This is a genomic window from Flavobacterium daejeonense DSM 17708, from assembly GCF_000425425.1.
Taxonomy (GTDB): Bacteria; Bacteroidota; Bacteroidia; order Flavobacteriales; family Flavobacteriaceae; genus Flavobacterium; species Flavobacterium daejeonense.
Map to the genome: position 1 here is coordinate 1 of NZ_AUDK01000023.1, position 57,671 is coordinate 57,671.

General features: G+C 34.6%; 43 protein-coding genes and 4 tRNA genes (1 of these 47 running past the window's edge). 18 read left to right on the forward strand and 29 right to left on the reverse strand.

Annotated features, from left to right (window positions below):
- Positions 1-188, reverse strand: a 188-nt coding sequence (locus H599_RS20615; RefSeq protein WP_316930430.1) for a phage integrase N-terminal SAM-like domain-containing protein, incomplete at its 3' end; no start/stop codon positions are given.
- A gap of 379 nt (positions 189-567) precedes the next feature.
- Between H599_RS20615 and H599_RS0114755 the strand changes: the two genes are divergently transcribed.
- The 5 genes from H599_RS0114755 (at position 568) to H599_RS0114785 (ending at position 4,568) form a co-directional block, all read left to right on the forward strand.
- Positions 568-1,140, forward strand: a complete 573-nt coding sequence (locus tag H599_RS0114755; RefSeq protein ID WP_026714839.1) for a Crp/Fnr family transcriptional regulator — start codon at positions 568-570, stop codon at positions 1,138-1,140.
- A 66-nt stretch (positions 1,141-1,206) separates the two neighbouring features.
- Positions 1,207-1,617 carry a VOC family protein gene (locus H599_RS0114760; protein ID WP_026714840.1) on the forward strand — a complete coding sequence of 137 codons (411 nt, stop codon included), beginning with the start codon at positions 1,207-1,209 and terminating at the stop codon, positions 1,615-1,617.
- Positions 1,618-1,950: 333 nt separating this feature from the next.
- Complete coding sequence (locus tag H599_RS0114770; protein WP_026714841.1) at positions 1,951-3,072, forward strand: GNAT family N-acetyltransferase; 1,122 nt, start codon at positions 1,951-1,953, stop codon at positions 3,070-3,072.
- A 455-nt stretch (positions 3,073-3,527) separates the two neighbouring features.
- On the forward strand, positions 3,528-3,986 hold the full coding sequence (locus H599_RS0114780) for a tungsten formylmethanofuran dehydrogenase (RefSeq protein WP_026714842.1): 459 nt from the start codon (positions 3,528-3,530) through the stop codon (positions 3,984-3,986).
- Between the two features lie 132 nt (positions 3,987-4,118).
- Entirely contained in the window at positions 4,119-4,568 is a 450-nt protein-coding gene (locus tag H599_RS0114785; RefSeq protein WP_026714843.1) for an SRPBCC family protein, read from the forward strand.
- Between the two features lie 326 nt (positions 4,569-4,894).
- Here the strand turns inward: H599_RS0114785 and H599_RS0114795 are convergent.
- From H599_RS0114795 to H599_RS0114805, 3 genes are all read right to left on the reverse strand, one after another.
- Positions 4,895-4,968 (reverse strand) — tRNA-Arg (locus H599_RS0114795).
- A 50-nt stretch (positions 4,969-5,018) separates the two neighbouring features.
- Positions 5,019-5,093: transfer RNA gene (locus H599_RS0114800), tRNA-Pro, on the reverse strand.
- An 18-nt stretch (positions 5,094-5,111) separates the two neighbouring features.
- Positions 5,112-5,195: transfer RNA gene (locus tag H599_RS0114805), tRNA-Ser, on the reverse strand.
- 247 nt (positions 5,196-5,442) lie between these two features.
- Between H599_RS0114805 and H599_RS0114810 the strand changes: the two genes are divergently transcribed.
- Both H599_RS0114810 and H599_RS0114815 read left to right on the forward strand, forming a co-directional pair.
- Positions 5,443-6,621, forward strand: coding sequence for an acetyl-CoA C-acyltransferase (locus H599_RS0114810; protein ID WP_026714844.1), 1,179 nt, complete (start codon positions 5,443-5,445; stop codon positions 6,619-6,621).
- Between the two features lie 13 nt (positions 6,622-6,634).
- A complete protein-coding gene (locus H599_RS0114815; protein ID WP_026714845.1) occupies positions 6,635-7,396 on the forward strand; it encodes a C40 family peptidase in 762 nt (253 codons plus the stop codon).
- A 185-nt stretch (positions 7,397-7,581) separates the two neighbouring features.
- Here H599_RS0114815 and H599_RS0114820 read toward each other — a convergent pair whose 3' ends face one another.
- Positions 7,582-8,184, reverse strand: coding sequence for a M15 family metallopeptidase (locus tag H599_RS0114820; RefSeq protein WP_245600529.1), 603 nt, complete (start codon positions 8,182-8,184; stop codon positions 7,582-7,584).
- 299 nt (positions 8,185-8,483) lie between these two features.
- Here H599_RS0114820 and H599_RS0114825 point away from each other — a divergent pair, with 299 nt between their 5' ends.
- From H599_RS0114825 to H599_RS0114835, 3 genes are all read left to right on the forward strand, one after another.
- The gene (locus H599_RS0114825; RefSeq protein ID WP_026714847.1) at positions 8,484-8,933 is read left to right on the forward strand and encodes a YhcH/YjgK/YiaL family protein; all 450 of its coding nucleotides are present in this window, start codon (positions 8,484-8,486) and stop codon (positions 8,931-8,933) included.
- Positions 8,934-9,064: 131 nt separating this feature from the next.
- Positions 9,065-11,599 (forward strand): PIG-L family deacetylase, encoded by a 2,535-nt coding sequence (locus tag H599_RS0114830; RefSeq protein WP_026714848.1) that lies wholly within the window; start codon positions 9,065-9,067, stop codon positions 11,597-11,599.
- A 122-nt stretch (positions 11,600-11,721) separates the two neighbouring features.
- Positions 11,722-13,443: a sodium:solute symporter family transporter gene (locus H599_RS0114835; protein WP_026714849.1), complete on the forward strand. Its 1,722-nt coding sequence runs from the start codon at positions 11,722-11,724 to the stop codon at positions 13,441-13,443.
- Positions 13,444-13,505: 62 nt separating this feature from the next.
- Here H599_RS0114835 and H599_RS0114840 read toward each other — a convergent pair whose 3' ends face one another.
- From H599_RS0114840 to H599_RS0114860, 5 genes are all read right to left on the reverse strand, one after another.
- Positions 13,506-14,348 carry a DUF2911 domain-containing protein gene (locus tag H599_RS0114840; RefSeq protein ID WP_026714850.1) on the reverse strand — a complete coding sequence of 281 codons (843 nt, stop codon included), beginning with the start codon at positions 14,346-14,348 and terminating at the stop codon, positions 13,506-13,508.
- 53 nt (positions 14,349-14,401) lie between these two features.
- Positions 14,402-15,076, reverse strand: a complete 675-nt coding sequence (locus H599_RS0114845) for an HAD family hydrolase (RefSeq protein WP_026714851.1) — start codon at positions 15,074-15,076, stop codon at positions 14,402-14,404.
- A gap of 130 nt (positions 15,077-15,206) precedes the next feature.
- A complete protein-coding gene (locus H599_RS0114850; RefSeq protein ID WP_026714852.1) occupies positions 15,207-15,926 on the reverse strand; it encodes a tRNA threonylcarbamoyladenosine dehydratase in 720 nt (239 codons plus the stop codon).
- 41 nt (positions 15,927-15,967) lie between these two features.
- Positions 15,968-16,615, reverse strand: coding sequence for a TatD family hydrolase (locus H599_RS0114855; protein ID WP_026714853.1), 648 nt, complete (start codon positions 16,613-16,615; stop codon positions 15,968-15,970).
- A complete protein-coding gene (locus tag H599_RS0114860) occupies positions 16,615-17,217 on the reverse strand; it encodes a DUF1684 domain-containing protein (protein ID WP_026714854.1) in 603 nt (200 codons plus the stop codon). The genes H599_RS0114855 and H599_RS0114860 overlap by 1 nt, the downstream gene beginning before the upstream one ends.
- A 168-nt stretch (positions 17,218-17,385) precedes the next feature.
- Here H599_RS0114860 and H599_RS0114865 point away from each other — a divergent pair, with 168 nt between their 5' ends.
- The 3 genes from H599_RS0114865 to H599_RS0114875 all read left to right on the forward strand — a co-directional run bounded on the left by H599_RS0114865 (position 17,386) and on the right by H599_RS0114875 (position 20,001).
- Positions 17,386-17,745 (forward strand): BlaI/MecI/CopY family transcriptional regulator, encoded by a 360-nt coding sequence (locus H599_RS0114865; RefSeq protein WP_026714855.1) that lies wholly within the window; start codon positions 17,386-17,388, stop codon positions 17,743-17,745.
- Positions 17,746-17,747: 2 nt separating this feature from the next.
- Complete coding sequence (locus H599_RS19855; RefSeq protein ID WP_051590760.1) at positions 17,748-19,790, forward strand: M56 family metallopeptidase; 2,043 nt, start codon at positions 17,748-17,750, stop codon at positions 19,788-19,790.
- Between the two features lie 70 nt (positions 19,791-19,860).
- Positions 19,861-20,001, forward strand: coding sequence for a hypothetical protein (locus tag H599_RS0114875; RefSeq protein WP_026714856.1), 141 nt, complete (start codon positions 19,861-19,863; stop codon positions 19,999-20,001).
- On the opposite strand, the gene H599_RS0114880 is transcribed toward H599_RS0114875, so the two are convergent.
- Positions 19,998-20,510, reverse strand: a complete 513-nt coding sequence (locus H599_RS0114880) for an adenine phosphoribosyltransferase (protein ID WP_026714857.1) — start codon at positions 20,508-20,510, stop codon at positions 19,998-20,000. The two genes, H599_RS0114875 and H599_RS0114880, sit on opposite strands and share 4 nt — an antisense overlap.
- 93 nt (positions 20,511-20,603) lie before the next feature.
- On the opposite strand from H599_RS0114880, the gene H599_RS0114885 reads away from it, so the two are divergent.
- A tRNA-Arg gene (locus H599_RS0114885) sits at positions 20,604-20,677 on the forward strand.
- Positions 20,678-20,813: 136 nt separating this feature from the next.
- Here H599_RS0114885 and H599_RS20920 read toward each other — a convergent pair.
- Both H599_RS20920 and H599_RS0114895 read right to left on the reverse strand, forming a co-directional pair.
- Positions 20,814-20,951, reverse strand: coding sequence for a hypothetical protein (locus H599_RS20920; RefSeq protein WP_162174265.1), 138 nt, complete (start codon positions 20,949-20,951; stop codon positions 20,814-20,816).
- A gap of 262 nt (positions 20,952-21,213) precedes the next feature.
- Entirely contained in the window at positions 21,214-23,013 is a 1,800-nt protein-coding gene (locus H599_RS0114895) for a glycoside hydrolase family 15 protein (protein ID WP_026714858.1), read from the reverse strand.
- A 77-nt stretch (positions 23,014-23,090) separates the two neighbouring features.
- On the opposite strand from H599_RS0114895, the gene H599_RS0114900 reads away from it, so the two are divergent.
- Positions 23,091-25,301, forward strand: coding sequence for a bifunctional alpha,alpha-trehalose-phosphate synthase (UDP-forming)/trehalose-phosphatase (locus H599_RS0114900; protein WP_026714859.1), 2,211 nt, complete (start codon positions 23,091-23,093; stop codon positions 25,299-25,301).
- A 418-nt stretch (positions 25,302-25,719) separates the two neighbouring features.
- On the opposite strand, the gene H599_RS19860 is transcribed toward H599_RS0114900, so the two are convergent.
- The 10 genes from H599_RS19860 to H599_RS0114955 all read right to left on the reverse strand — a co-directional run bounded on the left by H599_RS19860 (position 25,720) and on the right by H599_RS0114955 (position 45,558).
- Positions 25,720-27,900, reverse strand: a complete 2,181-nt coding sequence (locus H599_RS19860) for a GH32 C-terminal domain-containing protein (protein WP_051590761.1) — start codon at positions 27,898-27,900, stop codon at positions 25,720-25,722.
- A gap of 31 nt (positions 27,901-27,931) precedes the next feature.
- A complete protein-coding gene (locus H599_RS0114910; RefSeq protein ID WP_026714860.1) occupies positions 27,932-28,828 on the reverse strand; it encodes a carbohydrate kinase family protein in 897 nt (298 codons plus the stop codon).
- A gap of 59 nt (positions 28,829-28,887) precedes the next feature.
- Complete coding sequence (locus H599_RS0114915) at positions 28,888-29,991, reverse strand: DUF4960 domain-containing protein (RefSeq protein ID WP_026714861.1); 1,104 nt, start codon at positions 29,989-29,991, stop codon at positions 28,888-28,890.
- 10 nt (positions 29,992-30,001) lie between these two features.
- Positions 30,002-31,741, reverse strand: a complete 1,740-nt coding sequence (locus tag H599_RS0114920; protein ID WP_162174266.1) for a DUF5018 domain-containing protein — start codon at positions 31,739-31,741, stop codon at positions 30,002-30,004.
- Between the two features lie 46 nt (positions 31,742-31,787).
- Positions 31,788-33,488 carry a RagB/SusD family nutrient uptake outer membrane protein gene (locus H599_RS0114925; protein ID WP_035141732.1) on the reverse strand — a complete coding sequence of 567 codons (1,701 nt, stop codon included), beginning with the start codon at positions 33,486-33,488 and terminating at the stop codon, positions 31,788-31,790.
- A gap of 4 nt (positions 33,489-33,492) precedes the next feature.
- Complete coding sequence (locus H599_RS0114930; protein ID WP_081810579.1) at positions 33,493-36,588, reverse strand: SusC/RagA family TonB-linked outer membrane protein; 3,096 nt, start codon at positions 36,586-36,588, stop codon at positions 33,493-33,495.
- Positions 36,589-36,661: 73 nt separating this feature from the next.
- Positions 36,662-38,209 (reverse strand): glycoside hydrolase family 32 protein, encoded by a 1,548-nt coding sequence (locus H599_RS19865; RefSeq protein ID WP_245600527.1) that lies wholly within the window; start codon positions 38,207-38,209, stop codon positions 36,662-36,664.
- Positions 38,210-38,258: 49 nt separating this feature from the next.
- Complete coding sequence (locus H599_RS0114940) at positions 38,259-39,578, reverse strand: sugar porter family MFS transporter (protein WP_026714865.1); 1,320 nt, start codon at positions 39,576-39,578, stop codon at positions 38,259-38,261.
- A 533-nt stretch (positions 39,579-40,111) separates the two neighbouring features.
- Positions 40,112-42,649 carry a GH32 C-terminal domain-containing protein gene (locus tag H599_RS0114950; protein ID WP_026714866.1) on the reverse strand — a complete coding sequence of 846 codons (2,538 nt, stop codon included), beginning with the start codon at positions 42,647-42,649 and terminating at the stop codon, positions 40,112-40,114.
- Between the two features lie 179 nt (positions 42,650-42,828).
- A complete protein-coding gene (locus tag H599_RS0114955) occupies positions 42,829-45,558 on the reverse strand; it encodes a substrate-binding domain-containing protein (RefSeq protein WP_026714867.1) in 2,730 nt (909 codons plus the stop codon).
- Between the two features lie 1,228 nt (positions 45,559-46,786).
- Here H599_RS0114955 and H599_RS0114970 point away from each other — a divergent pair.
- Positions 46,787-49,210 carry a TonB-dependent receptor gene (locus H599_RS0114970; protein WP_026714868.1) on the forward strand — a complete coding sequence of 808 codons (2,424 nt, stop codon included), beginning with the start codon at positions 46,787-46,789 and terminating at the stop codon, positions 49,208-49,210.
- A gap of 79 nt (positions 49,211-49,289) precedes the next feature.
- Here H599_RS0114970 and H599_RS0114975 read toward each other — a convergent pair whose 3' ends face one another.
- Positions 49,290-51,581, reverse strand: a complete 2,292-nt coding sequence (locus H599_RS0114975) for a type IA DNA topoisomerase (RefSeq protein ID WP_026714869.1) — start codon at positions 51,579-51,581, stop codon at positions 49,290-49,292.
- Between the two features lie 129 nt (positions 51,582-51,710).
- Positions 51,711-52,160 (reverse strand): OsmC family protein, encoded by a 450-nt coding sequence (locus H599_RS0114980; protein WP_026714870.1) that lies wholly within the window; start codon positions 52,158-52,160, stop codon positions 51,711-51,713.
- Between the two features lie 158 nt (positions 52,161-52,318).
- Between H599_RS0114980 and H599_RS0114985 the strand changes: the two genes are divergently transcribed.
- Together H599_RS0114985 and msrB are read left to right on the forward strand one after the other, a co-directional pair.
- Positions 52,319-52,750, forward strand: a complete 432-nt coding sequence (locus tag H599_RS0114985) for an META domain-containing protein (protein WP_026714871.1) — start codon at positions 52,319-52,321, stop codon at positions 52,748-52,750.
- A 6-nt stretch (positions 52,751-52,756) separates the two neighbouring features.
- Positions 52,757-53,206 (forward strand): peptide-methionine (R)-S-oxide reductase MsrB, encoded by a 450-nt coding sequence (gene msrB, locus H599_RS0114990; RefSeq protein ID WP_026714872.1) that lies wholly within the window; start codon positions 52,757-52,759, stop codon positions 53,204-53,206.
- Positions 53,207-53,537: 331 nt separating this feature from the next.
- Here msrB and H599_RS0114995 read toward each other — a convergent pair whose 3' ends face one another.
- The 4 genes from H599_RS0114995 to H599_RS0115015 form a co-directional block, all read right to left on the reverse strand.
- Positions 53,538-54,125: a LutC/YkgG family protein gene (locus H599_RS0114995; protein ID WP_026714873.1), complete on the reverse strand. Its 588-nt coding sequence runs from the start codon at positions 54,123-54,125 to the stop codon at positions 53,538-53,540.
- On the reverse strand, positions 54,125-55,516 hold the full coding sequence (locus tag H599_RS0115000; RefSeq protein ID WP_035141720.1) for a lactate utilization protein B: 1,392 nt from the start codon (positions 55,514-55,516) through the stop codon (positions 54,125-54,127). Before H599_RS0115000 ends, H599_RS0114995 begins: the two co-directional genes overlap by 1 nt.
- Positions 55,517-55,609: 93 nt before the next feature.
- Entirely contained in the window at positions 55,610-56,344 is a 735-nt protein-coding gene (locus H599_RS0115005; RefSeq protein ID WP_026714875.1) for a (Fe-S)-binding protein, read from the reverse strand.
- 145 nt (positions 56,345-56,489) lie between these two features.
- A protein-coding gene (locus H599_RS0115015; protein ID WP_026714876.1) for an FGGY-family carbohydrate kinase crosses the window boundary here: on the reverse strand, positions 56,490-57,671 show its 3' portion. Its footprint extends 171 nt past the window's final position; only the last 1,182 of its 1,353 coding nucleotides appear in the window; its start codon lies off the right edge, out of view — the gene reads right to left on this strand; its stop codon occupies positions 56,490-56,492.

A 57,671-nucleotide genomic window follows, 5' to 3' on the forward strand; every position in this document is an offset into this window, starting at 1 on the left:
TAAGTTTGCGATGGGGTTTTTGACTTTTTCTGCAAGTAAAACAAGTAGTCCTGTACTTGTTCGGGATCTAATTCTGTGGGGATTTTGCCAAAATAGAGCGAAATAGCCGCCACGTGGCGAGAGTAATTATTAAAGGTACTCTCACTTCTACCCAAAACAGAGACGGTGCGTTCAAAACGTTGCAACAATTCCTCAAATCCGGGAACTTCTCGCTTGGCTTGCTGCAGAATTTTATTCTCTCTTAATTCATCTGGATGCTTTTTTTGTAGCCATACTTTACGATTTTTAATTATCTTCGTAAGGTACTAAATCTCAATAAGTGCTACCGAAGGTTTAGTTCAACAATGGCTATACGTAATGCGGGCGGAAGTACCAACCGAAAGGTCGATGCTTCTATTCCGCCAAAGCTCCGCTTTGACGTTTTATAGAAAATAAGTTAAAACACAAAGCGTAGTTTTGGCTACCGTCTGTGCCAAACCGAAAGTAAAGTGCCTTGAAATCCCGCACTACGCATAGCCGAGACCGTTGGCGGTCATTGTAACAGACAACACAGCAGACATAAAATCTATGGACAATCTCTTAAAATACATTCGTTCGCTAACAAGTTTTTCCGACAAAAGTTGGGAACTGCTGCAAGCTGCATTGACGACAAAAGTATTTAAGAAAAGAGAACTGTTACTAAAAGAAGGACAAGTTTGTAATTCACTATTTTACATTGACAACGGCTACTGTAAAAGTTATTACGAAATTGACGGAGTTATAAAAAACACAGGCTTTTTCTTTGAAAACGAAATCACGACAAACATCAACAGTTTTGGCAACGGACAAAAATCGGAATTTAACATTGTGGCTTGCGAGCCGTCAAAAGTCATAATTTTTGACAAACACAAATTGTTTCAAGCCACCAAACAAGCCAACGAAATAGAAACTTTGGGACGAAATTGCATACGATTATTTGCTACCAAGCAGGAAGAATTTGGGACTTTGTTCAAGCTATATACAGCACAAGAACGCTTAGAATATTTGGAAACAAAACATCCTGAAATTTTGCAACGGGTTTCACTTTCTCAATTAGCTTCCTTTCTTGGTGTCGCAAGGGAGACATTAAGCCGAATTAGAAAACGCAGAACGTTGGGATAATTATGTGATGATTATCACAGGTCTGACACCGAAACATTTTTGACCTTTGCTTAAAATATAGAAGTTATGCAAAAGTTGAAAAAAATTGATGAGCAAACCAACATATTGACTTGGTTTGAAATTCCTGTAACAGATATTGACAGGGCAAAAAAATTCTACGAAACTATTTTGGACATTGAAATGGTTAAACGAGCAGACGGAAATGATGAAGCGGTTTTCTTTCCGTTTAACCCAAATGTTATTCAGGCAACATCGGGACGAGTAACAGGTGTTTTGTCTAAAACAGAAAGAAACAGTCCGTCAGAAAATGGAACAGTTGTTTACATCAACGCAAGTCCAGACATTCAAATTGTGCTTGACAAAGTTGAACAAACGGGCGGAAAAGTGATTATGCCACGAACACAAATTCCAGCAGGCTTTATCGCTATCATCATTGACAGCGAAGGTAACAAAGTCGGACTTCACGCTGAACAATAAAACGACTAACAACAGCGACTAAAAGTCAGGTGGAACAAAGTGTTTTACTTGACTTTTTTGTTACATTTGGTCACGGAAAAACAACGAACCGCCAACATCGGTTTGGCAATATGGCGGGTGAAGTGCTCAAATTAAACGAATTGAACATTAACAAACATATCGCTAAACCGAAAGTGCAGTGCTTCTAATCCCGCACTACGTTTATACTTGACCGTTGTGCGTCATACTTGTGGACATCGGACTCAAACTGACTGCTATAAACGAAAAGAAAATTTTGGATATGGACAAGCTGAAAACCGAAAAGAATAAGCATCATAAAAAAACAATAGAAAAATGAACACAGGAAATGTTACTACCATCAACCCGGCTGACAAATCAGCTTTAAAACGGTTTATTTCATTGGAACGAAAATTAATGAAAGGCTACCCTTACTATATCTCTGAAATAGATGACGATGTAAAAAAGTTTCTAACCCGAAAAAATCTGATGGCTAAGGAAATGGAATTCGGACTATTTGTTGTGTCCAAATCTGGGGAAGAGGTAGGTCGTTGTGCAGCCATTATCAACAAAAAGTTTCAAGAACAGAAGCAAGCCAATGCAGGCTTTATAGGTTTTTTTGCTGCAGCGGACAATTGTGAACCGGAAGTGGCAGAATTGATTAGACAAGCAGAGGGTTGGCTGAAAGAAAGAGGTGTGACCATGGTAATAGCCCCAGCCAACGGAGGTGCTCCGAATGCCATGGGATTTTTAGTAACCGGATTTGACGAAGACCCCATGTTTCCTTTTTTATGGCATCCTCCATATTACAAAGGTTATATTGAATCACTGAATTATCAATCAACCTACCCCATGTGGTATTATGAAGTTGACTTTGCCAGCGAAAAATACAAAGCTGCAAAAAGCCGGTATGCAAACTATGATGCAGCAGTTATTCGGCCTGTTTCAAAAAAAAACTGGAACAAAGACATTGAAATTGTAACAGATATGCTTAATGAAACTTTTGTGAATGAGTGGGAATTTACAAAAATGAGTTACGCTGAAACCAAAGAGTTTATGGCTCCTATGAAAGATGCCTTAGCTCCCCAACAAATACTAATTGCCGAAGTTGAGGGAAAGCCAGCCGGTTTTTGTTTGGCTATGCCGGACTTAACCCCACTTTTTCGAACATTCAACGGAAAGGTCGGCTTGCTTGCCATTTTCAAACTGATAACCGGTGCTGCTAATAAATTCAAAAGGGCGGGAATTTTAGGTATCGGAGTTACTGAAGCACATAAAGGGAAAGGATTGGCTAAAGCAATTGCCATGAAGATGTATGGCTACCATGAATCATTGGGACTGAATAGTAGCTTATACTTTCCGGTAAATGAAAGTAACACGGAATCAAGAGGATTTGCTGAATCCATTGGCGGAAAAGGGCGAATGTTGTATCAGGTTTACAGCAAAATATTAAGTTAAAAGGACAATGGGGTTTGACATAAATCATGACAGACATTTTCACAGTAGAGAAGTAGCACGAACGCACAATCGAGTAAACGGCTCCGCCCCTTATGGAACGGAGTGCGCCTCTCAAATATTTATATTCACGAAAACCAATAAAAAACAATAGAAACCTGAGTACACCACCGAACCCTTCGGCTAACGCTCAGGATAAACCAAGCGGGTCATCCCGATAAAAATCGGGACAGACTGTACTCGGCGGTTCGCAAAATGATGGATTAAGTTCGATGTAAACATCAGTTAAAGATTGATAGCCAAGCTGTTTCAGGCGTTTCCCACTGGCTCGTTTGCAACGAATGCAAAATTACTACTATAAACAAATCACAGCGTTTATAACGCGGCCAGCTATTGCTTTTAAAAATCAAAATACTTATCTTTAAATCAATACTTAACTTTAAAGATAAAAACATCCTATGCAAAAACTACAATTCAAAATAACCATAAATGCCGTTGTCGGCAAGGTTTATGATATCATGCTGGGCATTAGCAACAAAGCAACTTACGAAGCATGGACAGCTCTATTCAACCCTACTTCTACCTACGAAGGCAACTGGAAAAAAGGAAGCAAAATGCTCTTTATCGGAACGGATGAAAATGGCAACAAAGGCGGTATGGTTTCTGAAGTTTTTGATTGTACCAATAACCGTTTTGTTTCTATTCGTCATTACGGAATTTTAAAAAATAATGAAGAAATCACAACAGGTCCGGAAGTGGAAAAATGGGCAAACGGATACGAAAATTATTCTTTTGAAGAAAACAAAGGCATCACTACCGTTACAGTTGATATAGACGTTACCCAAGATTTTTTAGATTACATGAACCAAACTTTCCCCAAAGCACTCGAAAAACTGAAAGAAATTTGCGAGAAGTAAAAGGAACAAAATTTTCATCAGTTAGGAGACTCAATAATTTAATTTTTAGTTAAATAAGACCATTTTATTAGGCATCAATAACGTTATATAAAATAATAACACAAATAAGTGTTGAACTAAATTCGTAATCTCATGGCAAACAATCAAGTAAAGCTGCATCGGGTATTTGCAGCCCCCATAGAAAAAGTTTTTAAAGCATTCACCGATGCTGATGCAATGGCGGCCTGGCTGCCTCCTTACGGCTTTTTATGCAAAGTACACCACATGGATTTTAAAATTGGCGGAACGTACCAAATGTCGTTCACTAATTTTTCCACCGGTAACGGCCATTCTTTTGGAGGCGAATACCTGGAAATCAAAACCAACGAACTCATCAAATACACCGATCAATTTGACGATCCGAATCTGCCGGGTAAAATGCTAACCTCCGTCGAATTCAAAAAAGTATTTTGCGGAACCGAACTATTCGTGACTCAGGAAGGAATTCCGGATGTTATTCCGGTAGAAATGTGCTATTTGGGTTGGCAGGAATCCTTAGACAAATTAAAACGTTTGGTAGAACCCAATATTCCGGATGCTTAATTTTTAGTTAGCAAAAAAAATAAAAAACGAGGAATTAACAGAAACAAAAAAGCCTCAAAATCATGGATTTCAAGGCTTTTTGTGATCGCAGAAGGATTCGAACCTTCGACCGTCCCGATAAGAATCGGGATGCGCTATCCAGCTGAGCTATGCGCCCATTTTCTTTTCTTAGCTTAACTTCCCACTAGCCCTCTTTTCAACTAATACCAACTTAAAATTTTGGAATACACGATGTTCACTTTCCAAAAAACACTCGAAAAACTGAAAGAAATTTGCGAGAAATGAGTACAAACAAAAAACCCCTTGAAATCAAGGGGTTTTAAGAGTGATCGCAGAAGGATTCGAACCTTCGACCGCCTGCTTAGAAGGCAGGTGCTCTATCCAGCTGAGCTATGCGACCATTATTTTAATTTCGACCTCCTGCTTAGAAGGCAGGTGATACAAAATCTGTCGGGGTGGCAGGATTCGAACCTGCGGCCTCCTGCTCCCAAAGCAGGCGCGATAACCGGGCTACGCTACACCCCGAGTAGCAAAATTTATAAGCGGAGAGACAGGGACTCGAACCCTGGCGACGGTTACCCGTCGACAGATTAGCAATCTGCTCCATTACCACTCTGGCACCTCTCCAAGCTCAAAGAACGTGTCTCGTTTTGCGGTTGCAAATGTAACACAACATCTCATTTCTCACAACTATTTTTACGCTTTTTTTTATATTTTTTTTTGATTATTTTAAAAAACACTAACAATCAAATAGATAGATTCTGATATTTTTTAAACTTTTTTTTCAAAAAGAGAATCCACGACCGAAAATATAAATTTAATACAAAAAAGAGTAAATTTGCTTGGACTATACAACCAAACCGCATTTAAAAATATGAGCAAAAAAGTAGTTATCGTTTCAGCTGTAAGAACCCCTATAGGAAGTTTCATGGGAGGATTAGCCAATGTTTCCGCTCCGCAACTGGGAGCTACCGCTATCAAAGGCGCTTTGGATAAAATAAATCTGGATCCTGCCCTGGTGGACGAAGTATTAATGGGAAATGTTATTCAGGCAGGCGTAGGCCAGGCTCCGGCACGTCAGGCGGCTCTTTTTGCAGGTTTGAAAGACATAGTCCCTTGTACAACTATTAATAAAGTTTGCGCTTCCGGAATGAAAGCCGTAATGATGGCAACTCAGGCGATCAAAACTGGTGATGCCGAAATTGTAGTTGCCGGAGGAATGGAAAACATGAGTTTAATTCCGCATTATACGTATTTAAGAAACGGAGTGAAATTTGGACCAACTTCCTTAGTGGATGGTATGCAAAAAGACGGCTTAGTTGATGCTTATGACAATCAGGCGATGGGTGTTTATGCCGACCTTTGTGCTCAAGAATACAACATTAGCCGCGAAGAACAAGACAATTTTGCTATTGAATCCTACCGTCGTTCGGCGCAGGCTTGGGAATCAGGGAAATTTGATACCGAAGTAGTTCCGGTACAAGTACCTCAACGCCGTGGCGAACCTATCCTAATTGCGAAAGACGAAGAATACACCAATGTTAAACTGGATAAAATTCCTTCTTTAAATGCTGTTTTTACCAAAGACGGAACCGTAACCGCTGCCAATGCTTCGACTATCAACGACGGCGCAGCCGCCTTAATCCTGATGAGCGAAGAAAAAGCAGCCGAATTACAACTAAAACCATTGGCATACATTAAAAGTTATGCCGACGCCGCTCAGGAACCTAAATGGTTTACCACCAGTCCGGCTAAAGCTTTACCAAAAGCCTTAGACAAAGCCGGAATAACATTAAACGATGTCGATTTTTTTGAATTCAACGAAGCTTTTTCCGTTGTAGGTTTGGCAAATATCAAAATTTTAGGTCTGGACAGCAACAAAGTAAACGTAAACGGAGGAGCGGTTTCTTTAGGACATCCACTGGGATGTTCCGGAGCCCGAATTCTGGTAAGTTTACTGCATATTTTGGAACAAAATGATGCCAAAATAGGTGCCGCAGCCATTTGCAACGGTGGTGGTGGCGCTTCAGCAATTGTTATTGAAAGAATCTAAAAAAATTGAATTAATGTTCGGAATCTGTAATTTAGCTATTATTCCCCTTCGATTTGAACCTAGTGACAAAAGCGAAATTGTTTCTCAGGTTTTATTTGGCGAACACTTTAAAATATTGGAAAAACGCAACCAATGGTCGCGCATTAAATTGCAATACGACGATTATGAAGGCTGGGTAGATGCTAAACAATATCAGGTGATTTCAGAGGCGAATTATGAGCAATTATCCAAAGAGACCATCATTCTCAATTCCGATTTAATCGAATACATCACTATTGCTAACAATCAGTTGATTCCTATTCCGTTGGGAGCCTCACTTTCGTTTTTGAACAACAATGAAATCAACACGCAGAATTACGAGTTTGAAGGAACTAAAGTAAACGGCGTCAAAGACAAAAGAAACCTCATCAATACAGCATATATGTATTTGAACGCGCCATATTTATGGGGAGGAAAAACGCCTTTTGGTATTGATTGTTCGGGTTTTACCCAAATGGTTTACAAATTAAACGGTTACAAACTTTTAAGAGATGCTTCGCAGCAGGCTACTCAGGGAGAAGCTTTGAGTTTTATCGAAGAAAGCGAACCGGGAGATTTGGCTTTTTTCGACAATGAAGAAGGCAACATCATTCACGTGGGAATTATTATGGAAAACAATTACATTATCCATGCCAGCGGAAAAGTGCGCATTGACCGTATTGACCATTTAGGGATTTTCAATAACGAAACCAACAGGCATACTCACAAATTAAGAGTGATTAAGAAGATTGTTTAATTTACAACAAGAATCGGAAATCAGTAATTGTTCTCGATACAAATTTTAATAAAAAGCTATTCGCATTTTCTTAAAATTTACTCGAACTGACGACTTTGTAGTACCATCACTTCGAGTATTTTATGAAGTGAATCGGAATAAAATGTATCGAGAAGTCTTTCTACATAATTCACTCAAACTTACAGTTACTTACACTCCCATTTTTCATTAGATAATTTATCCTTTAAACCGGATTTTAAATTGTAATGCCACCATTCGGAATCAAAAGAATTAAAACCGTTGGAAATCATCACTTCTTTAAGTAAAGCTCTGTTATCTTTCACTTTTTGCGGCAAATCTTCATAAAGATGTCCGGCTTCAGGACCAAAAAAATCAAAAGAAGTCCCCATTTTTAGTTCTTTTCCTCTTTTGTTGACCAAAGTAATATCGACCGCTCCTCCTCTATTATGAATCGAACCTTTGGACGGATCGGCAACATATTCTGGATTGGAAACAATCGTCCACATTCGTTTTTGAATATCCAGCGGACGATAACAGTCAAAAAGCTTAATACGTAAGCCTTTTTTCTTAAATTCCTCATTGGCCGCAATCAATGCCTTAACGGTTTTGTAACGTAAAAAACATTCGGCGCAATCATATACTTTGGCTTTCAAAAAATTATCATCGGTAGCATATTTCATATCATACACAAAATCCGAACTATAGTCTTTTAAGTTTACAAAAGTAGTATCGGTAATTTCTGTTTTGGATGTTACAATCGTCGACTGTGAATGACAGGACAAAAACATAAAAAAGAAACCAAGAGAAAAGAGAAATCTGAAAGTTGTAGTCATCTGAAGCATAATTAAAACCGTCTCAAAACGTTTTGAGACTTTAACAAATGTACAAAACCATCTCTAAAAAAAGCCTGAACTTCGGTCTCTGTAATCTCTTTTTACAAAACCTATTCAACATCAACCACTTTCATTTTGTTTAAAAAACTTTTTCGTCGATTTCATTCTTCTATTGAATTTAAAAATGTACTTTTATTTTTTGTTGCTAAAAGCGATACAACTTTTACCCATTAATATTAAAACACAACTTTAAAATGATTGTAGATTCATTAAACAATGCAGCGAAATACTACGGTTTACACCCTGCTTTCGAAAAAGCATTTCAATTTTTAAAAGAAAACGACTTAGCCAATCTGGCTGATGGCGTAACCCAATATACCGATGATTTAAAAATTATCGTGAATTCCGGGAACGGAAATTCTAAAGAACAAAGTTTGGTTCACTTTGAATGTCATGACAAAAACATTGATATTCAGGTGTGTGTAACCGGTCCGGAAACTTATGCCTGGAAACCGAGAGAAAAATGTGTGAGCCCAAACGGAGATTACAGCGATGAGAAAGATGTTCGTTTTTTCTTTGACCAACCCGATATGTTTTTTGAACTCAATCCGGGACAATTTACCATTTTATTTCCCGATGATGTCCACGCAGCAATGATAAGTAACGGAAAGATTAAAAAAATCGTCATCAAGGTGAAAATCTAAAAAAAATAAAATTTATGACAGCAAAACTACTTTTCGGAGTAGTTTTTGTTGTTTTAGGAAGCAAATGAGAATCATTTTATTCCAAAAAATAATCATTACATTTGAATCTATTGCCATAAAATTACATCCAAATGCTTAAAAACAAAGTCGTTTTTATTGTTACATGCCTTTTGTTATTTCAGTTCAGCAATGCCCAAAAGCCACAAAAACCCAATGCTGTTGAAATTTACAATCAAATTCAGAAATTAAACTTCTTAGGAAGCGTGCTTTATATTGCCGCACATCCGGATGATGAAAACACCCGGTTGATTTCTTATTTTTCGAACGAAATAAAAGCCCGAACAGCTTATCTTTCCTTAACCCGCGGTGATGGCGGACAAAATTTAATCGGACCGGAATTACGAGAATTATTAGGTGTAATCCGAACTCAGGAATTGATTGAAGCCCGAAAAATTGACGGTGGTGAACAGTTTTTTAGTCGTGCCAATGATTTTGGTTTTTCCAAAAATCCTGATGAAACTTTTGAAATTTGGGACAGAGAAAAAGTTTTGGCTGATGTGGTTTGGACTATTCGAAAATTCCAACCCGATGTTATCATCAATCGTTTTGACCATCGTTCGCCTGGAACTACGCATGGGCATCACACGGCTTCGGCAATTTTAAGCGTGGAAGCTTTTGATTTATCCAATAATCCTGAAAATTTTCCGGAACAATTGCAATGGTATGCGCCCTGGCAATGTAAACGTGTTTTTTTCAATCCGTCCGTTTGGTTTTATGGCAGTCAGGAAAAATTTGATGCAGCCGATAAATCCAATTTTATCAGTTTACAAACCGGTGTTTACTATCCGTCATTAGGAAAATCCAATCAGGAAATTGCCGCTTTAAGCCGCAGCTGTCATAAATCACAAGGTTTTGGCAGCACCGGAAGCCGCGGAAACGACACCGAATATTTAGAACTTATCAATGGAAATCCTCTTCTAAAAGAACCTTCGAATATTTTTGACGGAATTGACACCAGCTGGAATCGGGTAAAAGGCGGAAAATCTATCGGTGAATTGCTACATCGCATTGAGAAAAAGTTTGATTTCTCTAATCCTTCTGCCTCTATTCCAGATTTATTAAAGGCTTATAAAATGATTCTCGCTCTGGATGAAAATCATTGGAAACCAATTAAACTGGAAGAAATTAAAAACACTATTGCTGCCTGTGCCGGATTGTATCTGGAAGCTGTTACCAACGAAGATCAGGCGACTCCCGGAAGTGAGCTTAAAATCAAAATTGAAGCTATTAACCGAAGTGAAACACCTATAACACTAAAAAGTATCACCAGTTTCCCGGATCAGAAAAACACGGTTTTAAATCGTCCATTAAACAACAATACGGCCGAAATTCTACATATTAATCTACGACTACCTACAGACGTTCCTTATAGTCAGCCCAACTGGCTCAAAGAACGACCAACTGTGGGAATGTATCAGGTTTCCGACCAGAAAAATATTGGTTTGCCGGATATTATCAGAGACGTAAAGCTGAAATTTGAACTCCATATTAATGAGACAACAATTCCTTTTGAACGGTTGGTAGTTTACAAATTCAACGATAAAGTAAAGGGCGAAATGTACAACTACCTCGATATTATTCCGGAAGTAAGCAGCCGTATTGTGGATCAAATTTCTTTTTTCAACAGTGGAAATACCAAGAAAATGGCCGTTAGAGTAAAAGCCGGGAAAGACAATATTAATGGAGAAGTCCGATTAGATTTAGACGATAACTGGAATGTTTATCCTCCTTATATTCCTTTTAGTCTGGAAAAAAAAGACAGCGAAAAAACCGTTTATTTTGATGTAACACCACCAAAGGAAGCTTCTGAAATTACAGCAAAAAGTATTGTTGTTTTAGATAACAAAAAACAGGACAAAGAGCAATATATTATCAATTACGACCATATTAGCAGGCAACAGGTATTATTGCCTTCGGAAGCAAAATTTAAAAAATTAGATTTAAAAACAACCAAAGAAAAAATTGGGTACATCATGGGTGCCGGCGACGATGTTCCGGAATGCCTTAGCCAGATGGGATACAATGTGACATTAATTACACCGGAAGAAATCAACAGCCGTTATTTGAATACTTTTGATGTGATTATCACCGGAATTCGTGCTTATAATACGCTTTCTTTTTTAAAATTCAGACAACATTTACTACTCGAATTTGTAAAAAGAGGCAAAACTCTGATTGTGCAATACAACACTCCGGACAAAACAATACCTGCCAATATTGCTCCTTATCCCTTAACGCTTTCCAGTGACCGCGTTACTGATGAAAATGCGGCAGTTACGTTTTTAGCCCCTGATCATGCTATTTTAAATTATCCAAATAAAATAACCGAAAAGGATTTTAAAGGATGGACACAAGAACAGGGCTTGTATTATCCTAACGAATTTGATGCCGATTTTACGCCAATTCTTTCTTCACATGACAAAGGAGAAACACCTAAAAAAGGCGCATTATTAGTGGCAACTTATGGAAAAGGACAATATATCTATACCGGATTAAGTTTATTTAGAGAATTACCAATGGGCGTTTCGGGAGCTTATCGATTAATTGCTAATATGATTGCACTAAAAACTCCTGAAACCTCACAAACGGAGGAAACCCAAAAATAAAAACACGCACTATGGGATTAAAAAAAGAAAGAAAGTGGAAACCGGATTACAGCTGGGTTTTGGTAGCTAATGCGATATACATCCTGTTTTTTTATTTAATAATGAAATTATATTCTTAAGCCATGCAATTATTTGACTGGATTGTACTGATTATCACCCTGCTGTTCATCGTAATTTATGGCGTTTGGAAAACAAAGGGAAGTAAAAACGTAGAAGACTTTATTCTGGGGAGTAATGAAACGCCCTGGCACATGGTAGGACTTTCTGTTATGGCTACTCAGGCGAGCGCCATTACCTTTCTTTCTACTCCCGGTCAGGCTTATCACGACGGAATGGGATTTGTTCAATTTTATTTTGGACTCCCAATAGCCATGATTGTCATATGTTTGACCTTTATACCTATTTATCATAAATACAAAGTTTTTACCGCTTACGAATACCTCGAAAAACGTTTTGATGTAAAAACCCGTTCACTGGCAGCCATTCTTTTTTTATTCCAAAGAGGTCTCGGAACCGGATTAACAATTTATGCTCCTGCAATCATTTTATCGGCATTATTAGGTTGGAATCTGACCTACATGAATATCGTCATCGGAATTCTGGTTATTTTTTATACCGTTTCCGGAGGAACCAAAGCCGTAAACGTAACCCAAAAACAACAGATGTTTGTAATCATGTCAGGAATGTTTATCACATTTTTTCTTATTCTGCATTTTTTACCGAACGATATGACTTTTAGCAATGCGCTTCATATTGCCGGTGCTAATGGAAAAATGAATATTGTAGATTTCTCGACTGATCCGGAAGAAAAATATACTTTTTGGAGCGGAATTACCGGAGGTTTCTTTCTGGCTCTGGCTTATTTTGGAACCGACCAATCTCAGGTAGGACGCTATTTATCCGGAAAATCCGTTCGGGAAAGCCAAATGGGATTAATCATGAACGGACTCTTAAAAGTTCCGATGCAGTTCTTTATTTTACTGACCGGAGCAATGGTTTTTGTCTTTTTCCAATTCAATCCGGTTCCGTTAAATTTCAATCCGAACAACAAAACTATGATTGAAAAATCAAAGTATAAAAACGAATATCATGATTTAGAAAAGCAACTGGAAACGCTCTCGGAAGACAAAAAAGTAATCAATCTGTTGTACATCGACCAATTGAATCAGGATTATGATAATCCTATTTTAAGAAAAGAAATGGTGGCTATTTCGTCCAAAGAAAAAGACTTAAGAGACCGCGCCAAGGAAATTATTCACAAAGCCGACAGCGGCAACGAAACCAATGATAAAGATTATGTTTTCTTTCATTTTATCCTGCATTATTTACCCAAAGGTTTAATTGGTTTATTACTGGCTGTAATCATTTCGGCAGCAATGTCTTCTACTGCTTCCGGACTAAATGCTTTGGCTTCAACCACTGCGATTGACATTTACAAACGCAATGTAAAAGAAGACAAAACCGAAACACATTATTTGAATGCTACTAAATTCTTTACCTTTTTCTGGGGAGTCATAGCCATTCTCTTCGCCTGTGTTGGTACGCTGTTTGAAAACCTGATTCAATTAGTAAATATCGTAGGATCTGTTTTTTACGGAACCGTTTTAGGGATTTTCCTGGTTGGTTTTTATATAAAATTTGTCAAAGCCAAAGCTATTTTCTACGGTGCTTTTATCACCCAATTAACCATCTTTATCATTTACTATTTTGCCATTTTCATCTATCCAAGCGGTGAAGAAAAACTGGGCTATTTATGGCTAAATTTCATTGGCGCTATGATGGTAATTGTACTTTCAACATTATTACAGTCAACAATTTTTAAAAAGACAGAAAATATCGCTTAACAAAAAATCCCATTTACAAACTTTGCAAATGGGATTTTTTTATTTCTGAATCTGAAAAAAAGCTATCTGCTCCACTCTTCAATACTGGCTTTATTCATTTCCACATATTCTTTATTTCCGGCAGCTTCGGAGGCTGAAATAGACCATTTGGCTGTTTCAATAGCTCCTTTTTTATCACCTTGTTTTGCCTGAATTAAGGATTTTAGTCTTAAATAATAAAACGGAACATTTTTAGACATTTCTACTGCTTTATCGATATACAATCTTCCTTTGGCAATATCTCCGTTAGACTGATAATAATATTGTGCTGCTGTATAAAATTGCTCTGGTGTTGGTCCTGCCAAAGTTTTATCAATACTGGCAATGGCTAATTTGTTAGTTGGCACTTCAAATTTTAAGGAAACATACGAGTTCTCCCAGGAAATATCCAAAGTAGCCGAATTAGTCGTCAAATTATTAATAGCTAATGTAAAAGTCTCTACCGGTTTAGTCAACGCTTCTTCATCCACTGAAACTTTCAAAGCCACTTTAGACTCATCAAATTCTTTAGGAGTTCCCCAATTGTCGGTGGCAGTATAAAAAAGTACATCCCAGGTTTTCACATTTGGAATACTGTACAAAGCATATTTTCCTTTTTTCAGCGTTTTTCCATTAATTACAACATCGTCACTAAAAGAAATTATCGAGTTTTCGTTAGCTCCTGTTCGCCATAATTGTCCAAAAGGCACTAAATTCCCTAAAACCGACCTTCCTCTGGCAGATGGTCGTGAATACACAATTTCAACATCAGTTAAACCAACAACCTGTTTCACAACTGCTTTTGGACTCATTTCGGGAATTCTTACCTGAGCCTCAGCACCCAGATTCAAAACAATTAGGAAAACTATCAACAATACTTTTTTCATAATTCTGTAATTTTTTAATATTCAAATGTACAATTTCTATAACGGTACAGCTGTTAATTATTGCATAATTTAGAATCCATTTCTCTCACAACGGCATAATTTAATTCATTAAAATGATTCACTACAAAATCTGCCAATGATAAATCCTGATTCTTAGAATGCTCACTATTGTATCCTATACACAAAATTCCTGCCGCTTTTCCCGCAACAATTCCATTAGTACTATCTTCAATAATAATACAATTTTCTTTTGGCCCTACCGACAAACTTGCAGCATGTTCAAAAATTGCCGGATGCGGTTTAGATTTTGGAAAATCTTCACCACTTACCTTATGCGTAAAATATTGATGCAGATTAAAGCGATTGAAAATACGTTCGATAGTTACTTTAGAAGCCGAAGAAGCTAAAATCATCTGCACTCCATTTTGATGTAAATCTTCGATAAGATTTCTAACACCTGCTAACAATTCCAAATCTTCTTTGGTATCAAAAGCATCATTAAAAATACTACGTTTTCTCAAAATTAAATCTTCAACATCCTGTTCCAGTTGAAAAATATCTTTTAACTTTTGAAAAATATTTCGGGTTGAATTTCCGGTAAATGAAGTGTATAATTCTTCACTTACTTCGATATTTAACTCTTTAAATTGTTTGTAATAAGCATAACGGTGCACTGGTTCAGTATCTACGATTACGCCGTCCATGTCAAAAATTACAGTTTGTATCATTGTTTTAGTTTTTAGTTGATAGTTGTCGGTTGACAGTTTTAAATAGTAAAGAAGGTCATTAACTATTCACCTCTTTTCTCTTTTCTCTTTTCTCTTTTCTCTTTTCTCTTTTCTCTTTTCTCTAATCAAATTATTCCTTCTTCAAAAGATCTCGAATAACCGTTTCAGCCGCATGTAAGCCAAATAAAGCCGGCATATAACTGTTTGTTCCGTAAAACGATTTTTTAAAGTTTGTTCCATCGGTCATTTTTACACTGGTTTCATCCGGTTTTTCCATAGAAAAAACAGCTTTCACTCCTTTTTTTACACCCATTTTACGCAAACGCTTACGAACTACTTTTGCCAGCGGACAAACATCAGTTTTACTAATATCTTTCACGGTTACCTTACCGGCCTGCATTTTTCCGCCAGCCCCCATATTGGAAATGATTTTTACCTTTTTCTTTTTACATCCCACAATTAAATTCAATTTTGGCGTAATACTGTCGATACAGTCCAAAACATAATCCATATCTTCAGCAACCAATTCAAAAGCGCGTTCCGGAGAAAGAAATTCTTTTACTCGGGTTAAATTCAATTCCGGATTAATATCCATCAAACGGTCGCCTACAATGATTACTTTTGGTTCACCCACTGTAGAATGCAAAGCTGGCAATTGTCGGTTAACATTGGTAATATCCACAACGTCTCCATCCACAATAATCATGTTTCCCACTCCGGCGCGGGCTAAAAATTCGGCTGCAAAAGATCCTACTCCTCCCAATCCTACAACCATTACTTTTGCATTTTGCAATTTATTTAATCCTTCTTTTTTGAATAAAAGTTCGGCTCTTTCGGTCCACTTTGCCATAATAAATTCGTTTATTTGGTATTTGTTTATTTGATGTTATGTTATTTTTTAAAAACAGTTTTCACATTTTCAGAAATTAGCTGCTGCAAATCCTCTATTGAAATCTTTTTATATTTTGCTGCCAAGGCATAAACCTCACGGATTCCTTCTTCGACCATATCCGTTTCCAGAAAAAATCGGTCATTAGAGGTCTTGACAAAAACAGCTTCCAACTCAGGATTTCGTAATAAATTTTTTCCAAATGAAAGATAAAATCCATTATTTAGAAGTTGTTTCGCCAACTGTTCTTTTTTAGAAAATCCATGAATAATTATTGGTGTGGTAATTTTCAAACGGTTTTTTAATTCAACCAATTCCTGAAAAGCCAACACACAATGAATCACCACCGGTTTTTGGAATTTTTCTGCTAAAAGTAATTGTCTTTCTAAAACTTTCAATTGGATTTCAAATGCCGTTTCGCTGCGTTTATCCAAACCGCATTCGCCAATAGCCAAACAAGCTGGAGAACTTATTTTTTGTTCCAAAATTTGAAAATCACTTTCCAATCGATTTTCGTCTATAAATAAAGGATGAATTCCAATGGAATAATTTGAAATCGATGAATCAAATTCCTGCGGATATTGGTTTACCAATTCCAAAATTTCTGCATCATTTGTAAATTGATGCGTATGTAAATTGAAATACTGCATTAGTCGTGAAATTTTTTAACCCCTGCATAGATAGCTACTTTCAAATCGTTTTCCAAAGGAACTTTCGGACAGGAATAACGGTAACTGTAAGCGCAATACGGATTATAGGAAGTATTAAAATCGATAGCAATTGTATTGCCTTTTGGGATTTTTAAATCAATATATTTCCCGCCAATGTAACTTTCCTTTCCCGAAGTTTCATCGAAAAAAGGCAAAAACAAATCATTTTTATATTTTGGATTTTTAGAGAACTCCACATCCTGATAGACATTGAGTTTGCATTTTTTTCCATCAATTTCAAAATGCACTTCTCCGTATTTTTTAAAAAGCGGTTGTCTGTCGGTTGAAGTTGCCATTTTAAAAGCTTTTTCTTTTGGAGTACGAACTAATTTGGCAATCACAAAATATTTTTTACTTATTGGATAAAAATCCAAGGTTTTAAAAGTTGCTAAATCTTTTGCTTCCAGCGGACTGGTTTTAGAATCAGCATATTCTTTATTTAATTCCTGTTGGTACTTTTTAGCAGCCGTCCAATTGAATTTCTCCTGAGAGAAACCCAAAACACTTTGCAACCAAACAGTAAACAACAGAATAAACCTCATCTTCAAAATTTTAGGCAAAAATAGCTTAAAAGTTGCAAAGCTACAAAGCCTCTCGCTTATAATATTACAGATCATCAAATTGGAAAACTAAAATTTTAGTTAAATAACTATAAAAATAGTTTTAAAACTAAAAAAATAGTTATATACTTGTATTCAAATTAAATAACTATGGAAAAGTTAACCAACAAAGAAGAAGAAATCATGCAAATTTTATGGAAGCTCGAAAAAGCATTCGTAAAAGAAGTCATGGAAGAAATTAAAGACGACAAACCACATTACAACACACTTTCGACCATTATTAGAAATTTGGAAGAAAAAGGATATGTGTCTTACAATGCTTTTGGAAAAACCCATCAATACTATCCGATAGTAAAAATGGAAGATTATCGAAAAAAGTTTATGAATACTGCAATCGAAACTTATTTTAACAACTCTTACAAGAACATGGTTTCTTTTTTTGCCAAAGAAGAAAAAATATCCGCCGAAGAACTACGCGAAATTTTAGCTATGATTGAAAAAAAACAATAGTTATGGAAGATTTACTGCTATACCTCATCAAAGCAAGTGGCTTAATTGGTTTATTTTATTTCGCTTACATGCTGTTGTTACGAAAAGAGACCTTCTTTTCGGGAAATCGATGGTTCTTAATTTTTGGATTAATTAGCTCTAGTATTCTGCCGTTATTTTTTATCACAAAAATAATTTGGGTCGAACCAACAACAGATTCATTCGATTGGTCCAATATTCCCGTAACCGCTTCGGTAAGCAATCCCGAATCGAAAATCAATTGGTACCTAATTGGTATGTATACTTATCTCACCGGAATTTTAATTTCATTTATACAATTAGTCTTTGATTTTTATAGTTTGATGAAAGTATTGAAAGGAAAAAACATTCAACAAAATGGCAATTTTAAATTCATTGACATTGCCGAAAACATTGCTCCTTTCTCCTATTTCAATTACATCGTGTACAATTCATCTTTATATAGTTCAGATGAATTAAAAAACATTTTGGAACATGAGAAAGTACACAGCCAACAAAAACACAGCCTTGATGTATTGATCTCAAGATTGTTTTGTGTCTTCTTTTGGTTCAATCCACTGATTTGGCTGTACAAAAAAGCCATTGTCCAAAACCTGGAATTCATTGCCGACAGCGAAGCTTCTAAAAACATAACCGACAAAAAAGCCTACCAATTAACTCTTTTAAAAATAACCACACAAGACAATTGTGTTACCATTACCAACCATTTCTATCAATCTTTAATCAAAAAACGAATTATTATGTTGAACCAAAACCAATCTAAAAAATGGCATTCATGGAAGTACATCACCGTATTTCCAGCACTTATTGCTTTTGTATTTTTATTTCAAATTGAAGTTATTGCCCAAGAGAGAGAAACTCAAAAACCAGAAAATGAAACCAAATCAGAAACAGTTGATTTAAAATCATTTCAACTTGAAAAAGATTTAAAAACTTTATCTGAAGACAAAGAAATAATTATCAATGGCGAAAAATCAAGTCAGGAAGAACTAGATAAATTAGATCCTAAAGGAATTGAAAAAATTGATGTTGCCACAATTTCGGGCAAAAAAACAATTCTGGTTACTACTAAACAGCTATTAAAACCCGTTAAAATTACCGATAAAACAATTTATATTGATGGGGTAAAATCAACCAAAGAAGAGCTTGAAAAATTAGACAAAAATAGCATTGACAAAATGGATGTCAATACATTAGATAATACGGTTAAGATAACAACTAAAACAATTGCAAAATTAGATGATAAAAATGTTATTAGAACAATATCGAGCCAAGATGGAATAAAACCACTAATCATTATTGATGGTAATCAAGCCGATTCCAATTTCAAGATTGATGAACTTCCAACCGATCGAATTGAAAGTATAAATGTATTAAAAGGAATTCATGCTGTTACAAAATATGGAGAAAAAGCAAAAGATGGTGTTATTGAAATCAAAACTAAAGAAAAAACAACTCTAAATAATTTCAAACCTATTCAAAGAAAAACCTTTCAAGGATTTCAAATATTAAAACCAGAAGAAACTAAAAATATAGAAATTGAGAAAATCAATGAAAATCCAAACAAAAAAATAATTAAATCCTACCTTAAAGAATATTACATAGATGGTAAAAAATCGACTGCTTTTGTATATAGCAAACTAGACATAAACAACATTGACAAAGTCGAAACTGATCCTTTTAAAAAGAAAGTATTTATCACAACGAAAACGTCAAACGCACCAAAATCAACTATTATTTCAGAACAAAATGGCAACAATAACGCAATTGCAAAAGTAAATGCTGAAAACAAAAATTCTACTCTGCTAGATTTTACTAAAACTTTTAGTAAAGCCTTAGTTATAATTGATGGAAAAAAGAGTAATCTTGAACGCTTATTAAAAATTAAAAATAGAAATATCAAATTCACTAATGCTAATATATTTGAAGAATCGACCGATGAAAGCAAAAAGATTGTTTTAGCAACTTACGGAGAAAAAGCCAGAAACGGAGTTTTAGTAGTCGAGACATCACCCATTGAAAAATAATTCCTAAATAACAAAAGACGATCCTTAATCAAGACCGTCTTTTGTTATATCTTTAAGAAAAGTAAAAGTTATGTTCAAAATATTAGCTAAAATCAACAAACTCATTTTACCTAGTTTTACCAAGCAAGGATTGGATTTATCAAAAGCCAAAAAATGGCAATTGGCTATTATTGCGTACCGCTATTATGTAACTTCAAGAGCAGTGGACTAATAAGTGAGTGCAACAAAAATATCGTAACCATTTAATTTCTCACGACCGTTTAGAAAAGTCAATTCCATCAGGAAATTACATTGTACAATTTCGCCTCCTAATTTTTCAACCAATTCGCAAACCGCTTTAGCCGTTCCTCCGGTTGCCAGCACATCATCATGGATTAATACCTTATCTCCTTTTTGGATAGCATCTTTATGAATTTCTAAGGTATCTGTGCCATATTCCAAATCATAAGTTACCGAAACCGTTTCATAAGGCAATTTTTTAGGCTTTCGCACTGGCACAAAACCGGCATTTAATTCCTGCGCTAACAACATTCCGAATAAAAAACCTCTGCTTTCCGCTCCTACCACCTTATTAATCTTATGTCCGTTTACCGAATTTGCTAAAATTTGAAGACATTCTGTCCTAGCTTCCGCATTATTTAACAGCGGCGTAATATCTTTAAACAAAATTCCTTCTTTTGGAAAGTCCTGAATATCACGAATATAATTTTCTAAGTTCATTTTTTTTAGTATTTATTGAAATTTATGCTTGCAAGTTACACATTTATCCCTATATTTGCACCCGCAATCACGCTTTACAAAGCAACTGCAAAAGGCCTCGTGGCGCAACTGAATAGCGCATCTGATTACGGCTCAGAAGGTTACTGGTTTGAATCCAGTCGAGGTCACAAACAAAAATCCCTAAACACGTATTAAACAACGTTTTAGGGATTTTTTATTTTTATTTTAGCCGACATTTAGCCAACATAATTTTTATATCCTACGTATCTTTAATATTTTGTCTTTTGATGTCATATTTGAAAATTAATCAATCCTCCAAACTCTTCTTGTCTTATCTGTTTCTTTTTTTATTTTAAAAATTTTGTCTTTGATCAAAACTCTTGAAGAAATAAAATTTACATAATCTTTATTTTCTATCTCAAAAGATTCTCCAACTTCCAAAACACTCAACAAATTAAACATTCTATTTTGCTTGTTAAATTTGAAAAAATCTATATCTTTAGAAATATCTTCTTCCGATCTAATATTATCAATTTTTTTTATATGATTTTTTTTTATATATAATTTGATTTTTATTCTTTGATGGAATTATTTCAAGGAGAAAATCTATAGATTCTTCAAAATTATCCCTTAATAACTCAAGCTCTGTTTTACGGTACTTTGTTTTGACTCAATAACAGATTTACAGCATTCAATGTATCGATTATTTAAGAGCATCAATAACTTCTTCCTCATGAGTAATTTGCGACAAATTGATGGCGGTCTCAATTAAAGCCAGATGGGAATAGGCCTGCGGGAAATTGCCCAGTAGTCTTTTGGTTTTAAAATCAAGGTCTTCACTAAATAATCCCAAATGGTTGCTATAAGTAAGTATTCTTTCAAAAAGCATTTTTGCTTCCTGATACTTCCCAATTTTGTACAAGCTATTTATGTACCAAAAGCTACAAATGGTAAATGAGGAAGTAGGTTGCCCAAAATCATCCGCACTTTTGTATCGATATAGCAATCCTTCCCTGCTCAAATCCCTTCCTATGGCTTTTACTGTACTGATATACTTGGGATCATTCGCGTTAAGAATACCATAATCTTCCATAAGCAAAACAGATGCATCAAGATGAACAGACCCATAAGACTGGGTAAAGGCCTGAACCTCTTCATTCCAGGCTTTTTCCATAATATCTTTCCTAATAGTATCTCTCAATTTCTGCCATTTCTCAGCCTTTCTCTTTTTACCTATGATATCAGCCACCTTTACTGCCCTGTCAATGGCGGTCCAGCATAAAACTTTTGAAAAAGTAAAATGCCTGTCTTCTGTTCTAAATTCCCAAATACCTTTGTCTGTATCCTGCCAGTGATGCTCGACCAGCCAAGCAATTCCTTTGGTGATATCCCACATTTCCTCCCCATTGTCTATATCTGTACTAAAATGTACAAATTGATGATAAATCACATCCATGAGTATGCCATAAATATCATTTTGACGCTGAAGATAGGCCGCATTGCCAATGCGCACAGGTTTAGACCCCTCGTAACCACTTAAATGGTCAAGAATTTCTTCCGTCAGTTCTTTGTCTTTATTGATACTGTACATAATTTGAAGTTTCTCATCTTTGTCAGGTATCAGGTCTATAATAAACCTAAGATAATTAGAAGCAAATGTTTTATGTCCCAGAACCGAAAGTATCTTTACAACCATGGAGGCATCACGTATCCAGCAAAAACGATAATCCCAGTTTCTTACCTCGCCAATAGTCTCGGGTAATGAAGTGGTTGCAGCTGCCAATACGGCCCCAGTTTTTTCATAACTCAGTAATTTAAGAGTAATGGCACTACGCTGAATTTCTCTGTTATACCTCTGATAGGAAATTGTTTTTTCAGACCAATTAAGCCAATACACCTTTGTTCTTTCAAACTCTAGTTTAATTTTGCTTAAAGAAGGCTTGAAAATCTTTTCATTATATCCAAATAGAAAAAAACTGTCCTCAGTTAACTTTATTAGCTTTTCCGAATGAATAGCTTCTAAATCGAGGTTACTGTAAAAATAGAGAGAGTCAAACTTTTCGTTTCGGGTAAGGCTTACAATATGATCTTTTTTAACATAAGACACGGTCTCGCCCATCGCATATTCAAGTTTTGGGTTGTATCGTATCGAAAAACAGGGCGTGCCACTCTTGAGTTTTACGAACCTTATAATTTCAGGAGGAGTGTGAGAACTCCTGTCTTCTTTGAGGTATCGCGGCATAAAATCATATACCTCAAAAGCATCGGTTTCATTAGAAAATGTTGTAACCAAAATACTTGTATTATCATAGTACTGTTGAACAGTGTTGTAACTGCTGTCGGTAAGAATCTCAAAACTACCACCCTTTTCTTTATCTAATAACTTAGCAAAAATCGAAGACGAATCAAACTCTGGAAGGCAACACCAGTCAATTGAGCCGCTTTTTGATACAAGAGCTGCACTTCTACAATTGCCTATGATTCCATAATCCAAACTATTCATAAACCACTCTTTTTTAGATTTTTACAATATAATTGATTAAATTTACAAAAAGTTCTGCCCTTATCAAAGAAATTAAAATGACTAAAACGATTATTATATCAAACAGGCTGCCTGTCGATTTAAAAATCAAAGCCAAAAAGATAGAGGTCAGACCAAGTGTCGGCGGACTGGCCACCGGGCTAAGTACTGTTCATAGGCAGGGTAAAAGTATATGGATAGGCTGGCCGGGCTTGACAATAGAAGAAATAGGTACTGTATACAAAGAAAAAATAAAAGAAGCCCTGAAACCATTGAATTGTGTGGCTGTCCAACTTTCAGATAAAGATGTATCAGGATATTATTTTGGATTTAGTAACAAGTCCCTTTGGCCCTTATTTCACTATTTTCTCGAATACACGGAATATCAACCTGAACAATGGACAACATACAAAGAAGTAAATGAAAAATTTGCAGAAACAGTTCTAAATAACTGCAATGACGGTGACACGATATGGATTCATGATTACCAATTATTATTACTACCAAAAATTTTACGCGACAGAAATCCGACATTAACAATAGGTTTTTTTCTACACATCCCATTCCCTGCATTTGAAATCTTCAGAACTTGCCCCTGGCGTAAAGAGTTATTACAGGGGATGCTCGGTGCCAATCTTATTGGCTTTCATACCTATGATTATGCCCAGCATTTCCTGAATTCTGCAAAGCGCATTGTTGACATACAGCTACACTTTAATGAAATTACCTATGACAATAGAACTATAAAAGTCGATTCATTCCCAATGGGCATTGACTATTACCATTTTTATAATACTGCTCTGGATCATCTAAAAGGAAAGTATATCAAAAAATCCGACTTAAAACAACATCTTATGGAATACAGGAATAATCATCCTGATCGAAAAATGATACTTTCCATAGACAGAATGGATTATACAAAAGGAATTCCTAACAGAATCCATGCTTTTGGATATTTTTTAGAAAAATACCCCCAATACATCGGAAAAGTAAGGTTAGTTATGCTATCAGTCCCCTCAAGAGCCAATGTCCCTCAATACCGCAAACTTAAAAAGGAAACAGACGAGCTGGTGGGACGTATCAATGGCAAATTCGCCACTATTGACTGGACTCCAATATGGTATTTTTACAGATCAATGCCTTTTGAAAACTTAATTGATTTATACACAAATGCACAGGTAGCATTAATAACCCCCTTGCGGGACGGTATGAATCTGGTGGCTAAAGAATACATCGCTACACGAACAAAGAAGGATGGCGTACTTATCTTAAGCGAAATGGCTGGAGCAGCTAGTGAAATGCAGGAAGCAATTTTAGTAAATCCCAATAATGCAGATCAAATCGCTGAAGCTTTGCATACTGCATTAGAAATGCCGCTAAAAGAACAGATAGTACGCATGGAAGTGCTTCAGTCCAGACTTTCCAAGTATACAGTCGAAAAATGGGCTTCAGATTTTATGAAACAATTAAACGATTCCTCTATTCCTAAGGTGCTCAACTCCCCTAGTGAATTATTGGATAGGACAGCTTTAGAAAAAATGAAACTAAAATTTAAAACAGCTCCTAACAGACTCTTTCTTCTTGACTATGATGGCACACTGGTACATTTTAAACTAAATCCTGAAAATGCGATACCTGATCAAAAACTTTACGAATTGTTAGATGGGATAAATAAAAACAATAATACAGAAGTGGCAATTATTAGCGGTAGAAGTCGAAGATCTCTGGCAAAATACTTTGCCCATAAAAAATATACACTGATAACGGATCATGGCATATGGATTCGAAAAATTGATGAAGAATGGAAAAAGATTGAGAATCCTAAAACAGAATGGAAAGACTCAATCAGACCGATTATAGTGTGTTTTGTGGATAAAACCCCCGGTTCATTCTTAGAAGAAAAAGAATTTTCACTTGCCTGGCACTATCGCAAAGCTGAGGCTCATTTAGCTGAAATCCGTATGCGTGAATTAAGAATAGTCCTTTCCGGATTGGTTACAGATAGCGAACTTTCTATTCTTAATGGTAATAAAGTTCTTGAGGTCAAAAACAGTATCGTCAGTAAAGGAAGAGCAATTACAAATCTAGATTTAGATGCTGATAATTTTATATTTGTCGCAGGAGATGATTATACAGATGAGTCGATGTTTGAAATGCTACCTCCAAATGCGATTTCCATTAAGGTTGGAAACACTGAAACACTAGCTAAATACCATGTGCAAAATATTCTTGCCTTGCGCAACCTCCTTAAAAACTTTGAATCGCAATAAAGTATAAATTGTGCTATTCATTGCAAATTCAAAATCCAACACCTATTTAGTGTCGCTCTAAACAAACAACAATTAAATTATATTTCAATAAAGGCAACATCAGATTCCTTTACTTATCATTACTAGTCCAAATCTCAATACTCCTCTTTTTCGAAATCAAGCCCAGAACGAATTATTTCTTCAATATCTCGGTAACTAAGTGTAAATCTTAATTTGAAATATACCGCGCCTGAAGAATTATGTATTTTGGATAACAATGACCTTTAGTATTCATTTTTTGATCGGTTTAAAGTTATAAAGATAAAAGTTATTACCAGATGCGACAGAACCGAATATCCTGCATTGAATTTTATATATCTTCAAACTAATTTGGGCACCAACTTTCAATAACTAACATCACTTACTGAATATTTTATGATCAAAAATCAATCAAATTATTATTCCCTTTCAAATGCCATAAATCAAGTTTATTTATTAAAATAAAACCATTCTCCGAAAATATTTCTATTTCATCACTATTATTAAATTTAGGAAAAATTCGCGTGGTAAAAGCTTCTTTATCATTTATAAATCCTTCAATCACTGAGCCATCAATAAACAAATGTATCTTTACAGTTTTACTATTATTAATATTAATTTCTCCTATTTCAATTCTTTTAGGAACTAATTCAGTTTGACTTGATTTAGATTGATCTATTACTAATTGATTCTTTTTTAAATCAAAACATAATTTTGTTGCTTCTCCATTTTTTTGATTTTTACCAATATAGAAACCAAATTTACTTGATTGCTTTGGTAAAATTTCAGCAATTATTTCAACTTGATGACCTTGACCAATTTTAAAATTAACAGACTCATTAACACTTACTTTTTCAAACGTTTTTAAAGAATCCCTCAATTTATTTAAGGCCGGATGTGGCGTTTGGTAAATTTCACCATCTTTCAATTTCCAAATTCTTGGAATACTATACAAATGTGCCCAGCCATGTCGTAAATGCAATTCACTTGGAATTAAATCCGGAATAATTGCAATTGCAGTAGTATTGCCTTCTTTATCAAAAGAAACTGACGGGGAAAGTAGCCTGTTAATTACTTCTAACTTTTTAGGCAACTTACTATCAGGAACAAATTTTTCGTTTATAAAATCACCAGTCCAATATAAATTTATTGCCGGTTTACCATCATGTGGTGTAGGATTAACAGCTAAAATATATCTATCATTTATTTTCCAAAAAACAGGCATTTCCCAAAAAATACCTGAATCATCAACTTTTGGATTTCCTTTATATAAAAGATGTGAATACTTCCATTTCTTTAAATCAGTTGATTTATATAATAGTAAAGCTCCTTTCTCAACTCCATTTTCCACTATCCCATAACCTACTGTCATGTACCAGTATTGTTTTTCTTTCCAAATATACGGATCCCTTAAATCGGTACGACTGTATTGTGTTGGTGGTCCTTTTACAACCGGATTTTCTTTAAATTTTTTCCAATTAATCAAATTATCATCCTCCGGAAAAGCAAGACACATTCCGTTTACTTTTTCATTTCCGCCTGTATAAACAATTAACGGGACTCCTTGATCATCTTTAACAACATGTCCTGACCAAATACCAATTTGATCATAGGCTTCCTCAGGAGATAAGGCTGGTTTGTGCTCAGTCCACTGCACTAAATCAGGACTACTAAAATGTCCCCAATTTATTTGACCTAAAAATACATTTGCACCATTCTTTTGATTAAAAATATGGTATTTGCCTTTGTAATATACCAAACCATGTGTTTCATTTGTCCAATTTGCTGCAGGGAGTAAATGGTATTTAGGACGATTGAAATTCTTTTTAAATCTGGACTTAGGGATTGCTAAAACAGCCTTTAGATTGCTTCTGTTTTTAATCTCAAATTTTGTAATGTAATCAGAATCCAAAGCTTTATTCCAGAGTTTGACCTCATCTATAATACCGTTAATATGGGTTAAAGGATAACGATTATCTAAATATTTTTCTTTTACATTAGCTCCGATAGTCAATTCATTAAATCTTGTTTGACTATTCAAATCATTTACTAAAACACTAAGACTATTAACTCCATTCATAAACAATTGCAGCTTATCCTCATTTACAGTCATGGACACATTGAACCACTTAAATTTTGGAAAAATTTGTTTTGAAAAACAATGTTTTTCATTTCCATTAATGGATACAGTTATTACTGCGTTACCAAATTGATTTAATCCAGCTGCTATCCAATTTTCTTTATTATTTTCTAAAGTTAGAGAAAAAAAGCTTGCAATGTCGGTGGGATATGTTTCTAAAGCTACCCATGCGCTGATTGTGCTGGGGGTATTTAAAGACTGTGAAAGATTCCCTTTAATGGCTGTTGAATAACCATCAAAACGTAAAGCAGTGCCTTCAATCCCATTTACAAATTCCGGAGTCTCAAAATTACTATGGATTTTATAAACCGTTTTTGTATTTTTTTCAATTGTTGATTTTAGTTTATTGGCATTAAAAGACCATTGGTAAAGAGGTTTTGATTCTTTAGTACAGGAAACAAGCAAAATTTGAATTAACAAAACAGTTACTATTCTTATCATTTTTGTCAGGTTTAATTTTGAAAACAAAACATTAAATCATCATGAATTTCTTAATCTCTTTTTCAGATATTTTAGGATTTGCTCCTTCGCTGGCCGCTACTAAAGCACCAATTGCGCAGGCATAATTCAACGATTTTTGAGGAGATTTTCCTCTGAGTAAACGGATAATTAATGTTGCCAAAAAAGAATCTCCTGCTCCTACAGTATCCACAACATTTACAAAATAACCACTATTATAATAAAATTTCCCATTGCTAAATAAAACCGCACCAAAAGCTCCTTTAGTTACACAAATTTGAGTTGTACTAGTTTTTTCGGCTATGAACTTAATATTTTGTTCAAAAGAATTATACGGAGAATCCATTTTTTTACTTATTTCAAACAACTCTTCATCATTTAGTTTAATGAAATCGGCTTTATTCATTAATTCAATTAACACATCAGTGGTGTAATATGGCGCTCTTAAATTAGCATCTAAAATTTTATATTTTGCCTTATCCAAAAGAGCAAACAAACTTGCTCTTGAAATTTCATCTCTACAAATTAAACTTCCATAAACGAAAGCATCAGCTTCACTAACCTGCTGTAACATTTTTTCATTAATCGCGATTTTATCCCAGGCCGATGGATAATGGATATCATACGATGCATTCCCTTTTTCATTAATCATTACGTGAACAACACCTGTTTTATACTCTGAATCTTCCTGAATTAATTCAGAACTAATATTATTATTCTGAATATATTGAACTATTTCTTTACCGTTTTCGTCATTCCCAATTTTACTGATAATAGACGAATTAACCCCTAAAGACCTCATCCTTAAAGCAACATTTAAAGGCGCTCCGCCAATTTTTTTATGTGTTGGAAAAACATCCCACAAAATTTCCCCAAAACAAACTACACTTAATTTATATTTTTTTTCCATAACTTTAAATTAAAGGGCAGGTAAACCCTGCCCGATAAAACCACTAGTTAACCAAACTACTATTTAGAACCTAAATAATCAATAGAATTTTTGTAAATCGTTCTTACATTATTTGCATACGGATTTACTCTATTATCATTCATGTGCCATTCCATTCCACCAATTCCTAATGCGATAATATGTCCCATAAATCTACCACTAGGTTTCCAATAGACAATTCCGCCAAAACCTTGTCCATCAACAGCCCAATCCCATGCTCCAATTACCTCAGCATCATAAAGGTTTGTAAAACTTACAAATTTTGGATCATCCAAAGAACCTAAATTCCAAAGTGCATTATGGTCTTCTTTATAACCTGAATTGATGACATAAACCATTCTATTTGCATAAAATTGACAACCTTGAGAGATAATATTCCCTAATTCAGAATTAGCAAAACCTACACCCCAGGTATCCGGATTTGCTCCTCCAGTACCTGAACCTAAAATATTTCGTAGCCCCGACATATCTCTGCCTAATTCTTCGACAAGACCAGTACCATGTCCTCCTGCAACGATTTTACCTCCCTGAACAAAGAATTTTGAAATCACATTAAGATGTTCCAAAAGAGCGGCAGGTTGCGCAGTAGAACCTACGTTATCATACATATAAAACAATACATTAACACCATCTAACGATCCTTCCGTCAATTGATCATAAGGAATATAGATAAATTTATCACCATAAACTTGTTGTGCCCAAAGTCCAGCCTCTTTTACATCATCGTCTGAAATATCGTTAAGAGTTGCCCCGTCTCCTAAAAATGCAATTTTTGACGGTAATAATTTAGCTGAAATCAAATAATGTCTTGTAGTAACTCCATTACTAACAGCTAAATCTACAGGACTTGACAAATCCAGAGTTGTTCCTGTTTCAGGCATTACAGTCACGCCGTTTGGGAAAACGGCATCGAAAGCCACATTACTTAAATCGGTGTCACCAGGTAAACTAACAGAAATACTTCCTTTCAAATGATTTACCTCAGCATCTTTACCATTTAATTGCACTGTAGAAACAATGTCTAAAACCTTGGGGCCATCCGTATAATTTTCTCGTTCATCACATGATTGTAACCCCATAAACAGGGTCACAATCAGTAATGATTTTATAACTATTTTTTTCATGATAATTCTATTATTTGCTTAATAAATATTCAATTGCATTTTTATGTAAACGATAAATATTACTCTGGAAATCATTCACTGCTCCATTATTATCAGCCATACTCCATTCTAACCAACCACCTGTATTAACAATCATGGTTCCTTGGTAAACTCCTTGAGGTTTGAACTCAGCTAAACCAATTCCACATCCTCTGGCGTCTAACCACTCGTACCATCTTATCAAAATACTGTTAGTAGCTGCTTCAAATTCTAAAGCTCTGTCTTCTGAACATTGTGATTTTGTAAATGCACTATCATAAGTACCAAAATCAATTCCGAAATTTCTATCTTCTTTATACTTGGCATTGTTCATTGGATAATAATCTGTTGAACCTTTGGTTAAACCAACCAATAATGGATGATTGGCAGAAGCACTTGGCGAAGAAGCAGAATAAGAACCTCTTAATCCCCAGGCATCCAGATTTTGTCCGCCTACAACCCCAGTATTTCCTCCATTATTGGCAAAAACAGTACTTCCTATTTTAATACGACCAATTTCATCTAAAAGATTTATTCCAAAACCTTCTACTATCAATCCTCCACCCGCTTTATAATAATCGTTGATGATATTAATTTGACTTGAAGTTATACCTGATGGTGTATCCGGCATATTTTGAGTCCCTACATTATCCCAATACAATAACACAACTTTAGTATTAGCTAAAGATTGCGCTGTTAAATTACTAGCTTGCATATAAACAAAGTCTTCGGCATAATTTTGTTTCAACCATAAAGCAGCTGCCTTTGTGTCTGGTTCGCTGATACTTTCAACACAACTCGCACCACTGATAAAAGCAATCTTTTTTGTTGAGTTGATAATTCTAGCCGTAACTGCATAAGTTTTAGTTAATCCCTCAACGTTTGTAACCGTATAATTTATTGGTCCGTTAGCGAAATTTTGAACCACTCCTGTATTAGGTGAAATTGTTGATCCTTCTGTAACTGTAATAATCGGTGTTATCGCTGATAAATTAGATCCGGAAGGGAAATCCATAATAATAGTTGACGCATCATTATCTACAATTCCGGTAATGCTACAAATATCTGTACCCGTTTTAAAACTAGTTACATAAGGAGCTGGCAATTGTTTTACTTTTACATAATAACTTTTCCCTGTAAAACCATCATTAGAAACAATTGTATATTTTACCGGATTGGTGAAATCCTGAGCTATACCCGATTGAGGGCTTGCAGTAGTCCCTTTTGGAATAATGTAACTAGGCACTAATTTTTTAATATCTTCTGTACTACCTACAGTCACATCAATAGTTCCTTTGTCTTCATCGATAACACCTACATTTGTTCCAATAGAGAATGACAACATTTTTGGATCTCCATAAGCAGCCACATTTGCAGTATATTCTCTGGAAATACCATTGTTTGTTACAGTAAAAATTACCGGTCCGGAAGAAAAATCAACCACACTACCTGATGCTGGTTCTACCGTTGCTCCCTCAGGCAGGCTCATTTCTACCGGAACTGCAGTCAAATCTGTTCCAGCTGGCAGCGTAAAAGTAATAACCGCATTAGTATGACTTATATTAGCGGATTGTTCCCCAACTTTAAAATCTCTAATTATAGAATGGGTATAATCAGGAACATTGTCATTAAATTTAATTGTGTCCTCACAGCCTACTGTTGTAAGTAAAATAAATGATATTCCAAAAAAAAGTGTTGGAATCATTTTAATCATTTTAGATATATTTTTCATAGTATTTCCTTTTAATTGATACAACAAATAATTTATTAATATGGTTTTAATAGCCTGTTCTTTGTTTGTAAACACCTCCTGAGGCATCAATTTCTATTTGAGGAATTGGCAAGTATTCATCTCTGCCTTCCGTAAAGGTTGCACCACTATAGTATTTGCGTTTAGCACTTTCTTTAAGCATGTAATCATTAATCCAGGTTGAAGCGATACCCCATCTTACTAAATCATAAAAATGATGACCTTCGTTATGCAGTTCCAGTCTTCTTTCCATTCGCAAGGCCTTAACTGCAAAAGATTTTGAAATCCCTGTTGTTGGATATAAACCAATGGAATAGTTAGCTGCATTAATATTTTGATTATTAAAATCATATATATAAGGCGAATTTTTAGCTCTGTTTCGAATTTGATTGATAATGGTCATCCCTGTTCCAATATCATTCAATTCGATGGAGGCTTCGGCTTTCCACAGCATTACATCGCTTATTTTTATGATTGGCCAATCCAAAGCTCCTTTCGCCCAAGGGAAACCTCCGGAAGCTCTCAAATCAGAATAAGGATCTATTTGGTTTTTCTTTCTTAGATATAATCCATATGTTGCAGGATCTCTGCTCCAATTGGTTTGTTGTGGCATCGCTTGCCATTTTTTCCAGGTAATTCCCGGACGACCTATCGAAAGATCCAGTCGTGGATCTACAGGAGTTGTTACATCTGTAGGGGCTAAATCTGAATTATTATATGAATCTAATAATGGCAAACCAGCATTATCTACTTTGAAAGCATTCACAATATTTTGAGTTGGTTTATCAAAATCATCTCCGTTTAAGTAAGGATGATTAGGGTCATCTGATGGAGAATCAGGAGAGTTTATTAAATCTCCAAAATTTAAATTTCCAAATTCAGATCCGTCATTCACAGAATATTGAATAGCAAATACATTTTCGGGGTTACCATAGCCAGGAGAGGAATATAATTTTTCTAAATCACTCACTAAACTATAAGGCCCTTCAATAACCTTGTCAGCATTTATAATTACCTGATCCCATTTTTTTTGAAACAAATTGGCTTTTGCTAAAAAAGCATAAGCAACCAATTTATTAACTCGACCTAACTCCGTTTGCGTAGGTGGTAATACCGGAATTGCATCCGTTAAATCTTTCTCAATTTTTCCCCATAAAAATGCAGTATCAAACGAATTTTCGATACTAGTAACTTTTTCGATTGGAGTATTTTCATCGATATAAACAAATGAGCCAAAATTTTTCATTAACTCAAAATAAAAGTGAGCTCGCAACACTTTCATTTCGGCAATTCTTAGGTCTTTATTTTCAAAGTCAGAATTGTTTTTTAATGCTATAATGGCACTATTTACTCTGTTTATTGAAAAATAAAGTGCTCTCCAAAGGTTATAAACATTTTCGGAAGACGAAAACACCTGTTGGATTTCAAGACCGTGCATTCCTCCTCCCGGATTATCACCTACGCCTCCACCTCCTTTATAAGAATCTCCGCTTCTAATATCAGAAAAACACCAGTTAGAAGGAGCGTGATCAAATGGCCAGTTATCTCTAAACTCACCCGTATTAAATCGGTAATCTAAAGTACTATAAGCACTTACAACTAATTGTTCTAGGTCTAAATTATTTTCGGAAATAACATTTTCCGGAGCTACATCTAAAAAATCTGCCTGACAGGAGCCTACACCAAGTGAAAGCCCGACAATTACTATATAAATTTTTATTTTTTTCATCTTCTTAAAATTGTAAGTTAAATCCAAAACTGAATGTTTTAGTATGCGGATAAACACCCATACCGGCAATACCAATACCTGTTCTGCTCAATCCTGGTACTTCATAATCAAATCCAGAGAATGGGGTAATTGTAAAAATATTTTCTGCCTGTAAATAAACTTTAGCGGCAGATAATCCAATCGATTTTATTTTTGTTTGATTAAAACTATACGACAGATTTATATTTTTCAATCGGAAAAACGATCCGTCTTCAACAAAATAAGTAGATGCTCTTTTTTGATCATTAGTATCGGTGGTACTCAAAGCCGGAACATTTGAATTAGCATTTTCCGGTGACCAAGCATCAAGAGTATTCTTACCATGATTGAATCCAAAATAAGCAAAATCAAGCATCTCTCTCTGCGCATTGTACATGTCATTTCCTTGAACTCCATCAAAGAATAAATTCAAATCCCATTGTTTGTAACTGGCTGATAAATTGATTCCATAAGTAAAATCCGGATGTGGATTTCCAATAATAGTTCTGTCATCCTGATTAATAACTCCATCGCCATTTAAATCTCTATACCTGATGTTACCAAGGGCTTTTCCTGTTTGTTCAGCATGAACGGCTACTTCTTCCGGAGTTCTAAAAATTCCATCAGCAACATAGCCATAATAAGAACCTATAGGATGTCCAATACCAGTATATGAAATCCCATTTAAAATAAAATTATCTGAGTTATTTAATCTGGTGATTTTATTTTTATATCTGGAAAATGTCACTGTAGCACCGTATTTAAAATCATTTTGAGATTTTGAATTGTAGCCTAACACCATATCAATTCCGCGGTTCGTCATATCACCGGCATTGAAGAATAAAGTTTTTCCGGCTTCACCTAAAACACTAGGCTGTACTATTTGCAATAACAAATCAGAAGTTTTCTTTTCATAGACGTCAACTACAAAATTGAGTCGCTTATTAAAAAGATCTAAATCCAATCCTAAGTTAGTCTGATAAGATTGTTCCCATTTTAAATTTGGATTACCTACTTGATTTGCAGAAACTCCCGTACTTATTGGTCCGCTACCACCACCATTCAAATCATAATTACTATTTTCCAATGCATTATTAAAAATAGAATATTGGGCATATTCTAGGATATCGGCATTACCATTTCCTCCCCAGGAAGCTCTTAATTTCAAATTATCAATGAAAGAAGAATTTTCTAAAAACTTTTCATTACTTAATGTCCAACCAGCAGAAGCAGTAGGAAAAACAGCATAACGATTATTTTTACCAAAACGTGAAGAACCATCTCGACGAACACTGGCCGATACATAATACTTACTAGCAAAATCGTAATTCACTTTTGCAAACATGGATTCTCTCCTGCTATCGGGACCTATTCCATAGGCATCCAAAATACTGGAGTCGGCAATAATGTCGTATTGATTAATGTTTTCAAAATCTACTTTGGTGCCATAAGGAACCTGGATACGATAATAATTGTTTTCCTGATCTTTTTTGTACACTTCATACCCCGCGAAAGCATTTAAAGAATGCTCTCCAAACTTAGCGGTGTAATTCACCAAATTGGTCAATATAAATGTATCCGAATTATTTCTGTTTCTGGCATATCTGGCAAACTCCTCTCCTCCTAACAACACTCTATTTCCTAAAATACTTCCGTTTTGATTAAAGGCAGCTGTATGTTCATTATACTTGTATCTATTAATGTCAAAGTTTAATTTTGAGCTAAAAGTTAAACCTTCTATAATATTTAAATCAGCATAAACGTTACCAAAGCTTCTCCACGTTTTTTGAACATTATCTTTATTTATATATAAAATAGCAAGTGGATTCCATTTATCTTGTAAACCACTACCTGTAGGTCCACCCCAGGTTCCATCTTCACCATAAACAGGGATTAAAGGATTCTGCAACAAGGCATCTTCCATAGAATTTCCTTTTACCTCCTGAAAATTTACAACCGTAAGATTTTCTCCAAGAGTTAATTTGTCTTTAAACAATTTAACACTTGAATTCAATCTGAAATTAGCTCTTTCATAATAGGTATATCTAATTACCCCTTCATCTTTGGCATAACCTAAACCGGTAAATATTTTCCATTTGTTATTAGCAAACGAATACCCAAAATCAGTAGTTGTCGAAATAGAATTTCTAGAAATCACGTCAACCCAATTGGTATTTGATAATCGTAAATTTTGATTGGCATCTAAAAATTCCGGAAGTGGATTTCCTGGTGAATAAGCAAAATTTCCTGCTGCTACCGGTAAATTCCCTTGTGCTTTATACCGAATGTCCAACCATTCCTGAGCACTTAACACATTAAAATTATCTCGAATTTTATTAATGGTAAAACGACTGTCAAGAGTTATTTTTTGCACACCGGCTTTGGCCTGTTTAGTAGTTACAATAATAACTCCTTTGGCCGCCTCTGTACCATAAATACCGGCTGAAGCAGCATCTTTCAAAACCTGAATACTTTCAATATCATTAGGGTTTAATCCTGCCGGTGAATTCGTTTGAACTCCATCAATTACCCATAATGGTCCTGTTCCTCCAAATACCGAAGTAAGACCTCTTATCGAAATCTGGGTATCATTTCCACCGGGAACTCCGGAGGATGTAAATGTTAAACCTGGAACTCTGGATTGTAATTTACTAATCACATTAGGTGTTGCTACCTTATCTAAATCGGCTACAGCAACAATAGAAACCGCACCTGTGATGTCTTTCTTCTTTTCTTTTGAATATCCTGTAACTACCACTTCATTAAGGTCATTTGAAGTAGATTTTAAAGTTATTGTATAACTTTTTTTAGAGCTAATAACAATTTTATTGTCCGTAAATCCAATAAAAGAGACAACGAGTGTCTGTCCTTCATTGGCTTTTATTTGAAACTTCCCATCAAAGTCAGTCACCACACTTTTGGATGTTTCCTTTACAAGAACAGTTGCTCCGGGTAAAGGTTGACCATCATCAGCTAAAACCATCCCGCTTATTTGGGATTGTTGCGCTGAAACAAGAAGCCCAAAGAAAAATAAACACAAAGTGATTATACTTTTCTTGGTTTTAAAACACTTGATTTTCATACTTTTAATTGTTTTGGTTTTTAGTTAATTTGATTTGCTTTTTAGTTGTTTTTAGTTTGCTTGCTTTTATTCATTACTTAAATTGGTTTATGATTACGTTGTTTAGTTCAAAATTTGAATTTGTTTTAACAACCGAAAGCGATTCCATTGGAAAATCCGGGAAAAATATTTCAGTCATTACTGTTGTTCCATTATCATAAAATATTTCAATGGAGGTTTTATCAATAATTAATCTCACTTGAATGGAAGAGAAATCAGTAATTATGGGTGCCGTAGAAACTTTCTTTGTAAAGTCATCGGAAAAGGAATGCTGACTGACTTTTTTTCTGTCAATATAGAAGATGTTTTCTTTTTTATTAATTCCAAAATGCAGTGCATTATTCTGATTATTAGAAAGAACGAAATCATAATTATCATTCACTTTAATATCCGCAACTGTAAAACTAATATCCAGTTTAGACATATCCGCAGTAGAATTATCTACAATAATCTGATTCTCATTTACAACAATCTTATCTTTTTGAAGTGTTTTAGAAATATACTTATCCAATTCTTTTACCGGCAAAGAAACTATTCTGTAATGACCTTCATTTTTGATAAGCTTCAACTCTCTTGGAATTGTCATGGCACTCCTCCATACTTTAGTTGGAACTTTACTAGCATATTGCCAATTACTCATCCAGCCAATGAATAATTTTCGACCATCTTTATCCGGAATATTGGACCAGGTTACTCCTGCATAATTATCCTTTCCATAATCTACCCATAGTGCTTGAACTTTTTTCAAATCATTTAGAAAACTATTGTCAACAGAAAAAGTTTTTCCATCAAAATCACCTACAAAATATTGTGTTGCAGATCCTCCATTAGGCCCTCCGGGATTAATACTTTGTAGCAATACCCATTTTAATTCATCAGTTCCTTCTACTTTTATTGGAAAAAAATCAGGACATTCCCAAGGTGCCCCATGAACACCTAAATCTTTTCCGAAAGCAGAAGCAAATTCCCAATCAATTAGATTAGAAGAACGATAAATTTTAGTTTCAATATCAGCCGCAATAACTACAATCCATTGCTTATGAATTTCATCCCAAATCATCTTTGGATCTCTGAAATGTTTAAGATTTGGGTTCTTAATTACCGGATTTTTACTGTATTTTGTCCAAGTCATTCCTTCGTCCAACGAATAGGCAATTGCCTGCGTTTGATAATCCATATTTCCTTCTTTTTCGCTCTGAACATCATGATTGGTGTACATCGCTACAATTGGAGGATTTTGCAAACTGCCTAATCCCGAAGTATTATTACGGTCAACTACAGCACTTCCTGAAAATATATAACCTTTAGCATCCGGATATAATGCTATTTTTTGCTCATTCCAGGTTATCATGTCTTTACTTGTTGCATGCCCCCAATGCATAGGCCCCCATACGGTATCATCCGGGTAATACTGATAAAATAAATGGTATAATCCTTTGTAAAAAAACATACCGTTTGGGTCGTTCATCCATCCACTTTTAGGAGTAAAATGGAAATTAGGCCGGTATAATTCCTCATTTGAAAGTATCGAATCCTTTTTTAGTTGCGCAGTATTACAACTTAGCATAGCAATTGAAAACATAAGACAATAAATTTTCTTTAAAAACTCTTTGGTATTCATGTTAATACTTTTATTTGTTAACCAACACTTCACTAACTTCTTCTAAAGAGATTCCTTTAGTTTCCGGCATCATAAAAAGCACAAATAGCAATTGAAACACCATCATTATGGCAAAAAACAGAAACACATTTCCTACCCCGAAATTGGTAAAAAGAATAGGTACCATAGAAGGAATAATGGCTGCTAAAACCCAATGAACGGAACTGCCAAAAGATTGTCCGGAAGCTCTTAAATGATTAGGGAAAATTTCAGAAATAAATACCCAGATAACCGCTCCCTGGCCAATGGCATGTGCGGCAATAAAAACAAAAAGAAAAATGGGTACCGCCATTCCTGTCCATCCTAAATAAAATGAAGCAGCTACCATGGAAAGAGAGAAAATATAACCTATCGAACCAAAAAACATGAGCTTTTTTCTTCCCAATCTGTCTATCAGATAGACACCGATAAGAGTAAATAGTAAATTTATAAAACCAATACCGATACTGCTTAGTAAGGCGGTTTTTGCTCCTAATCCAGCTTCTTCAAAAATTCTGGGTGCATAATATAAAAAGGCATTAATCCCTGACAATTGATTAAAAGCGGCAATCAAAAAAACCAAAATCAATTGGAAGCGGTATTTTTTGATAAAAATATTTTCATGCGAAGCGCTATTAGAACTATTCTTTTGCAATTCGTCCATAATAGACTGAACATCTTCTTTAGAACCAATTTTGTCAAATATAATTCGGGCTTCATCTGCCTTATATTTAGTAAACAACCATCTTGGACTTTCAGGAATTGTAAATGCCATTACCGAATATAAAACAGATGGAAATATCTGTACTCCCAGCATCCATCTCCAGGCATTAACTCCTACGTCACTCAACAAATAATTAGATAAAAATGCACAAAGAATTCCCAGTACAATATTAAATTGATATAAGCCCACTAAGGTTCCTCTATCCTTAGCCGGAGAAATTTCAGAAATGTATGCTGGTGCTGCAATTGTTGAAACTCCAATACCCAATCCTCCAATAAATCTAAAAAAGGCAAACACAAATGGATTGTTCGCCAATGCTGTTCCTGCTGCAGAAATTGAAAACAAAATTCCTATAATTAGCAGCGTTTTCTTTCTGCCCAATTGATTCGTTGGGATTCCCCCAAAAATTGCACCTATAACAGTACCCCATAATGCCATTGCCATTACTACAGAACCATGAAAAAAATCACTCGAATGCCACAACTCTTGTAATGTTTTATCTGCTCCCGATATAACTACGGTATCAAAACCAAATAAAAATCCTGCGAAGGATGCAATAATAGACCACTTAAATATTTTCTTATTCATATTCAGATATTTTAATTATCCAAATATCCAAATCAAACATCAGGAAGCATTTTTGATTTGTTGCATATTTCTCCATTTTTGTTTCCAAAAACACAAACCCTTTGTTTGCAACACCTTAACCTAATAAAAAATGAAATTAAAAAATGAAAATTCTAATTTTGATACCAAAAAATATAGTATTCGAACAATAAAAAAATAATTAAAAACAATATCCATAATTTATTCTAATAAAAATTAAAGATTTCATTTTTTAAAACTTAAATATTTAGACAATTCCTGACTAATTCCACTCAAAACCATTTTATTTCGACTATAAAAAACTTTAATTTCACCGTGTTTTGACCAAATTTCAAATCGAAAAAAACTTTAATCTTTGCTTAAATGAATAAGTGCTTCACTAAAAAATATACTAATGATTTATTGGTAAAAAAAAGCGGATTATACCCTGTATAATCCGCTTCTACTAAACACTTAACTATTATTAAACACTACAATTTTAAAAAAAACTGTTTATAACCGTAAAACAAAACACTTTAATTGATAATAATTTTTGCATCAAACAACTTATTTCCGACAAAACCTTTTATCAAATAAACCCCTTCTCTGGCTTTCATTCCATTATCCGTAATCCCATCCCATTTCACAATATCATTTTCTAAGCTAAGCAGCTTCTCTATTTTTCTTATTGGAAACCCGTTAATATCGAATATATATGCTGCAACATATAAATCTTTTTGAACAGTATTAAATTTAAAATTAAAATCACTCGAAGAGGGATTAGGATAAACTACCGGATGCAGAATATCTTCCTTGGTATCATCAAACTTAGCCACTGATGCAGTGCCTCCGCCTTGAATATTGTAAATTTTTAAATCTTTAGCTACTGCTGTTCCTCCCTGAGCATATAAATCAATTTGATTACTGCCTTCAGAAGGAAAAGATCGTGTTGCAAAAGCTAATTCCTCATTTACAAACACCTCTATTACGGATGCATCCACAAAAATTCTCCATCTGATATCCCCTGCAGGTAATTCATAATTTGAACTTTGAATCGATTTAGGCACATCGTTCAAAATCGAAGATTTACTTCTGTCCACAACAAAACTTTTGGTAGTCATATCATAATAAACAAGTGTTTGCTCATTAATACTCAAATTAGACATCAACGAAAAACCTACTTTAGTAGCTGTACCCGGATCGATTGTTGCTACAATTTCATATTGGTTCCCGCTGGCACCGTTTAAGACGTTTGAACTACTTTGATTAAAAGAAACATTGGTAAAATTTTTTGAAATTCCTCTTAGACTTAATACGTTTGGATGGGGCACTTGTACAATTTTACCATTAACTAAAGTCCAAACTCTGGGTAAACTAAACACATGCGCCCAACCTTGTTGCTTGTTTTTTTCGGATGAAACATGATCCGGAATGATTCCGATGGCAGTTAATTTACCATTGGCATCAGGACAAATGGAAGGTGATAATAAATGATTTATAACTTCTAATTTTTGAGGCACCGGATTGTCTTTGATAAATTTAGAACCATCAAATGTTCCTGTCCAATACAAGGCATTTGCCTCCGGTAACTTATTCACTAACAAAACTGATTTGAAACCAAAATTATAATAAACCGGCATTTCCCAAAAATCTCCCGTTCCATCTACAGTTGGATTTCCTTCCAACATGGTTCCTTGTTGTGTCCATTGCTTAAAATCATCAGAAAGAGATTTGTATAAAAATAATCCACCTCTGGCTGTTCCATTTCTTAAACCTGTACCTACCATCATGTACCAATCTAAATTATTTTGAAATACAAAAGGATCTCTGAAATCTGCATTGGCAATAGTTGTTGGTACGCCTGCAATAATTGGATTCCCATTTTTAGTCCAGCTGTCATAAGGTGCATTTGAAGTTGCCAATCCTATTGCCGCTCTTGCTTTGTTTACACCTGTATAAAAAACATAAGGAGTACCATTTTTAACCACAGCATGTCCAGACCAAATACCCACTTCATCAAATCCTGGTTGTGGCCATAAAACTTGTGTTTTTTCTTCCCAGGAAACCATATCGCTACTTATATAATGTCCCCAATTAATATGTTCTAAATAAGGACCATTATAATTACGTTGGCTAAAAATATGGTATTTCCCTCCCACATACATTAATCCGTGCGATTCATTAGTCCAGGCTGCTGAAGGCACCAAATGATATTTAGGTCGGTGATTATCATTCGCATAACGCTCGGTAAGCGGAATTCTTAAATCCGGATCTGAAAGCGTCATTTTATTATATTCATTTAAAATTTCAGTATCTGTCAAATCTTTATTCCATAAAGCTACCTGATCAATAGCCCCTGTCAGCCCATTGGTATCAAAACCGGCAACCATTTTAGTTTTAGATTCTTTGCCTATGTAAACCGTTGCGTTTTTATCCCACAATAGATTACCAAACGCATACGTCAACGTTTTAATTTTACTTCCATTAAGATAAAGAGAAGCTGTTCCTGACAATGAATTTATATTTAATGCAATAAAACTCCACTTTTTAAGAGGAACTTGCTGATCGGAAACAATTTGAATTACTTCTGTACCTACTTTAAATTGCCCAATTATCCTTCCCCACTGATCAATTCCTAAAGCAGCTCCGGAATTACTGTATGGATTAACATTGGAAAATATGGAAGCATTGGTATTATCTGATAATTGATCTAAATCTTTTCTTTGAACCGGAAATGCAGCCGGAGCTACCCATCCGCTAATACAAACCTTATTACTTGGAAAAGTTACATTTACTTTTCCTGTAGCCCATCCGTAATAACCGTTAGTTCGTAATGCTTTGCCTTCTAAACCGTTAATCCGTTCGGCTGAACCAGACGGTCCATTAATACTAAACGAGGTATTTGTTTTACTTTCAGAAAGCGTTTGTCCTGTACTTTCATTAAATTTAAATAATAGTAACTCGCTGGTAGAATTTACAGGGGGAGTTACAGGAGGATCTGTGGTTGTGTCTCTTTTCGATTTACAACTAAAAATTAAAACAGCCGTTGTAACGACCAAAATATACTTTTTCATATCATTTTTTTTAATAAAAATAATGAAGAAGTCTATCTGCCTATTTAAGTATTGTTACTGAGTTTATAATTTAAAAAAACAAAATATAATTATTTAATTTACAATAACTTATAAAAAAAATTCCATACTTAACTAAAAGAAAAATGAATACTTTATAATTTTGTTACATCAAATTTTTATTATTTTTCGTTCCTAAAATCTTTAGGACTTACCGCATATTTATTTTTAAAAGAAGTTGAAAAATAATTTGGTGAAGCAAAACCACAGGAATAAGCTATTTCTGAAATATTTAATGAAGTAGTTTTTAATAATTCCTTAGATTTTTCAAGTCGGAAATTGATGATATAATCACTTATCCCAATTCCTAAAACAGCTTTTACTTTTCTATACAGCTGAACTCTTGAAATATTCAAACAACTTGCTAACTCTTCCACTGAAAAAGTCGAATTATCAAGATTCTTCTCTAACAAAATATTAATTTTATTTAAAAACTCTTTCTCAATTACACCTAGAGTACCTACCTCAATTTCGTCAATATTGTTAGTATAATAATAGCGTAATTTCTCTCTGTTATAAAGTAAACCTTTGATAGATTCTCTTAAAACTTTAAGATTAAAAGGCTTGGTTAAAAATAAATCAGCTCCTGCCTCCAGAGATTTAATATAAGTATCCTGATCATCAGAGGCGGTTAAAATAATAGTGGGAATATGGGATGTAAGCACATTCATTTTTAAAGTTTGACAAATTTCAAACCCACTTTTCTCCGGCAAATTCAAATCACACAAAATAATATCAGGCATCACTTCTAATGCTTTTTCAATAGCGTTATAACCATCAGATTTAATTACCTTATAATCAACACTCAATTTAGAACTAATGAATTCTAAAAGATCAACATTGTCCTCAATAACTAAGATTGTATTTTTCTTCTCTGATAATTCTTGGGTTACTTCCTGAGCTTCTGTCTCTTCTTCAAAAACATAATTATCATTTAAATTATCTTCTTCATAATGATCAATAATTTGTTTCTTGTTTAGGTGTTCTGTCCCTAAGGGTAAAGTAATCATAAATTCGGTTCCCACATTTGATTTAACTTCAATGGTACCATTATGCAGATCAATAAAACTTTTAGACAAATTTAAACCTATACCTGAACCATTCTTATAATTATTGGAACCCTTAAAAAACGGATTAAAAATCTCTTTAATTTCATTTTCAGGAATGCCTATCCCGGAATCTTTAAACTTAATTTCGACTGTGTTTTTTTCAAAGTTTTTATGAATAACAATTTCAATATTTCCTCCATCCGGAGTGAATTTAAAACTATTGGACAACAAATTATAATATACTTTGTCCATTAAGTTTTTATCCAAATAAACTTCAATGTTTTCATCATTTGTTGTAATCGTATAATTGATTCTTCTTTTTCTGGCTTCTCTTTCAAACTCTTTGAAAATATTCTTTGAAAACAACATTAGATTGGTTTTAGAAACTTTAATATTGAATTTTTTATTTTCAATTTTTCTAAAATCTAACAATTGATTAATCAAGCGTAATAATCGCATGGAATTATTATGCATGATGTCTAAATCTCTTTTTATATCCGTGTTTTTTGTTTTAAACTCTTCTTTCAAAGACTCTACACAACTTAAAATTAAAGTAAGCGGTGTTTTAAATTCATGAGAGATTCCTGTGAAAAAATTAATTTTTCCTTCGTTACTTATTTTTAGTTTTTCGGCAAATTTTTCAATTTGATTCCTTTGATTATGAATTTTTTTATTGGTAATCTCTAATTGTCTTTTCTTTTTTCTGATGGAAATAATTGAATAGGTACTAAAAATTGCTAAACAAAAAATGATTACTGAAAAAAAGCCTAATAATTTCATTAAATTATAGAGCGTTATATATTTTTTTTCCTGACTATCAATAACATTTAACTGTGTCTCAATATTGGTTTGCTGCTCGGTAATTTTATCAAACTGATTACTCATTATATCTGCATTTAATGAGTCAATTAATACCGTTGCTAATTTGTTATTTTTAGGAATAGCCTGCTTATTGGCAATTTTGATAGCTAGCCTAATGGCCTCACTTCCACCTGTAGGATATAAAATAGTCGCTTTTAACTTACCTTCTTTTACGGCCTGAATACCTCCATCCGGACCGTTAAGACCATCAATTCCAATAAATTTGATACTCTTTTCTTTCCCTTTTTGTTTTGCCACTTCCCATGCCTGAAGAGCAATAATATCATTAAAAGCAAAAACGTATTCTAAATTGGGTAAACTATCTAAAACATTACTAAACTTATCATTTAAAGAAGCTAAATTTTCAGCAGTTATACTGGTTTTTCTAATATTAGGATACTGATTTATAATTTGTTTAAATCCTAAACTTCTTTCCACACCCGGAGAAATATCTGTTGTAGCCTTAATTTCGAGAATATTTCCTCTGGCTTTAGACATAGAAACAATATACTTTCCGGCTATTCGACCTACTTCAACATTATCAGCTCCTAAAAAAGCGGTGAAATTGGAAGTGTTTACTTTTCTATCCACTATAATTACAGGAATCCCTTTTTGATTTGCTTTTTCAATTACCGGAACAATCGAATCAGAGCCATAGGGAGCAACAATAATAACATCTAAGTGATTATTGATCATTTTTTCAATATCACTAATTTGGTTTTTAGTGCTATTGTTGGCATTGTATATCGTTAAATCAACTTCCGGATGAAGAGAAGCTTCAACCCTCATAGTATTATCCATGGATTTTCTCCAAGTATCGTCTTCAGAAATACTTTGTGAAAAACCAATAGAAATTTTCCCTTTATCTTCTGAATAATGACTGCAGGAGTACAATAATAATATAAAACCTAATAAGAGTAATAGTTTACTTTTTGTTAGCATACTAATTTAAAGCTGAATTAAAAGTTATTCTTGAACTAAAAATTGAATTTTCAAATTTATATTTATTATTCCTTTAAAGTTACTTATTGTATTTTAATAATGATACAATTGTTTTGAATATGTTACACGATCTACCCAATAAATAATGATGAGCACTATATTGACTTTTTTTTTTAAAGAAATGTGATCGTGATTACAGTACAAACTTTCAATTTTCATTCTTCAGAAAGAAATATTTCCACGACAATTAAAACATCAGTTCTATCATTCCATTTAATTGCAATCAATCGGTCTCTCTCTGGTCGCTTGCTTTGTTCCGCTCGACTGCTCCAGTAGCCTTCTAGGCTTCCATTCCTCAGTCCGGTCATCTGTCTAATGACAACCAACTGTATAAAAAACAAAGGTGTTCGACAGTCGAACACCTCAAGGCTTTTTTATAAGGAATAATTTGTTTTTCAAAAAATTATATAATTAAAATTAAATATAAAACTCATAATTATAATTAAACAAAAGAGATCCAAAAACAACATAAGGGGTACTTCAAAATTATCAATAAACATAAGGTTTCACAAGCTATTTGTCTAAGTTATCTAAGACCATTAATAAATAGGTATAAGGTGTTCGATTGTAATCCACTTGACTCCACTTGAGACAACATATTAAGTTACTATTCCCCTTAAAAGGATATCCTAAGAATTCACAAAACAATGATTATTTATTTGTTCAAAGCTTAATATGTTGCCAAATTTCATTAAGCTGGCTCTAGTTTCAGCTTTTACACCTCAACCAAACATTAAACCAATATTTAAAACAAAAAACAAGACATATCTTACTATTACAGGTTAAAAACAAGCCAATTTCTTTAAATCCTGCATAAAATGGTTTGAAAATTGTATCGTAGGGGTCACTTTTAAAACCATTAAACACACTATTTATCAGTAGTTTAAAGATTTTTTACCGTAATACTTTCCAATTTTTCTTTTTTTAAGAATCCGTTATTTCATAATTGAATCATTTTTTTAATTCAACAAACCTTTATATTTTCTGTTCTAGTATCCGGAATCATTCCCACCTTCAATCAACACTATTTCTTCAAAATCATAAAACACAGATTTAAAAATAGTTACATAAAATATTTTATTTTTATTTAGAATAATTTAAAATAAATTTTGCTTAAACGATTTTTAGCATATACTTTTGTAGAATAATTCTAAATAACATTGCGAAAATGAAAATGATCTACCCGCACAAATTAATTTCTGCACTCTTCTTTTTAGTCTCTCTCAATATGATGGGGCAGAATTTTGGTAAAATAACCGGAAAAATTACATTAAGCGATAACGCTCCTGCTGAAAGTATCGCAATTGCCTTAAAAAATACCCGATACAACACCACGACGAATTTCAGTGGTCAATATGAAATAAAAAATATAAAACCCGGAAATTATATTATAAGCATTAATGGAATAGGAATTCAGGCAATTAGCGAATCCATAAGCATAAAAGCGAATCAAACGATTACGAAAAACTTCAAACTTTCTGAAAATAAAGAAGAATTGAACGAAGTGATAATCAAGAAAAACAAATACAAACAAAACAATCCTTCCCTATCGTTGCGTTTAAATACTCCGGTATTAGAAATTCCGCAAAACATACAAATTATTAGCGGTCAAACACTAAAAGACCAACAAATTACCAGCATGAGCGATGGCGTTATCCGAAACGTAAGTGGCGCTGTACGCCTGGAACACTGGGGCGATTTGTATGCTAACATTACGATGAGAGGTTCACAAATACAGGCATTCCGTAACGGTTTTAATGTAGTTTCTTCTTTCTGGGGACCACTTACGGAAGACATGAGTTTTGTAGATCACATTGAATTTGTAAAAGGACCGGCAGGTTTTATGCTTTCCAGTGGCGATCCGGCGGGGCTTTATAATGTGGTAACAAAAAAACCAACAGGAATCACCAAAGGCGAAGCCAGTATTATGGGAGGAAGCTTTGATTTTTACAGAGCCAGTATCGATTTGGACGGAAAACTAGATAAAAAAGGAAAACTATTGTACCGTTTTAATGCGATGGCTCAAAACAAAGGTTCGTACCGCCATTTTGAACACAATAACCGTTATGTAATTGCTCCTGTGATTTCTTATCAGTTAGATGATAAAACTAAAATTACAGCCGAATACAATTACCAAAGAGCTAATATGACTGAAGTAGGTTCCTATTACATTTTTGGTCCAACTAATGATGGTTATGGTACTATGCCAATTGATTTCACGATGACACAACCCGGCTTACCGGATACTAAAATTAACGATCATAGTGCTTACTTACTATTCGAACATGATTTTAATCCAAATTGGAAACTTACTGCACAAACTTCTTATTTCAAATATTTACAACAAGGATACAGCTCCTGGCCATCAGCAGTAGGACCGTATAGTATTGATACCAATGATGATAACATTCCCGATACCCAAGTATTGAATTCAGGAGAAATCATTAGAAATGTTGGAATTTGGGACGCCGAAAGTAATATGTATTTAGGACAACTATTCCTTAACGGAAAATTCAATACAGGAAGTGTTTCTCACAAAGTTTTAGGAGGAATTGATTTAGGAAGCAAAGATTACATGGCCGATTGGGGACAATCGCATGATTTAGATACTTTTGAAGATCCGTTTAACGTAAGTAATCCTGATTATGGAACGCCTGCTAACGGTTTGCCTAATTTTGACCGAAGCAAACCGCTTAAAGAAAGAGCCGGAGGTATAATGAACTCCGAATATGCCGCGGGATATATTCAGGATGAACTTGGTTTTTATGAAAACAAAATAAGACTGACTCTAGCAGCCAGATACACCTGGTTAAGTCAGACTAATTGGGGACAAACTATCGAAGACAGCCACATTACTCCCCGTGCCGGATTGAGTATTTCGCTTACGCCTAGCACTGCAATATATGGTTTATACGATCAGGCTTTTACACCACAATCTGGAATTATTAAAAATGGCGATGCTGTAAAACCACTTACCGGAAATAATGTCGAAATTGGTATTAAAAAAGACTGGTTTAACGGCTCCTGGAGTACTACCTTATCTGCCTACAGCATTTTAAAGAAAAACGAATTAACAGCCGATCCTGAAAATACCGCCGGACAAAATTATAGCATCGTTTTAGGCGAAAAAAGAGCCAGAGGTTTTGAAATCGATATCAGAGGAAAAATTTTGGAAGGCTTGAACATCATTGCTAATTATGCTTTCACCGAATCTGTAGTGAATAAATCGAATGTAGAAAATATCAAAGTAGGAACTATTGTTCCGGGTTATTCTAAACATACCGCTAATTCCTGGTTAAACTATACTGTTTCAAACGGAAAATTAAAAGGTTGGGGGGCTTCTATCGGTGGAACTTTTCTTGCCGGTCGTCAAACAGATACCTGGAGTACAGGATTAGAAAAATTACCTAATTATTTTAAAATGGACGGTGGATTATCATACGAAGCCGGAAAATTGAAATTCACAGCCAACATGTTTAATATTCTTGACGAATATCTTTACAGCGGTTCCTATTATTCCTATTTAAATGCCTATTACTGGCAAACGGAAGCACCGAGAAATGTTCGTGTAGGTGTTACTTATAAATTCTAAAAGCATTACTTTAAAAGTCAAAAAAGCTTGCAAACACAATGTTTGCAAGCTTTTTATTTTTTTCAAATTAGCAACTGATTTAAAAACTATCTTTTAAAATAGCGTAAACTAATTCTTTACTTGGCTTTTGATCTTTTAATTTTTCTCTTACCACATCAAAAGTCACTTTAAAATCACAACCCGATTTATAATCACTACAGCCGTAAGCCGTATTTCCTTTAATAATAGTTCCTTTTTGACATTTTGGACAGGCTAAAATATCCGGAGTTTCTTTTTTAACTGTTTTTTTAGGTTCTAATTTAAGTTTAAAATCGTCATCCAATCGAAGTAAACCTTCTATCACTCCTGCTTCGGTTTTAAAATCTTTTAAATTCACTGTGGAACCTTTTTGCAGCAAACGCAAATACTGATTCTCGGATATTTTTTTCTCTGCAAAAACAAAAGGCAGTACAAAATCACAACCCGATTTATGATTTCTGCAACCAAAAGCCGACTTCCCTTTAACTAATGTTGCATTTTTACATTTCGGACAAATCTCAGCAGTAATTCCTTCCGACTTGTTTTTCTCAACAACAGCTTCTTGTTTTTGAACACTTCCGGCATGTGAAATATTGGCATGTGTGGTTTCCATACGTACTTCATACACCAAAGTATCTACCATTCGTTTCATATTATTAATAAAAGCAGCGGCAGAATACGTTCCTTTTTCAATATCCTTCAAAAGTTTCTCCCAGGTTCCGGTCAATTCAGCCGATTTTAATAAATCGTTTTGGATGATATCAATCAACTGAATTCCTGTTGGCGTTGGCAATACCTGTTTTTTATTTCTAACGATATATTGGCGTTTAAAAAGCGTTTCAATAATATTTGCCCGGGTTGACGGACGTCCAATACCATTTTCCTTCATCAATTCGCGCAAATCTTCATCTTCCACCTGTTTTCCGGCGGTTTCCATAGCTCGTAACAACGAAGCTTCTGTAAACTGATTGGGCGCTTTAGTTTCTTTTTGCAAAAAAGAAGGTTGGTGTAGCCCTTTTTCTCCTTCAGCAAAATCTGGCAATAAATCGGGTTCTTTTTCTTTGGAATTCGGCTCCTCAAAAACTACCCGCCAGCCTTTTTCCAAAACGACTTTTCCGGTAGTTTTAAAAATTACATCGGCTGCTTTTCCAAGAACGGTTGTATTGGCTACCAAACAATCATCATAAAAAACGGCTATAAAACGTTTGACAATTATATCATAAACCTGTTGCTGATTATATGGTAAATTAATTTCAACACCGGTTGGAATAATCGCATGGTGATCAGTTACTTTTTTGTCATTAAAAACCTTTGTGGATTTCTTTATTTTCTTAGCTAAAACAGCTTCAGTCAAAGTAGCGTAATTATTCAGTTTTTGAAGAATTCCCGGTACTTTTGGATAAATATCATTGGGCAAAAAAGTCGTATCTACTCTGGGATAGGTAATTACTTTTTGTTCGTATAAACTTTGCGCCATTTTCAGCGTTTCCTCTGCCGAAAATCCGAATTTGGTATTACAATATACCTGCAAACCCGTCAAATCGAATAATTTTGGTGCAAATTCGTTTCCTTTCTTTTTTTCAACCGAAATGATTTCAAAATCACTTTCTTTTACTTTATTAGCTAAAGATTCTCCCTCTTCTTTGTTAAAAAAGCGCCCTTCTTCATAACTAAAAAGTGTATCCCGATACAATGTTTGCAACTCCCAATAAGGCTGTGGGACAAAATTTTCAATTTCTTTAAAACGCTCCACAACCATTGCTAAAGTTGGCGTTTGTACTCTCCCAATAGACAAAACCTGTTTGTAACCGCCATGTTTTACGGTGTACAAACGAGTCGCATTCATCCCTAACAACCAATCGCCGATAGCTCTTGAAAAACCCGCATAATACAAATTATCATAGTTGGTTGACGGTTTCAAATTCTCAAAACCTTCTTTAATTGCTTCGGTTGTCAACGAGGAAATCCATAAACGCTTGACTTGGCCTTTGTAATTAGCTTCATTCATTACCCATCGCTGAATGAGTTCTCCCTCCTGCCCGGCATCCCCGCAGTTGATAACCAATTCGGCTTTGTCAAACAAACTTTTTACAATATTAAACTGCTTTTGAATTCCGGAATTCTGAACCACTTTGGTTTCAAATTTTTCGGGAAGCATCGGAAGATTATTTAAATCCCAACTTTTCCAATACGGCCTGTAATCATTGGGTTCTTTTAAGGTACACAAATGTCCAAAAGTATAGGTTACAATATAACCATTGCCTTCATAATAGCCGTCACGCTTGGTGTTAGCACCCAAAACGGCTGCTATTTCTCTTGCTACACTTGGTTTTTCGGCAATACAAACCTTCATTTTATCCTATCATTTTGAGGCTGCAAATTAGGGATTTTGAATTTGGCACTAAAACTAAATTGCAAAGAGTTATAAACCATAATCAATTAGAAAATACATTTTGGCTGTAAAATAGTTTATATCAAAAAATTATACTACTTCACAACTTGGAAAATGTAAAATGGAAAAATTACAGGAATTGGCAATAAAACAAAGTTCGTTTGCTTTTTTATGTAAATCCAAAACTTCCTCCATTCTATCCTTTTGCCTGATGACAACTTTAGGATACAATCGAATTGCTGTAAAACGCCCGGAACCAGTATGAGAAACCTCTAAATCAGCTTCGGCATTATCCTGATAAGAAACCACCTCAATTCCGTTTTGGTTGCAAACATAGAGATAAGACATCATGTGACAGGAAACCACCGCACTCAATAACAAATCTTCCGGATTGTGTAACTCAGGATCACCTTTGAAAACTTTTGCCGCCGAAACATCCAAAATTTCTTTGCCTTCAATCGCAATTGTATGTGTTTTACTGTATTTTTTTGGACTTGAAATCCAATTTAATTTTGCTTTAAATAAATGTTTAAATGCCATAATTTCTTGAAAAAAACAAATATAGCCAAATAATAACAGCCGATGATAATTACTCTTCTCCTGAAAAATTAGGAATTTATAAACAGCGAAAGTGTAGCGCCTTCTTTATATTTGCAATAGCTCTAAATTTATTTCTCAAATTATCTAAAAAAATGAACATGAAAAATTATATCGGTCTGGGTATTTTATCAATCCTATTGTTTTCTTGTAGTTCCAATAAAAAAATAACTACGTCAAATCAACTTCAGGAAAAATACTGGAAATTAATCGAAATCAGAGGTCAGAAAGTCACTTCTGAAAATTATTTAAAAGAACCTCATTTTATATTAAAAGCTAAGGAAAATAGAATTACTGGAAACAGTGGCTGCAATTCTTTTTCCGGAACTTATGAATTAACTCCAGAGACGAATCGAATTGCCATATACAATATTGCAATGACCCGAATGGCTTGTATTAAACCAACTGTGGAAGAAGCTTTTATAAAAGTTTTAGAAACTGCTGATAATTACACTGTAAAAAACGATACCTTACAGTTAAATAAAGCCCGAATGGCTCCAATGGCTAAATTTGTAGCTGTCTATTTAAAATAATTCGCTATGCTAAACTGGAACGAGCTTATCAAATTTGCCACTCATGGCAATCCAACGCCTCCAAAAAGGGTTGAAAAAACGGCAAAAGAATGGGAGGCAGAATTGACTCCGGAAGAATTCTATGTAACGCGCCAACAGGGAACGGAAAGCGCACACAGCTCCGAAATGTGTAACTTGTTTGAAGCCGGAAAATATGCCTGCAAATGTTGTAAAACACCACTTTTTGATGCGACTACAAAGTTTCAAAGCGGCACAGGCTGGCCTTCATTTACTCAACCTATTGAAATTGAAAATGTGGCTTATCATAAAGACACTAGCTACGGAATGATTCGTATTGAATGTATTTGCAATATTTGTGATGCGCATCTGGGACATGTATTTCCTGATGGTCCTGAACCAAGTGGTTTGCGCTATTGCATCAATGCTGTTTCTTTGGAAAAAATAAAGGACTCATAAAATTATTTCACAAAGATTCACGAAGAAAAACGCAAAGATTCGCAGCGTTTTTTTTCTGATTTTGAAGTGTTAAAAGTCATTTTCTTTTTGTCCCATTACTGAATGTCCTTAAGTCAAGGAATTTGTTTTTTATTTTCACGCAGATTTTGCAGATTTTCAATCATAATCTGCAAAATCTGCGTGACATTTAATTTTAATATTCTTAAATTATGAACATTGCCTTTTTCGGTTTACTTTGTGTCCCGAAACTTCGGGATTGCGGTAAAATCTAAAACAAAAAAATCGCCTCTTTATTGAGGCGATTTCGTTTTATACAAATATCAAGAATAAATTATCCCATCAAAAACACGGTTAATCCTCTTGCTCCGTGAGCTCCCAGAACTAATGATTGCTCAATATCGGCAGTTTTAGAAGGTCCTGCTATAAAAGTCCCAAAACCATAATCTAAATTACTTATACGCTCATAAGCCTGTTGCATAGTTGGCACAATATCATTCTTATTCACAATGATAGCCAAATATTGAGTAATAAATGGAGAAACTCTTTGTCCTAAAATAGCATCGGTAACCCAAAGTCCTGAATTTTCAGCCACACCTAAATGGGCTTTTATAACAGCTAATTCTACATTTTGTAAACTATGCGGATCATCATTTGTCCACTCGGTTTCAGCAATATCAGCTAATTCCGAAATGGTAGTAATCATTCTTTTATCTGTTGGATAATGAGCTGCAATATAAGCTTTCACTTCGTCTAAACTGCTTACTTCTTCACAAAAACCACCAATACCTTTTAAAACCGTTTTATAGGTTTCAATAACGTCAAATTTTTCTAATCCCAAAACACTCAGATCAGGCAATTCATTGACTGAAGAAGGCTGATTGTTTTTTATCTTATTCAAAATACTATCTCTACTGCTCATTATTTTTTGTCTTTAGATTCTTTTTGCTTTTTAGCATACCATTCTCTAAATGATTCTTCTGGAGCTGCCGGCATTTCTCTTTGTTTGTACCAGACATTCATGCTGTTATTTACTATAAAAGGCATGTTTTTAACAACAAATCGACCTGCTTTTCCTGCAATTTTAAAAACCGTTGGGTTTGCTAAAACTGCCGACATTCCTTTCATAGCAACAGTTTTAGAAGTTGGTGTATAGCCTTCTTTTACTAATACCTGACGCCATTTGTACAACTGATCGTGAATATCAATTTTTACCGGACAAACATTGGTACAAGAACCACAAAGCGTACTTGCAAAAGGCAAATCGGCATTCTTTTTCATGTTTAAATTTGGTGCCAAAATAGAACCAATAGGACCTGCCACCGCATTATGATAACTATGTCCTCCACTTCTTCTGTAAACAGGACAGGTATTCATACAAGCCCCACAACGGATACATTTTAGTGAATTTCTAAATTCTTCACGTCCTAATTGAGTACTTCTGCCATTATCGACAATGACAATGTGCATTTCCTGCCCTTCTCTTGGTTTTTTAAAATGACTTGAAAAAGTGGTTATTGGCTGTCCTGTAGCACTTCTGGCTAAAAGTCTCAGGAAAACACCTAAATGTTTACGCTGAGGCACTAATTTTTCAAATCCCATACAGGCAATATGAACATCGGCTAGGTGTGCACCCATATCGGCATTTCCCTCATTGGTACACACTACAAATTCACCAGTTTCGGCTACTGCAAAATTTACTCCGGTTAAAGCCACTTTTCTGGTTAAGAACGTATCTCTTAATTCTTTTCGGGCGGCCTCAGTTAAATATTGCGGATCGTTATTCCCTTTTTCGGTTCCAAGATGTTCGTTAAAAGTATTACTTACATCTTCTTTTTTAAGGTGAATAGCAGGCAATACAATATGACTTGGCGGTTCTTTTCTTAATTGAACAATAAATTCCCCTAAATCGGAATCAATAACTTCAATTCCATTATCCGCTAAATATTCATTTAAATGACATTCTTCGGTAAGCATGGATTTGGATTTTACCATTTGGGTAACCCCATGTTTAGCAATAATAGAATGTACTATTTTATTGTGTTCCTCTCCATCAGCAGCCCAGTGAACGATGATTCCGTTTTCTTTTGCTTTTGCTTCAAATTCCTGCAAATAGTGATGCATGTTTGAGAGCACATTGAATTTGATATTAGACGCTGTCTCACGCAATGTTTCCCATTCAGGAATAGCATGAGCTGATTTATCTCTTTTTGAACGAACAAACCAAAGTGTTTCATCGTGCCAGTTGACACGTTCTACATCTTTGTTAAAAGTAGCTGCCGCTGTACTGTGATCTATTGTGTTTTCTTTCATATATGTGAAAGTTTATTTTTTAATTGTCATATATGGTATCGCCTTCCATTTATTAGGTATTTGTTTTCAACAAATTTTTTAATAGTGGCGATTTCATATTGAGTTTAATATTTCGGCAATGTGAATTACTTTAATATTGCTTTTTTGTCTTTTTAAAATTCCTTCCAAGTGCATTAAGCAGGACATGTCTCCACCGGTAATATAATCTACCTGGTGTGCTGCGTGATCTTTGATACGGTCTTGTCCCATTTTTACTGAAACTGCTTCTTCGGTAACGCAAAAAGTACCACCAAAACCACAACATTCATCTTTTCTGCTTAAAGAAACTAAATCTAAACCTTTGATTTTGCTTAATAATTGTTCCGGTTTAGAAAAAGGAGCCGCATTCAACTCACTCATTTGAGAAAGCTTTAATCCACGTTGGCCGTGACAACTTTGGTGCATTCCTACCTTATAAGGAAAATTTCCTTCGATAGATTCTACTTTTAATACATCGGTTAAAAATTCCGTCAACTCATACACATTATTTCTAATATGCGTAGCAGCAGCTTCATTCTCCTTAGAATGAAGGTGATCCTTCACATGCAGGGTACAACTTCCGGAAGGACAAACGATATAATCAAATTCCGAAAAATTAGCTACAAAATTACTATCGCATCCTCCTGTTAAATGAGCATAACCGCTATTAGCCATTGGCTGACCACAGCAGGTTTGATTCATTGGAAAACTCACTTCACATCCCAATTTTTGTAATAATTCTAAGGTTGCAATACCTACCTGCGGATAAAACTGATCCACGTAGCAAGGTATAAAAAGTCCAACTTTCATATGTAAATATTTATTTATATTTTCTATTTAATCAACCAAAATCAAAAGTAGTGCATCTACTTTTGAAATTCTAAATTCAATAGTAGTTTTATTAAAAAAAATGCCTATCGCTATTCTTTTTGGAATGATGATAGGCATCTTTTTATTAATGTTTGTAAAATTTTAAATCAATTAAATCATTCTGAATTGGTTTCGTATTCCAATTTTTATGAATGGCTAAGGCTGCTCCTAGTGAACTTGCCTGCGCCATGGAGGCGGCATACACTTCCATTGATGGATAGGCTTCGGCCAGCAGATTCATGTAAATCGAATTTTTACTAAAACCTCCATCTACAAAAATTTTCTTTACCGGACTATTGTGAATCACCAAGTTAGTTGAAACAATTTGCTGAGCAATTAAATCTAACATCAATTGGTGATACGCTTCATCGTAGTTTTCAAATTCTGATAAATCACGCTTGTTAAAAGGACAATCTTTCAAAATTTTACTATCTCCTTTTGTGTACTGTTTGAAATTAACACGCAATTTAGTGATAATATCTTTGTCGTAAAGAACGTGTTTGTAACTATCTACAGCAACATCAAAATGTTTAGCCAGTTTTACCGACTGAATTTCATGTTCATTTCCTGCAAACAAACGGGAAGCCTTAACCGGTTTTCCTTTATAATGCAAGAAACACAAACAGTCATTTTGCAATTCGTCAAAAGTTAACTTTTTGCTATTGAAAGGATTCATGGTAATTACCCATGTTCCTGTAGAAAGCAACACAAAAGGATCTTCAAAATTAATGATATAAGGTATCAAAGCCGAAGAACTGTCATGTAAACCAATACCAACTGCGGTTCCGTCTTCCAGCGTAATAGCATCTTCAGAACTATGGATTGGAGCCAACTTTTCAGTAATATTTTGCTTCTTAATCCACTTGTGGTATTTCATTTTATTGAAATTCCATAGATTCGTATGACATCCAATGCTGGTAATATCAGTAAAACCTTGTTGTGTCAAAAGAAAACTCATGTATTGCGGTAAATGCAAACAGTACTGTACCTTGTCAAAAATTTCCGGTTGTTCTTTTTTCAATCGGTAAATTTGCATCCCGGAATTCAAACTTCCTAAAACCGGAGAAGCTGTTTTCACTGCGAAAACTTCTTCTCCCTTGTATTTAGAATAAAATTTATTTTTAAGCTTTTCAGGATATGGCTTTAAGTAATTGTACAAAGGCGTCAAAGGATTTCCTTTTTCATCCACATATACAAAACTGGCTCCATAAGTACTGAAATTTACGGCTTTTAAATTGTATTGCGTTTGCGATTTCATCTCTTCCCA

Coding starts and splice junctions, on each gene's coding strand:
- H599_RS0114755 (WP_026714839.1), top strand. CDS start 568: ATGGACAATCTCTTAAAATACATTCGTTCGCTAACAAGTTTTTCCGAC.
- H599_RS0114760 (WP_026714840.1), top strand. CDS start 1,207: ATGCAAAAGTTGAAAAAAATTGATGAGCAAACCAACATATTGACTTGG.
- H599_RS0114770 (WP_026714841.1), top strand. CDS start 1,951: ATGAACACAGGAAATGTTACTACCATCAACCCGGCTGACAAATCAGCT.
- H599_RS0114780 (WP_026714842.1), top strand. CDS start 3,528: ATGCAAAAACTACAATTCAAAATAACCATAAATGCCGTTGTCGGCAAG.
- H599_RS0114785 (WP_026714843.1), top strand. CDS start 4,119: ATGGCAAACAATCAAGTAAAGCTGCATCGGGTATTTGCAGCCCCCATA.
- H599_RS0114810 (WP_026714844.1), top strand. CDS start 5,443: ATGAGCAAAAAAGTAGTTATCGTTTCAGCTGTAAGAACCCCTATAGGA.
- H599_RS0114815 (WP_026714845.1), top strand. CDS start 6,635: ATGTTCGGAATCTGTAATTTAGCTATTATTCCCCTTCGATTTGAACCT.
- H599_RS0114820 (WP_245600529.1), bottom strand. CDS start 8,184: ATGTTTTTGTCCTGTCATTCACAGTCGACGATTGTAACATCCAAAACA.
- H599_RS0114825 (WP_026714847.1), top strand. CDS start 8,484: ATGATTGTAGATTCATTAAACAATGCAGCGAAATACTACGGTTTACAC.
- H599_RS0114830 (WP_026714848.1), top strand. CDS start 9,065: ATGCTTAAAAACAAAGTCGTTTTTATTGTTACATGCCTTTTGTTATTT.
- H599_RS0114835 (WP_026714849.1), top strand. CDS start 11,722: ATGCAATTATTTGACTGGATTGTACTGATTATCACCCTGCTGTTCATC.
- H599_RS0114840 (WP_026714850.1), bottom strand. CDS start 14,348: ATGAAAAAAGTATTGTTGATAGTTTTCCTAATTGTTTTGAATCTGGGT.
- H599_RS0114845 (WP_026714851.1), bottom strand. CDS start 15,076: ATGATACAAACTGTAATTTTTGACATGGACGGCGTAATCGTAGATACT.
- H599_RS0114850 (WP_026714852.1), bottom strand. CDS start 15,926: ATGGCAAAGTGGACCGAAAGAGCCGAACTTTTATTCAAAAAAGAAGGA.
- H599_RS0114855 (WP_026714853.1), bottom strand. CDS start 16,615: ATGCAGTATTTCAATTTACATACGCATCAATTTACAAATGATGCAGAA.
- H599_RS0114860 (WP_026714854.1), bottom strand. CDS start 17,217: ATGAGGTTTATTCTGTTGTTTACTGTTTGGTTGCAAAGTGTTTTGGGT.
- H599_RS0114865 (WP_026714855.1), top strand. CDS start 17,386: ATGGAAAAGTTAACCAACAAAGAAGAAGAAATCATGCAAATTTTATGG.
- H599_RS19855 (WP_051590760.1), top strand. CDS start 17,748: ATGGAAGATTTACTGCTATACCTCATCAAAGCAAGTGGCTTAATTGGT.
- H599_RS0114875 (WP_026714856.1), top strand. CDS start 19,861: ATGTTCAAAATATTAGCTAAAATCAACAAACTCATTTTACCTAGTTTT.
- H599_RS0114880 (WP_026714857.1), bottom strand. CDS start 20,510: ATGAACTTAGAAAATTATATTCGTGATATTCAGGACTTTCCAAAAGAA.
- H599_RS0114895 (WP_026714858.1), bottom strand. CDS start 23,013: ATGAATAGTTTGGATTATGGAATCATAGGCAATTGTAGAAGTGCAGCT.
- H599_RS0114900 (WP_026714859.1), top strand. CDS start 23,091: ATGACTAAAACGATTATTATATCAAACAGGCTGCCTGTCGATTTAAAA.
- H599_RS19860 (WP_051590761.1), bottom strand. CDS start 27,900: ATGATAAGAATAGTAACTGTTTTGTTAATTCAAATTTTGCTTGTTTCC.
- H599_RS0114910 (WP_026714860.1), bottom strand. CDS start 28,828: ATGGAAAAAAAATATAAATTAAGTGTAGTTTGTTTTGGGGAAATTTTG.
- H599_RS0114915 (WP_026714861.1), bottom strand. CDS start 29,991: ATGAAAAAAATAGTTATAAAATCATTACTGATTGTGACCCTGTTTATG.
- H599_RS0114920 (WP_162174266.1), bottom strand. CDS start 31,741: ATGAAAAATATATCTAAAATGATTAAAATGATTCCAACACTTTTTTTT.
- H599_RS0114925 (WP_035141732.1), bottom strand. CDS start 33,488: ATGAAAAAAATAAAAATTTATATAGTAATTGTCGGGCTTTCACTTGGT.
- H599_RS0114930 (WP_081810579.1), bottom strand. CDS start 36,588: ATGAAAATCAAGTGTTTTAAAACCAAGAAAAGTATAATCACTTTGTGT.
- H599_RS19865 (WP_245600527.1), bottom strand. CDS start 38,209: ATGTTTTCAATTGCTATGCTAAGTTGTAATACTGCGCAACTAAAAAAG.
- H599_RS0114940 (WP_026714865.1), bottom strand. CDS start 39,578: ATGAATAAGAAAATATTTAAGTGGTCTATTATTGCATCCTTCGCAGGA.
- H599_RS0114950 (WP_026714866.1), bottom strand. CDS start 42,649: ATGAAAAAGTATATTTTGGTCGTTACAACGGCTGTTTTAATTTTTAGT.
- H599_RS0114955 (WP_026714867.1), bottom strand. CDS start 45,558: ATGCTAACAAAAAGTAAACTATTACTCTTATTAGGTTTTATATTATTA.
- H599_RS0114970 (WP_026714868.1), top strand. CDS start 46,787: ATGAAAATGATCTACCCGCACAAATTAATTTCTGCACTCTTCTTTTTA.
- H599_RS0114975 (WP_026714869.1), bottom strand. CDS start 51,581: ATGAAGGTTTGTATTGCCGAAAAACCAAGTGTAGCAAGAGAAATAGCA.
- H599_RS0114980 (WP_026714870.1), bottom strand. CDS start 52,160: ATGGCATTTAAACATTTATTTAAAGCAAAATTAAATTGGATTTCAAGT.
- H599_RS0114985 (WP_026714871.1), top strand. CDS start 52,319: ATGAAAAATTATATCGGTCTGGGTATTTTATCAATCCTATTGTTTTCT.
- msrB (WP_026714872.1), top strand. CDS start 52,757: ATGCTAAACTGGAACGAGCTTATCAAATTTGCCACTCATGGCAATCCA.
- H599_RS0114995 (WP_026714873.1), bottom strand. CDS start 54,125: ATGAGCAGTAGAGATAGTATTTTGAATAAGATAAAAAACAATCAGCCT.
- H599_RS0115000 (WP_035141720.1), bottom strand. CDS start 55,516: ATGAAAGAAAACACAATAGATCACAGTACAGCGGCAGCTACTTTTAAC.
- H599_RS0115005 (WP_026714875.1), bottom strand. CDS start 56,344: ATGAAAGTTGGACTTTTTATACCTTGCTACGTGGATCAGTTTTATCCG.